This window comes from Pseudomonas fluorescens (genome assembly GCF_001307155.1).
Lineage (GTDB): Bacteria > Pseudomonadota > Gammaproteobacteria > Pseudomonadales > Pseudomonadaceae > Aquipseudomonas > Aquipseudomonas helvetica.
In genome coordinates this window covers 2,490,172-2,547,842 of record NZ_CP012830.1, presented here as the reverse complement: position 1 = coordinate 2,547,842, position 57,671 = coordinate 2,490,172, and the positions used below count along the sequence as shown (strand labels likewise).

At 58.3% G+C, this 57,671-nt stretch carries 46 protein-coding genes and 1 tRNA gene (2 of these 47 only partly in view); 19 read left to right on the top strand and 28 right to left on the bottom strand.

The annotated features are described in order from the left end of the window. Nucleotides 1–663, top strand: the 3' portion of a protein-coding gene (gene desA, locus AO353_RS11525) for a delta-9 fatty acid desaturase DesA (RefSeq protein ID WP_054595054.1). The gene continues 516 nt to the left of window position 1, outside the view; 663 of the gene's 1,179 nt are visible here — the last part of the coding sequence; its start codon lies beyond the left edge, outside the window; it ends in the stop codon at nucleotides 661–663. A 245-nt stretch (nucleotides 664–908) separates the two neighbouring features. Continuing rightward, nucleotides 909–1,898: a GGDEF domain-containing protein gene (locus AO353_RS11520; RefSeq protein ID WP_054595053.1), complete on the top strand. Its 990-nt coding sequence runs from the start codon at nucleotides 909–911 to the stop codon at nucleotides 1,896–1,898. Between the two features lie 130 nt (nucleotides 1,899–2,028). Here the strand turns inward: AO353_RS11520 and AO353_RS11515 are convergent, their stop codons facing one another. The 3 genes from AO353_RS11515 to gabD all read right to left on the bottom strand — a co-directional run bounded on the left by AO353_RS11515 (nucleotide 2,029) and on the right by gabD (nucleotide 6,276). Beyond that, on the bottom strand, nucleotides 2,029–3,243 hold the full coding sequence (locus tag AO353_RS11515) for a response regulator (protein ID WP_054595052.1): 1,215 nt from the start codon (nucleotides 3,241–3,243) through the stop codon (nucleotides 2,029–2,031). Between the two features lie 136 nt (nucleotides 3,244–3,379). Beyond that, nucleotides 3,380–4,657 carry a 4-aminobutyrate--2-oxoglutarate transaminase gene (gene gabT, locus AO353_RS11510; protein WP_054595051.1) on the bottom strand — a complete coding sequence of 426 codons (1,278 nt, stop codon included), beginning with the start codon at nucleotides 4,655–4,657 and terminating at the stop codon, nucleotides 3,380–3,382. A gap of 176 nt (nucleotides 4,658–4,833) precedes the next feature. After that, nucleotides 4,834–6,276 (bottom strand): NADP-dependent succinate-semialdehyde dehydrogenase, encoded by a 1,443-nt coding sequence (gabD, locus tag AO353_RS11505; protein ID WP_054595050.1) that lies wholly within the window; start codon nucleotides 6,274–6,276, stop codon nucleotides 4,834–4,836. Between the two features lie 349 nt (nucleotides 6,277–6,625). Here gabD and AO353_RS11500 point away from each other — a divergent pair. From AO353_RS11500 to AO353_RS11460, 10 genes are all read left to right on the top strand, one after another. Next, a tRNA-Arg gene (locus AO353_RS11500) sits at nucleotides 6,626–6,702 on the top strand. A 167-nt stretch (nucleotides 6,703–6,869) separates the two neighbouring features. Continuing rightward, a complete protein-coding gene (locus tag AO353_RS11495) occupies nucleotides 6,870–8,105 on the top strand; it encodes a tyrosine-type recombinase/integrase (protein WP_054595049.1) in 1,236 nt (411 codons plus the stop codon). A gap of 241 nt (nucleotides 8,106–8,346) precedes the next feature. Beyond that, nucleotides 8,347–8,640 carry a pyocin activator PrtN family protein gene (locus AO353_RS11490; protein WP_054595048.1) on the top strand — a complete coding sequence of 98 codons (294 nt, stop codon included), beginning with the start codon at nucleotides 8,347–8,349 and terminating at the stop codon, nucleotides 8,638–8,640. A 144-nt stretch (nucleotides 8,641–8,784) separates the two neighbouring features. Continuing rightward, nucleotides 8,785–9,069 carry a helix-turn-helix domain-containing protein gene (locus tag AO353_RS29715; protein WP_081013724.1) on the top strand — a complete coding sequence of 95 codons (285 nt, stop codon included), beginning with the start codon at nucleotides 8,785–8,787 and terminating at the stop codon, nucleotides 9,067–9,069. Between the two features lie 98 nt (nucleotides 9,070–9,167). Continuing rightward, complete coding sequence (locus tag AO353_RS11485; RefSeq protein ID WP_054595047.1) at nucleotides 9,168–9,422, top strand: helix-turn-helix transcriptional regulator; 255 nt, start codon at nucleotides 9,168–9,170, stop codon at nucleotides 9,420–9,422. Further along, the gene (locus AO353_RS11480) at nucleotides 9,419–9,724 is read left to right on the top strand and encodes a hypothetical protein (protein WP_054595046.1); all 306 of its coding nucleotides are present in this window, start codon (nucleotides 9,419–9,421) and stop codon (nucleotides 9,722–9,724) included. The genes AO353_RS11485 and AO353_RS11480 overlap by 4 nt, the downstream gene beginning before the upstream one ends. 531 nt (nucleotides 9,725–10,255) lie before the next feature. Then, nucleotides 10,256–10,546, top strand: a complete 291-nt coding sequence (locus tag AO353_RS11475) for a hypothetical protein (RefSeq protein ID WP_054595045.1) — start codon at nucleotides 10,256–10,258, stop codon at nucleotides 10,544–10,546. After that, on the top strand, nucleotides 10,543–10,830 hold the full coding sequence (locus AO353_RS11470; protein WP_054595044.1) for a DUF3077 domain-containing protein: 288 nt from the start codon (nucleotides 10,543–10,545) through the stop codon (nucleotides 10,828–10,830). Before AO353_RS11475 ends, AO353_RS11470 begins: the two co-directional genes overlap by 4 nt. Continuing rightward, nucleotides 10,820–13,702 carry a DUF927 domain-containing protein gene (locus tag AO353_RS11465; RefSeq protein WP_054595043.1) on the top strand — a complete coding sequence of 961 codons (2,883 nt, stop codon included), beginning with the start codon at nucleotides 10,820–10,822 and terminating at the stop codon, nucleotides 13,700–13,702. The genes AO353_RS11470 and AO353_RS11465 overlap by 11 nt, the downstream gene beginning before the upstream one ends. A 90-nt stretch (nucleotides 13,703–13,792) precedes the next feature. After that, nucleotides 13,793–14,650, top strand: a complete 858-nt coding sequence (locus tag AO353_RS11460) for a hypothetical protein (RefSeq protein WP_054595042.1) — start codon at nucleotides 13,793–13,795, stop codon at nucleotides 14,648–14,650. A gap of 124 nt (nucleotides 14,651–14,774) precedes the next feature. Here AO353_RS11460 and AO353_RS31080 read toward each other — a convergent pair whose 3' ends face one another. From AO353_RS31080 to AO353_RS11435, 4 genes are all read right to left on the bottom strand, one after another. Next, entirely contained in the window at nucleotides 14,775–15,860 is a 1,086-nt protein-coding gene (locus AO353_RS31080; RefSeq protein ID WP_146016092.1) for a hypothetical protein, read from the bottom strand. After that, nucleotides 15,860–17,458, bottom strand: coding sequence for a restriction system-associated AAA family ATPase (locus tag AO353_RS11445; RefSeq protein WP_054595039.1), 1,599 nt, complete (start codon nucleotides 17,456–17,458; stop codon nucleotides 15,860–15,862). The genes AO353_RS31080 and AO353_RS11445 overlap by 1 nt, the downstream gene beginning before the upstream one ends. After that, on the bottom strand, nucleotides 17,455–19,026 hold the full coding sequence (locus tag AO353_RS11440) for a restriction endonuclease subunit S (protein ID WP_054595038.1): 1,572 nt from the start codon (nucleotides 19,024–19,026) through the stop codon (nucleotides 17,455–17,457). Before AO353_RS11440 ends, AO353_RS11445 begins: the two co-directional genes overlap by 4 nt. 154 nt (nucleotides 19,027–19,180) lie before the next feature. Continuing rightward, nucleotides 19,181–20,596 (bottom strand): N-6 DNA methylase, encoded by a 1,416-nt coding sequence (locus AO353_RS11435; protein WP_054595037.1) that lies wholly within the window; start codon nucleotides 20,594–20,596, stop codon nucleotides 19,181–19,183. Nucleotides 20,597–20,918: 322 nt separating this feature from the next. Here AO353_RS11435 and AO353_RS11430 point away from each other — a divergent pair, with 322 nt between their 5' ends. Next, nucleotides 20,919–21,839, top strand: coding sequence for an AbiJ-NTD4 domain-containing protein (locus AO353_RS11430; RefSeq protein WP_054595036.1), 921 nt, complete (start codon nucleotides 20,919–20,921; stop codon nucleotides 21,837–21,839). Nucleotides 21,840–22,953: 1,114 nt separating this feature from the next. Here the strand turns inward: AO353_RS11430 and AO353_RS11425 are convergent. Further along, nucleotides 22,954–23,994 carry a hypothetical protein gene (locus AO353_RS11425; RefSeq protein WP_054595035.1) on the bottom strand — a complete coding sequence of 347 codons (1,041 nt, stop codon included), beginning with the start codon at nucleotides 23,992–23,994 and terminating at the stop codon, nucleotides 22,954–22,956. Nucleotides 23,995–24,525: 531 nt separating this feature from the next. On the opposite strand from AO353_RS11425, the gene AO353_RS11420 reads away from it, so the two are divergent. Next, nucleotides 24,526–24,999 (top strand): hypothetical protein, encoded by a 474-nt coding sequence (locus AO353_RS11420; RefSeq protein WP_054595034.1) that lies wholly within the window; start codon nucleotides 24,526–24,528, stop codon nucleotides 24,997–24,999. A 12-nt stretch (nucleotides 25,000–25,011) separates the two neighbouring features. Next, on the top strand, nucleotides 25,012–25,254 hold the full coding sequence (locus tag AO353_RS11415; RefSeq protein WP_054595033.1) for a hypothetical protein: 243 nt from the start codon (nucleotides 25,012–25,014) through the stop codon (nucleotides 25,252–25,254). Between the two features lie 172 nt (nucleotides 25,255–25,426). On the opposite strand, the gene AO353_RS11410 is transcribed toward AO353_RS11415, so the two are convergent. After that, nucleotides 25,427–26,425, bottom strand: a complete 999-nt coding sequence (locus AO353_RS11410) for an AraC family transcriptional regulator ligand-binding domain-containing protein (protein ID WP_054595032.1) — start codon at nucleotides 26,423–26,425, stop codon at nucleotides 25,427–25,429. A gap of 69 nt (nucleotides 26,426–26,494) precedes the next feature. Here AO353_RS11410 and AO353_RS11405 point away from each other — a divergent pair, with 69 nt between their 5' ends. Further along, complete coding sequence (locus AO353_RS11405) at nucleotides 26,495–27,331, top strand: sterol desaturase family protein (RefSeq protein WP_054595031.1); 837 nt, start codon at nucleotides 26,495–26,497, stop codon at nucleotides 27,329–27,331. Nucleotides 27,332–27,593: 262 nt separating this feature from the next. Further along, nucleotides 27,594–28,193 carry a hypothetical protein gene (locus AO353_RS11400; protein WP_054595030.1) on the top strand — a complete coding sequence of 200 codons (600 nt, stop codon included), beginning with the start codon at nucleotides 27,594–27,596 and terminating at the stop codon, nucleotides 28,191–28,193. Here the strand turns inward: AO353_RS11400 and AO353_RS11395 are convergent, their stop codons facing one another. From AO353_RS11395 to AO353_RS11330, 14 genes are all read right to left on the bottom strand, one after another. Next, the gene (locus AO353_RS11395) at nucleotides 28,194–28,373 is read right to left on the bottom strand and encodes a hypothetical protein (RefSeq protein WP_054595029.1); all 180 of its coding nucleotides are present in this window, start codon (nucleotides 28,371–28,373) and stop codon (nucleotides 28,194–28,196) included. 122 nt (nucleotides 28,374–28,495) lie between these two features. After that, complete coding sequence (gene pgaD / locus AO353_RS11390; RefSeq protein WP_054595028.1) at nucleotides 28,496–29,017, bottom strand: poly-beta-1,6-N-acetyl-D-glucosamine biosynthesis protein PgaD; 522 nt, start codon at nucleotides 29,015–29,017, stop codon at nucleotides 28,496–28,498. Next, on the bottom strand, nucleotides 29,014–30,375 hold the full coding sequence (gene pgaC, locus AO353_RS11385; RefSeq protein ID WP_054595027.1) for a poly-beta-1,6-N-acetyl-D-glucosamine synthase: 1,362 nt from the start codon (nucleotides 30,373–30,375) through the stop codon (nucleotides 29,014–29,016). Before pgaC ends, pgaD begins: the two co-directional genes overlap by 4 nt. 1 nt (nucleotide 30,376) lies before the next feature. Beyond that, entirely contained in the window at nucleotides 30,377–32,374 is a 1,998-nt protein-coding gene (pgaB, locus tag AO353_RS11380) for a poly-beta-1,6-N-acetyl-D-glucosamine N-deacetylase PgaB (RefSeq protein ID WP_054595026.1), read from the bottom strand. 12 nt (nucleotides 32,375–32,386) lie between these two features. Continuing rightward, nucleotides 32,387–34,867 (bottom strand): poly-beta-1,6 N-acetyl-D-glucosamine export porin PgaA, encoded by a 2,481-nt coding sequence (gene pgaA, locus AO353_RS11375; protein ID WP_054595025.1) that lies wholly within the window; start codon nucleotides 34,865–34,867, stop codon nucleotides 32,387–32,389. Between the two features lie 302 nt (nucleotides 34,868–35,169). Then, on the bottom strand, nucleotides 35,170–36,681 hold the full coding sequence (locus tag AO353_RS11370) for a YdgA family protein (RefSeq protein WP_054595024.1): 1,512 nt from the start codon (nucleotides 36,679–36,681) through the stop codon (nucleotides 35,170–35,172). 298 nt (nucleotides 36,682–36,979) lie between these two features. Next, nucleotides 36,980–37,615, bottom strand: coding sequence for a hypothetical protein (locus AO353_RS11365; protein ID WP_054595023.1), 636 nt, complete (start codon nucleotides 37,613–37,615; stop codon nucleotides 36,980–36,982). 83 nt (nucleotides 37,616–37,698) lie between these two features. Beyond that, on the bottom strand, nucleotides 37,699–39,147 hold the full coding sequence (locus AO353_RS11360; RefSeq protein WP_054595022.1) for an efflux transporter outer membrane subunit: 1,449 nt from the start codon (nucleotides 39,145–39,147) through the stop codon (nucleotides 37,699–37,701). Beyond that, complete coding sequence (locus AO353_RS11355) at nucleotides 39,144–40,034, bottom strand: HlyD family secretion protein (RefSeq protein WP_054595021.1); 891 nt, start codon at nucleotides 40,032–40,034, stop codon at nucleotides 39,144–39,146. The genes AO353_RS11360 and AO353_RS11355 overlap by 4 nt, the downstream gene beginning before the upstream one ends. Then, nucleotides 40,031–40,240 (bottom strand): DUF1656 domain-containing protein, encoded by a 210-nt coding sequence (locus AO353_RS11350; RefSeq protein ID WP_054595020.1) that lies wholly within the window; start codon nucleotides 40,238–40,240, stop codon nucleotides 40,031–40,033. Before AO353_RS11350 ends, AO353_RS11355 begins: the two co-directional genes overlap by 4 nt. Continuing rightward, nucleotides 40,237–42,315, bottom strand: a complete 2,079-nt coding sequence (locus tag AO353_RS11345) for an FUSC family protein (protein ID WP_054595019.1) — start codon at nucleotides 42,313–42,315, stop codon at nucleotides 40,237–40,239. The genes AO353_RS11350 and AO353_RS11345 overlap by 4 nt, the downstream gene beginning before the upstream one ends. Further along, nucleotides 42,312–42,743, bottom strand: a complete 432-nt coding sequence (locus AO353_RS11340) for a MarR family winged helix-turn-helix transcriptional regulator (protein WP_054598214.1) — start codon at nucleotides 42,741–42,743, stop codon at nucleotides 42,312–42,314. The genes AO353_RS11345 and AO353_RS11340 overlap by 4 nt, the downstream gene beginning before the upstream one ends. 382 nt (nucleotides 42,744–43,125) lie before the next feature. Then, nucleotides 43,126–43,371, bottom strand: a complete 246-nt coding sequence (locus AO353_RS11335) for a DUF2789 domain-containing protein (RefSeq protein ID WP_019691148.1) — start codon at nucleotides 43,369–43,371, stop codon at nucleotides 43,126–43,128. A 147-nt stretch (nucleotides 43,372–43,518) separates the two neighbouring features. After that, nucleotides 43,519–43,980 (bottom strand): aminoacyl-tRNA deacylase, encoded by a 462-nt coding sequence (locus AO353_RS11330; protein ID WP_054595018.1) that lies wholly within the window; start codon nucleotides 43,978–43,980, stop codon nucleotides 43,519–43,521. Between the two features lie 214 nt (nucleotides 43,981–44,194). Between AO353_RS11330 and AO353_RS11325 the strand changes: the two genes are divergently transcribed. Beyond that, nucleotides 44,195–44,731 carry an NfeD family protein gene (locus tag AO353_RS11325; RefSeq protein WP_054595017.1) on the top strand — a complete coding sequence of 179 codons (537 nt, stop codon included), beginning with the start codon at nucleotides 44,195–44,197 and terminating at the stop codon, nucleotides 44,729–44,731. Nucleotides 44,732–44,733: 2 nt separating this feature from the next. Next, nucleotides 44,734–45,492, top strand: a complete 759-nt coding sequence (locus tag AO353_RS11320) for a slipin family protein (protein ID WP_054595016.1) — start codon at nucleotides 44,734–44,736, stop codon at nucleotides 45,490–45,492. Between the two features lie 96 nt (nucleotides 45,493–45,588). On the opposite strand, the gene AO353_RS11315 is transcribed toward AO353_RS11320, so the two are convergent. The 5 genes in view from AO353_RS11315 to AO353_RS11295 are tightly spaced (at most 42 nt apart) and all read right to left on the bottom strand, a layout consistent with a single transcriptional unit that may run on beyond the window. After that, nucleotides 45,589–46,578, bottom strand: coding sequence for an aspartyl beta-hydroxylase (locus tag AO353_RS11315; protein ID WP_054595015.1), 990 nt, complete (start codon nucleotides 46,576–46,578; stop codon nucleotides 45,589–45,591). Next, nucleotides 46,566–47,357: an aspartyl/asparaginyl beta-hydroxylase domain-containing protein gene (locus tag AO353_RS11310; RefSeq protein ID WP_054598213.1), complete on the bottom strand. Its 792-nt coding sequence runs from the start codon at nucleotides 47,355–47,357 to the stop codon at nucleotides 46,566–46,568. Before AO353_RS11310 ends, AO353_RS11315 begins: the two co-directional genes overlap by 13 nt. Further along, nucleotides 47,354–47,959 carry an adenylyl-sulfate kinase gene (gene cysC, locus AO353_RS11305; RefSeq protein ID WP_054595014.1) on the bottom strand — a complete coding sequence of 202 codons (606 nt, stop codon included), beginning with the start codon at nucleotides 47,957–47,959 and terminating at the stop codon, nucleotides 47,354–47,356. Before cysC ends, AO353_RS11310 begins: the two co-directional genes overlap by 4 nt. Beyond that, a complete protein-coding gene (locus AO353_RS11300) occupies nucleotides 47,943–49,457 on the bottom strand; it encodes a TolC family protein (RefSeq protein WP_054595013.1) in 1,515 nt (504 codons plus the stop codon). Before AO353_RS11300 ends, cysC begins: the two co-directional genes overlap by 17 nt. A 42-nt stretch (nucleotides 49,458–49,499) precedes the next feature. Beyond that, nucleotides 49,500–57,671, bottom strand: the 3' portion of a protein-coding gene (locus AO353_RS11295) for an Ig-like domain-containing protein (protein ID WP_081013723.1). Its footprint extends 36 nt past the window's final position; 8,172 of the gene's 8,208 nt are visible here — the last part of the coding sequence; the start codon falls outside the window, past its right edge; the stop codon is at nucleotides 49,500–49,502.

Here is a 57,671-nt window from a genome sequence, read left to right as displayed (position 1 = left end):
AATGGCCTGGGCCATGCCATTGGCTACCGCAACTTCGAATGCCGTGATGCGGCGACCAATCTGGTGCCTTGGGGCATTCTGATCGGCGGTGAAGAACTGCATAACAACCATCACACCTACCCTAACTCGGCAAAACTGTCGGTGAAGAAGTGGGAATTCGACCTCGGCTGGGCGTGGATCCAGGTCTTCAGCTTCCTGCGCCTGGCCAAGGTTCAGCGAGTTGCACCGATCGCCCACCGTGTCGAAGGCAAAGGCAGCCTGGACATGGACACCGCCATGGCGATCCTCAACAACCGCTTCCAGATCATGGCCCAGTACCGCAAGCTGGTGATCGGCCCGCTGGTCAAGCAAGAGCTGGAAAAGGTCGACCATTCGGTTCGCCACCAATTCCATCGTGCCAAGCGCCTGCTCTCGCGAGAAACCAGCCTGCTGGATGACAAGCACCATGTGCGCATCCAGACGATGCTCGAGCACAGTCAGGCGCTGAAGGTAATTTACGAGAAGCGCCTGGCCTTGCAGCAGATCTGGATCAAGACCAGCTCAAATGGCCACGACATGCTGGCGGCCATCAAGGACTGGGTCCACGAAGCCGAAGCCAGCGGTATTCAATCGCTGCGCGACTTCGCCCACCAGTTGAAAACCTACTCTCTGCGCCCTGCCTGACCCTGTGGCGAGCGAGCTTGCTCGCGCTCGAATGCAGAGCATTCGCAATCCTGGCGACACGTTTTAACTGACAAAACGCAGTCGCCAGATTGGGGCGGTATACCGCCCAGCGGGAGCAAGCTCCCTCGCCACAAAAAGCGGGAACTAAGCTTCAAATCCCCTATCTCAAAGAGCACTTCGCCATCCAGGCGGGCTTTGTTGTGGCCGCTATCGAACTTGCGGCACGCCCTTTGAGAGTTGTGCCGATGGTCAATAAGAACCTGGAAGACCTACCCTACCCACAGTGGCCCGAGGCCGCGCAAACCCTGATGGCCTTGATGCATGCCCAAGGCGAAGTCGCGCGCCTGAGCGAGCGTGAACAGTTGTTCAGTTCGTTGCTGGTCAGCGTCAATGCCGTTCTCTGGGCTTTCAACTGGGAAACGCGTCAGGTGCTGTATGTCAGCCCGGCCTATGAACGGATTTTCGGTCGCTCGGCCGGCCTGCTGCTGGCTGACTATCATCAATGGCGCGACAGCGTTTACCCGGACGATCTGGACTATGCCGAACGCAGCCTTGCCCAAGTGCTGGAAAAAGGCGCAGTTGAAGACCGCGAATACCGAATCTTCGCCGCCGACGGCCAAGTGCGCTGGCTCAGCGACAAGTGCTTCATCAATCGTCAGGCCGAACCCGGGCAACCGCTGATCGTAGTCGGCTTCGCCGAGGACATTACCGAAAAGAAGCAGCTGGAAACCGAGCTGCAACGCCTCGCCACCACCGATGTGCTGACCCAAAGCAGCAACCGTCGACACTTCTTCGAATGCGCCAGCCACGAGTTCGAACAGGCCCGCCTGCAAGGTTCACCGCTGGCGTTTCTGTTGCTGGATATCGATGACTTCAAACTCATCAACGACACGTACGGCCATCAGCAAGGCGATCAAGTGCTGCAACAACTCGCCGAATGCGGACGCGCCGCATTGCGCCGTGGTGACCTGTTCGGGCGCATTGGCGGTGAAGAGTTTGCAGCGGTATTCCCTGGCTGCGCGCCAGAGATGGCGAGGCAAGTCGCCGAGCGCCTGCAACGGGAAATCCAGCGTTTGAGTTTCAGCCATGACGGGCAGACCTTCAGCATCACCGTCAGCCAGGGCCTGACCAGCCTCACGGCAGAAGATGCAGCCATCGACAGCCTGTACGCCCGCGCCGACGCCGCGATGTACAGAGCCAAACGCCAGGGCAAGAACCGCATTATCTCCGGCTGACCCCAATGGCTTGAACAACACCGATCCGTAGGAGCAAGGCTTGCCCGCGATTGGGGCGCCTCGGTCTTGCAGATACACCGCGGTGATGCAATCGCGGGCAAGCCTTGCTCCTACAGGGTTCGGATCGGGTTCATTTTTTGCGCAAGCGCATCAGTTCCGGCAGGCCGATTTTGAGCAGGCGCGCCGTTCGGCTTTTGGCCAGTTCTTCAACGCCTTCATGCTCGGTCAGGCGAGCGAGTTGCGCCGCCAGGTTCATCACCAGCGCTTCACGGGAATACACCCCGCCACCGAGCTGATAGACCGCCGCAATCAGCTCTCGCAACTCCAACGGAAGCCGCCAGCGAGTACGCAACGCCGAACCATAGGCCGCGCCAAATTCAGCCAATGCGTCGCCGACCTCTTCCAGCTCGTCCAGTTCGCCCCCCGCCTGTTTCCACTCCTGCAAGCAACGCAACAGCGCCAGATCGCCGAGACGATGGAGCATGCCGGCGCAATAGCAACGCTCCTGATCGAGATCAAGCAAGCGCGCCAGGCTCCGTCCGTATTCTGCGGTGTGCAGTGACAGCTCCCAGTAGCGCTCGGCGTAATCGGCCAGGCACGGATCACTCAACTTCGCACTGCGCTTGAGGGCCAGGCCAACGATCAGGTTCATGCTTTGTCCGGTGCCCAGGCGATGCAAGGCCTGGGACACGGTCTGCACCGTGTCGCCAAGGTGCTGCGAGGCGCTGTTGGCGGCGGCGATCAGCACCGCAGTGATCTGCGGGTCAGTGCGCACTTCTTCTTCCAGCAGCTTCAGATCGAGGCCATTGGGGTTCAGGCTGCGCTTGACTGCCAGTTGCACGTCGGTGAGCAACGGCGCGCCGTCCGCCAACTCACGCCGACGCTCAAGGAAGGTCGACAAGGTCATGCCGGGCGCCAGCGCCGGAACGTCACAGGAAACCGTCTGGCCGGCGCTCAGGAGCAAATCCTGCAGGCGCTGAGTCAGACCTTCCATGTTCAGGGGCTTGGTCAGGTAGGCCGTCGGGGCCAGCGGCAATACCTCGCGCACGCTGGCGCTGTCGTTGCGGCTGCTCATCAGAATGAACGGCAACACCGGGTTACGCCGCCGCTGACGCACGCTACGCAGCAAGCCCAGGCCATCGACACCGGAAAGCTCCCAATCGGCAATCACCAGGTCATAAGGATTTTCACTCAACAACTCCAGCGCCTGCTGGCCATCAGCACACAGATCCAGCCGCGCATCGCAGCGCACGTGCAGCAACACCTGCTTGAGCAGGTCTCGAGACCAAGGGTCAGCCTCGGCGATCAGCACTCGCGGTACAGCCGGTAAATCAACAGCGGTCATCAGTTCACTCCGAGGCAATGCTTGCACCTTAGACAATGCTGGCCATTCGATACAGCGCAAAAGCCGCCGATGTGTTTCAAGTGACAAAAAAAACCCGCCGAAGCGGGTTTTTTGTCGATCAGGTCACACTGCGCAATCAGAGCTCGGAGAAGCACTCTTCCATGATCGCCAGACCTTTATCCAGTTGCTCGTCCGGTGCAGTCAGCGGCACCAGCACACGCAGCACGTTGCCGTAAGTGCCGCACGACAGCAGGATCAGACCCTTGTCGCGGGCCTTGGCCACAACTTTGGCGACAGCCGCGGCGTTAGGCTTGTGGCTGTCGCCGTTTTCGAACAGTTCAACCGCGATCATCGCACCCAGGGCACGCACTTCACCGATCACCGGGTACTTGGCCTGGATGGCCTTGAGGCCAGTAACCAGACGCTCGCCAACCGCTTTGCAGCGATCCAGCAGGTGCTCTTCTTCGAACACTTCCATCACCGCCAGCGCAGCGGCGCAAGCGATCGGGCTACCGGCGTAAGTGCCGCCCAGGCCGCCTGGAGCGATGGCGTCCATGTATTCAGCCTTGCCGCACACACCGGCCAGCGGGAAGCCGCCAGCGATGGATTTGGCGAAGGTGGTCAGGTCGGCTGCAACGCCCATCTGTTCCATGGCGAAGAAGGTACCGGTACGACCAGCGCCGGTTTGTACTTCGTCAGCGATCAACAGGATGCCGTGCTGGTCGCACAGGGCACGCAGACGCTTCATGAACTCTTTAGGAGCGACGTAGAAACCACCTTCGCCCTGAACCGGCTCGATGATGATTGCAGCGATGTCACGCGGCTCGGCGTCGTTCTTGAAGATACGCTCGATGCTGGCGATCGAATCGTCGATGCTCACGCCATGCAGTTCGTTCGGGTACAGCGCACGGAAGATACCGCCTGGCATCAGACCCATGCCGGCCGAGTAAGGCACGACTTTACCGGTCAGGCCCAGGGTCATCATGGTGCGACCGTGGTACGCACCGGTGAAGGCGATCACGCCGGCACGGCCGGTGGCGGCACGAGCGATCTTGATGGAGTTTTCCACGGCTTCGGAGCCAGTGGTCACCAGCAGGGTCTTCTTGGCGAAATCACCTGGAACCTTGGCGTTGATTTTTTCGCACAGTTCTACGTACGGTTCGTAAGCCAGCACCTGGAAGCAGGTGTGAGTCAGCTTGTTCAGCTGCTCGGTCACGGCTGCGATGACTTTCGGGTGCAGGTGACCGGTGTTCAACACGGCGATACCGCCGGCGAAGTCGATGAACTCGCGACCTTCAACGTCGGTCACGGTAGAGTTCTTCGCGTGGTCGGCGAAGATCGGGTGAATCTGGCCAACACCGCGTGGTACAGCGGCTTCGCGGCGTTTCATCAGAGATGCGTTGGTCTTGCTCATAAAGTCCTCATTCACCGCTCATCGGGCGGCGTGGTCCAAGGAATACGTGGCGGGGAGGCAACTACGGCAGCATGCGATGATCGACTGCCACAGCTTTCCCGGCCACCGAGAAATAACGTTTGAAGCCCGCAAAGGGACAGCGCTCTCGTGCCCTTTGCGTTTAATTCCTTACCCGATCAGATGCCCAGGCAGAGGTATTTGATTTCCAGGTAATCTTCGATGCCGTACTTGGAGCCTTCACGGCCCAGGCCCGAGGCCTTGATGCCGCCGAACGGCGCGACTTCGTTGGAGATCAACCCGGTGTTGACGCCGACCATGCCGTATTCCAGGGCTTCAGCCACACGGAACACACGACCCAGGTCACGCGCATAGAAGTACGAGGCCAGACCGAACTCGGTGTCGTTCGACATCGCGATCACTTCGGCTTCGTCTTTGAAGCGGAACAGTGGCGCCAATGGACCGAAGGTTTCTTCCTTGGCCACAGCAGCGCTTTTCGGCACGTTGGTCAGGATGGTCGGCTCGAAGAAGTTGCCTTCCATCACCTTGCCACCGGCCAGCAGGGTCGCGCCTTTGCTCAGGGCATCAGCAATGTGCTCCTGAACCTTGGCCACCGCTTTGCCGTCGATCAACGGGCCAGTGGTGGTGCCTTCTTCCAGACCGTTGCCGATCTTCAGTTTGGCCACGGCCACTTTGAGTTTTTCAGCGAACGCGTCGTACACCGAATCCTGAATGTACAAACGGTTGGCACAGACGCAGGTCTGGCCGTTGTTGCGGTATTTGGAAATGATCGCGCCTTCGACCGCCTTATCCAGGTCCGCGTCGTCGAACACGATGAACGGTGCGTTGCCGCCCAGCTCCAGGGAGACTTTCTTGATGTCCTTGGCGCATTCAGCCATCAGCTGACGACCGATCTCGGTCGAGCCGGTGAAGGACAACTTGCGCACGATCGGGTTGCTGGTCAGCTCGCTGCCGATGTCGCCGGCGCTGCCGGTCACAACGCTCAGCACGCCTTTCGGGATACCGGCACGCTGGGCCAGCTCAGCCAGGGCGAAGGCCGAGTAAGGCGTTTGCGAAGCAGGCTTGAGCACCATGGTGCAGCCAGCGGCCAGGGCCGGGCCGGCTTTACGGGTGATCATCGCAGCCGGGAAGTTCCACGGAGTGATCGCAGCGGTCACGCCGATTGGCTGCTTGATCACGATCAGGCGCTTGTCTGGCTGGTGGCCCGGAATCACGTCACCGTAGATGCGCTTGGCTTCTTCGGCGAACCATTCGATGAAGGATGCGGCGTAAACGATTTCGCCCTTGGCTTCGGCCAATGGCTTGCCCTGCTCCAGAGTCATCAGGCGAGCCAGGTCGTCCTGGTTCTCAATGATCAGTTCGAACCAGCGACGCAGCTTGTTCGCGCGCTCTTTGGCGGTCAGTGCACGCCAGGCCGGCAGCGCTTTGTCAGCGGCTTCGATGGCACGGCGGGTTTCGGCAGCGCCCATTTTCGGCACAGTGCCCAGAATTTCGCCCGTTGCCGGGTTGGTGACGTTGATCGTCTGACCATTGTCCGCATCGACCCAGGCGCCATCAATGAAGGCTTGCTGGCGGAACAACAGGGTGTCTTTAAGCTGCATGTCGGCTTTCCTTAACAGCACCGCGCACGCGCGGAGCAAATTATGATTGTAGAAAGGCGCCTTGAAGGCTGCCGTCAGGGAAATCATTCACCGGGCTGAAGCACATAAATAGCGCACTATTGAAGCTCGTGCGGTTCAGCACCCAGACAAGAGCGTTTGAAATCTCAAACGAATCCTAGGATCAAAGGGGGTAAAGGACAATAGGCTGTTCGAAAAAAAGAACGAAAACGCCGCATTTGCCATATTTTTCTGATCAACGTAGTAAACACCCGCTCGGCGGGCGCGAAACATCAGGCTATTCAGCAGCATGGACGCCCGCAGCGCATATGAGTATCATGGCGCCCGCATTGCACCAGTAGCTCAGCTGGATAGAGTACTGCCCTCCGAAGGCAGGGGTCGTGGGTTCGAATCCCGCCTGGTGCACCATATAGCAGTCTAGACCTGTCTCAGACAGTCTACGAAACACCCCAAGAAGCCCGCCCCGTGCGGGCTTTCTTGTTTCTGGCTATCCGTCCCTGTCTACCCCTATAACTTCACGCCGTGTATGCCCACGTGTATGCTTTGATATTCATTGAACTGGAGGCATACACGCAGTGAAGCGTACTGAAATCAAACGCCGCCCACTGGCCGACACTACTCTCGCAGGGCTGGAGCCGGAGAGTGCAACGTACCGGGAGCAAGACGGCAACGGCTTGTATTTTCGGGTCAAAGCAAATGGTCAGAAGTCTTGGGAGTTGCGCTACAAAAAACCAGACGGGAAATGGTCTTGGCTGGGGCTAGGCGGCTACCCCGAAATCGGTGGCTCTCTAGCCAGGCAGAAGGCAGCACAACTGCGGGATGACGCATCGACTGGCAAAAATCCTCTAGTCAGCAAGCAGGCTCGCAAAATTGCTGACCGGGTGGCCGCCAACAACACATTCGAAGCATTAGGGCGCGAATGGTTTGATGCTAGGCGTTCAAGCTGGGAAGCCGGTACGTCCCGTCGAGTCCTTGGCGCCCTGGAACTTCACGTGTTCCCTGTTTTCGGCAAACGCATCTACACAGAAATACTTCCCCTTGAATGGATGGAGTTTCTGCGCGGCATGGAGCAGAAAGGGATCATCGAGCAAATGGGCAGAGTTCGCGCCTTCTGCAAAGAGATCTACGACTTGGCACGTGTGACAGGCCGAGCCATACACAACCCCCTTGAAGGCCTCAATAAATTCCTACAGACGCGTAGCGCTGAAAACTATGCGCACGTGTCGATAGAAGAGCTGCCTGCATTGCTCCGAGCGATTAACTCTTACCCTCACGCAAAGGATGTTCGTCTAGGGCTCCGTTTGCTGGCTTTATTAGCGGCACGCCCGAGCGAGATTCGAGAAGCACGCTGGTCAGAAATCGACCTCAACAAAAAGCTGTGGACGATTCCTGCCGAGCGAATGAAGCGTCGCCGCGAACATGTAGTACCTCTATCCCGCCAAGCCATTGAAGCGATAACGGAACTGCGCACGTTGACAGGGGCCTACCCTCTCCTATTTCCTGGAAGAAAAGATCGAACCATCCCTCGTAGCAACACCGTATTTCTGATGGCGTTGCGTAGGTTGGGCTATGCAGGCAGGCAAACTGGTCATGGTTTCCGTCACATCGCTAGCACGATCCTGAATGAGCATGGATTCGACGAAAACCATATCGAGGCTCAACTCTCCCACGTAAAAGAGGGAATAGCAGGCGTATACAACAAGGCCGTGTATTTGCCACAGCGCAAAGTCATGATGCAGTGGTATGCCGACCATCTTGACGAATTGGTGCAAGGCAACATTGTTCAGGGTCAATTTGGAAGGGCAGTCTGACTCCCCTCAAATATCGGTGTAACAGGTGTTTCGCGTGTAACAGAAGTCATCATCCTATTGATTTACAAGGTTTTATCTCGTGTAACACGCGATCAGCCGTGTGTTGATGGAAGGTGTTACAGGAAGAAAGGGTGTAACACGTGATTAGAGGCAATCGCATGCTGCTGGCAACTACAATGTTGGAAAATTGCCGAAAATGTGCGCTGCTTAAACACAACCAAATGGGGCATGGGGAGCCTGAATGACTGATTTTCCGACGTTGGAATTCTTAACAAAGAAATACGGCAGCGTCTGCATTCCGCTGGATATCGTGAGACGCCATTACGCTAGCCACTGGGGGATGCCACAATTTCTCCGAAAAATCCGAGAGGGGAAGATAACGCTGCGCGTAGTGAAGGGGGACTGGGGTGGCCAGACGCAGCGGGTAGTCTACCTTCACGATCTAGCGCAATGGATTGATGGCGCCGACTGGAAGACGATCTACCCACCAGGCTGGAACGATACGACGAATGATAACGACCGTTCGTCGGGGTGATTTGGTGCATCTAGTAAGCGTCGTGCTGCCAAGTAGATGTTATGTGGATAAGATCAGCACGCCAAAATTTTGCTAGTTTCCTTAATCGAATAAACCACATAAATAGATGGCCCTGTGACCTTCCACAACCACAGGGGACCATCAATGACTACCGCCATCCAAGATACAAGACGCGACGCAACCGAAAAAACACCACTCAAAAGCATCGCCGTCTCTACACCCGTTTTTGGTTTGATGACGTCAAACCAAGTTGCTGCCGCTCTAGCGCTGTCCAACAAAACTCTCGCTGCTTGGCGTAGTTCAGGGCGCAGTCCACTGCCCTTTCTCAGACTCGGTTCTCGGGTGCGTTATCGCTCAGAGGATGTACTTGCATGGCTCGAAAGCCGGATGTGTTCCGCTGCTACCGATGCTGCGCGAGGCCCATTCTGATGAGTAGAGTCGGACAAACGCAAAAAATTTTGACACTCGCCTCATCACGACCTGCCCCCCACTTGGTCCAAGAAAATGCGTTGCCCTCGACTTCAGAAATGAAGAAAAGCGATCTAGAGCTAGGACGTTTCGATCCAACAGCAACGCTCATCCGAATCGCCACGGTGATGTCCATTACTGGCATTGGCCGAGCCACCGTTTACAAGCTCATGAGCCAGCCCGAAAGCGGCTTTCCGCAGCCTGTAAAACTTACCGACAGCAATGCCCGTGGCGCCCCAGTAGCTTGGGTTTTGTCTGAAGTCTTGAATTGGACCCGTGCACGGATTGCCGCTCGCGACAAGGCAGCAGCATGAGGCGACCCGTAGCCAACAGAGCAGAGCTCAGGCCGTTTTCAGTTCTTCGCGAGATTGGTCTATCGGCTTCCTACATGCAACGCCTCGAGCGCTACCGAACCAAACACGAACGCCTTAATCGTGTCGTGGGAGTGCTGAGGTGGCCTGATGGGACCTGGTGCGCCCTAGCCATCCACAGCGAAAAATTCAATGCCGTGATTGTCGACGAAGGCCAGCAAGCCGCCGCCTATGAGGATGCTCGTTCCATGATCGATGGAGACTTCTTGCCCCTACTTTCCCTGCGCTGGGAAGCCCATGCCTGAAACGGAAACGCCTCCGGGGGCGATCCGGAGGCGTTGAGGTAAATCTACATGCACGAACAATTTATGCCGCTCCTGAAAAATCCGCAAGCCATCGACGCAGTTGCACTTTCGAAAAACGGACGTTACTCTCTGGCCGTCGCTGCAAAATCAGCGACCGGGTTTGGCGACCCGAGTTTAAGAAGGCGCACAGGCGCCCCCATCTCGATTGCAGGCGCTTTTTTTGTGCCCGCATTCTTGCTTCATGGCGGCTGTGCGTGGGAGACCTTCGGGTCTGCCGGGTTCCTTCTTACCCGGTTCGCCAACCTGCGCACAGCTGCCACCCCAATTCGTTTGGCGACGAATCGTGGCAGTTCCTATTTAAGAAGGAGCTCCACCTATGCCTACTCTAAATCCGTCCAAATTTCGCGCCGCTGCACATCGTGCAATGGCTCTCGCCGCTTTACACGCCAACTCCAGTCTCGCTACACGCCTCTCCCGTTACAACGCTCATATGGCCAAAGCCCGCGCACTCGAAACCGCAGGCGGTGCCCAATGAACAACGCCCTGAGTTGTGCCCTGCCTGAAGACCTGCTGCGCGTCAGCATGAACGCCGAAGCCGGTGTACCCATCGACGCCATCACCTGCGCCATTGCCCGCGCCGACTCGGTGCTGACGTTGCTTGAAGATCACTTCGAAAGCGAAAGCGACAGACCGCGCTTGGCCAATCACATATTGGCGGCCGTTATTTGGGACGTGCGCGGCACCCTGGGCCTGATTAAAACCTTGACCTTGCACGGCGATGCAACCTCAACACCTCGGGCTAAAACCGGAGGTGCACAATGAGCCTCCAGGCCAACATCACCACCCAGGGCGCGACCACTTTCGCGCAGTGCGGGCAACCCTATCAGACGCTGTTTCGGCTCAGTGCCGGGGTCCCAGTGTCCGACGCGCTTGAATACGCTTCCGACCTGCTGAGCTGCGCGAATCGCATGACGCTCCTGGCCACCCACGGCGACAGCACTGAGCAGTGCGCGATGGCCGCTCACTACCTAAGCGAAATGGGCAAGGCGGTGATCGATGATGTGACCACCGCCCTCCTGCGAGTGGAGGCCGGTCATGACCAATAAGACGAAACGCCCCAGCTTCGCCGACGTGAAAACGGCCTCTCTGAAAGAGATCTCCCGGGTACTTGCTCATTGGCTGCCCAACGGCAAACGTGTCGACGGCGGCAAGGAATACACCGCTCCCAATCCGACCAGAACCGACAAACGCGCCGGCTCCCTCAAGGTCAACTTGAGCAAAGGCACCTGGGCGGATTTTGCCACCGGCGACAAAGGTGGCGACCTGATCGATCTGGTGCGCTATCTCGACGGTGGCACCGACGTCGAAGCCTGCAACAAGTTGGCGGATCTGCTGCACGTTACCAACGGGGCGGCTCAATCGAAGCCAAGCCCCAGCAAAAGCAAAACACCGGAATGGCTCGCCATTCAGCCGATTCCGGCCGAGGCCATGAACAAGTGCCCGGCCAAACACCGGCAACACGGCGCACCGTCCAAAGTCTGGGTTTATCGCGACACTAATGGTCAGCCGGTCATGGCCCTCTACCGTTTCGACTTGGGCCCGGATGAAGACGACAAACCGCGCAAGGTGTTTGCACCTTTGACCTGGTGCCAGCGTGCCGACGGCCTAACACAGCAATGGCGCTGGCAGGGTCTGCCTGAGCCGCGTCCTCTGCTGCGCCTGGATGAACTGGTGCAACGACCAGAGGCCCATGTGATTCTGTGCGAAGGCGAAAAGGCCGCCGACGCTGCGGCGGAACTGCTGCCCAACTACGTGGCCATGTGCTGGCCGAACGGTTCGAACTCCTGGCACAAAGCTGACCTGACACCGCTCAAAGGTCGGTCCGTGGTGTTGTGGCCAGACAACGACGCCAGTGGCAAAAGCTGCATGGACGCCGTCGCTGAACAACTGCAACTGATCGGCACCGCGTCGGTGCGCGTGATCGCCCTGGACGTCTTCAACCGCAAGCCAACCGTCAAAAATGGCCAGCCCACTTTTTCCAAGGGTGGTCAATGGGATGACGGAGACGACGCGGCCGATGCCCAAACTAAGGGTTGGACGGCAGGTCATTTCACCGAGCTGGAACGCAGCGGCGAATTGTTCGGTGTTGAGCCGAAGAAGGCACCGGCCGAACAATCCGAAGCTAAGGCCAAGCCAACGACCAAACGTGCCGCGAAACCCAAAAACGATTTGCTGCCCGGTGGCTTCCGTCTCACGCCAGAAGGCGTGTTTTATTCCGGTGACGATGGCGAAGCGCGCCCCGTATGTTCGCCACTGGAGATTCTGGCGCGCACTCGTGATGCGCAGGGGCATAACTGGGGGCTGCTGGTCGAGTTCGACGATCCCGACGGTGCGAAAAAGCGCTGGAACATCCCGGCGCGGACCATGACCGGCGACTTCGGCAAGGACGTGCTCGGCCCGCTAGTGGACATGGGCTTGCGACTGGCCGGCAGTCGTTCCGGGCGCAATGCCCGCAACGACCTGCAGAGTTATCTCGGCGGCTTCGACAGTGCACAGCGGGCACGACTGGTCACCCGCTTGGGTTGGCACGACAGCGCCTTCCTGCTGCCCGAACAACAGGTCGGCTCGCACACCGAACACCTGCACTTCTATGAGGCTGGCGCGCAGCTTCCACCCATCAGCGAAGCCGGCACTCTGGAGCAGTGGCAAGAGCAAATCGGCGCCTTGTGCATCGGCAATCACCGCTTGGCGTTTGTGGCCAGCGTGGCGTTTGCCGGTCCGCTGTTGCACATGCTTGGCCATGAGTCGGGCGGCTTCCACCTCTACGGTGACAGTTCGGGCGGTAAGACCACCCACCTGCAAGTGGCAGCCTCGATCTACGGCGGGCCGCGCCTGGTGCGTTCCTGGCGCTCGACGGATAACGCCTTGGAATCCATCGCCGCTGCGCACTCCGACGGGCTACTGGTGCTGGATGAGATCGGCATGTGCGACCCGCGCATCATTGGCGAAACGGTGTACATGCTCGGTAATGGCACCGGGAAGGCACGCGCCAATGATCGAGGACAAGCAGGCCGACAGGTACAAGAGTGGCGCTTGCTGTTTCTCTCGACCGGCGAGAAGACCTTGGCGCAGCACATGGCCGAAGCGAACAAGGAGCTGAAAGCCGGTATGGAGGTGCGAATGCTCGCAGTGCCTGCGGACGCTAGCAAAGGCCTGGGCATGTTCGATGTGCTGAACGGCTTTGATGATGCGGCGGCCCTCTCCGATGCACTCAAGGCGCGGGTGGCCAAGTACTACGGCACACCGCTCACCGCCTTCCTGTCGGCCCTCTGTGAGCCCGGCAAGCGGCATGGTTGGTCGGCGATCCTGCGCCACACCGTAGAGGGCTTTATCGCTCAAGCACTCCCGGCCTCGGCCAGCGGTCAGGCGCATCGTGCTGCGGCCCGTTTCGGTCTGGCTGCCGCTGCCGGCGAACTGGCCACCGCGATGGGAATCACCGGCTGGCCAGACGGCACCGCCACTACCGCAGCCCGGGTGTGCCTCAGTGCCTGGATGAATGAGCGCGGCGGCGCAGGTAACTTCGAAGGGGACGCGATCCTGGCACGGCTGCGCCAGGTCATCGAACGCTTCGGCGAAAGCCGCTTCACCCGCTGGGAATCGGCTGCCGCAAAGATTGATGAGCACGGTCCGCGCACCATTGACCGACTGGGTTTTCGCAAGTCGCTGGAACACGGAATGGGCGACACGCTGCATACGACGACGACTTACTACGTGCTGCCCGAAGCTTGGCGCTCCGAGGTATTCAAGGGCATGAACATCAACGCGGTGAACAAGGAGCTGTTACGTCGAGGTGTGTTGGAGCCGGGGACCGATGGCAAAGCGTCGACGGCTGTACGCCTGCCTGGACTTGGTTTGCAGCGATGCTACGTGGTTGTGGCAGTGCCTGAGCAGGGTGAGCGCGAAGCGCAGGCCGCCTAAGTCGCTGCCTAATTCATGAGGTAGCGCCGGCTTATTCCGGCCTCACCAGCCAGGCACACACAACCAAAAATCTGACTTTAGGAAATAACCATGAATGAATTGAAACAGCAACAAGCGGCTTTAATCTCCGAACGGGAAACGCTGGAAAACAGTCTCCCCCACTTGGAGGCAGCTTGGCGCAATGCGCCCAGCAACTACAGCCCTAACGGCAATATAATAGGAAGCCCAGAGGGCAGAGCCGCCGAGGACAGACTATCGAGTGCCCAAAGCCGTGTACGCGCTATCTCCAGCGAGTTGGAACGAATTGAACAAAAGCTCACTCACCTAGACCGCCTAAAGCGGGTCGACCAGATCAAAACAGAATCCATCCAAGCGATGTCCGAATCAGCCGCCGAGATCGAAGCATTGGAACGGACACAAGCGCACTTGAATGAGCGCCGTCAGGCGATTCAAGCGGAAGCAGAACAAGCTCTGGAAAACGCACAGCAAGCCGAGCTAGACGCAGCCAGCCTCTACGCCCGGAGCCTTGCCAGCGGCGACAGCGAAGGTGAAAAAACCGCGAACAGCGAAATGCAGAAAGCCGCCAAACAACTTGCAACAACGGACGCGCAAGTGAGAAGGCAAGAACTCATCCTCACCGCCCTACAGGCGGAACTTGATTCCATCGAAACTCAAATCTCAAACGTTCGACAGAAGGGGGATGAGGCAAAAAAGGCAGCCTTGAACGCAATAGGTCTTGCATTAGATGAGGAGTGGAATACAGCTACCGAGCAGTTGGTTGCTGTGGGAGCGCGGATACTTGCCGTCAGCTATCAGAAGGGTGGGATGGGGGACGCTCTATCCAGACTTGACGTACCACGGTTCGGTCCGTTTCATTCAAGCCTTGCTCGTTCCGATCTGGCATCCGCTGCACGTGAAATTTCTTTAGCGGATCTACTCGCAGCGTGATCCCGAATCAGCCCGCGATCGCGGGCTGTTTGCTTGAGCCAAATCAATAGCTTTAAAATAAAAACCTACTCTATTAATCAGGAACCTTTAGAGGTTTGCAGATAAGTGATCTGCGCAGATTTTTTTATACGTTGGCAACCAATACTTCTAAAAAAGCTTTCATATCTTCTCCGCGCTGATAACTAAGACACTCATTGCGTAACATGCGAAAAACTTCCGCTTTCAAAAAGGCTTTATCAGCCAAACCATCTTGGATGACAGTATCGATATATTCAGGAATAGCTGCGGCAATTTCATTACCCCCATTACCACCATGATTCCCCCGCACATACCAATGTACGAAGTGCTCAAGCCAAGACCTGAACTCGGCGTTGAGGACATCCCGTTCATAACGCTCTCGAATCTTGAAAATTCGATCCCAGTTTTCAGCTTCGCTTTGGGGTCCACCTTTAAACTGAATATTCCATTTTGGTAGATGAATTCCATTTTTAACAGATCCAGCAAAGGGTGAACTCTTCGCCAAACTTACCCTAAAAATTGGACCGTTATATGGGTCGACACAACGTCGCCTTCGACCACGTTTATCTCGCAGGATATCTATATTTTTCTTAAAGTCAGAGTTACATTCACTGCACATAGGCGGCAGATTGCGAAAGTCAGCCCCTACGAAAGGATGTTTTGTAATGGGCATGTAATGATCAAGTGCATGTCTAGGTGCACCTGGGGCTCTAAAATGGCCAAGACCACAAAAGGGACATACACGCGAAGGAAACTCTGCATATATAGCAGTGTAATGCACATCACGAAGGCATTCACTACCAATGTTTATGGTAGTGAGCTGCTCCTCAAAGAGAAATCTAAACAGGTCGACTGTCGCGTCTCGAATACCGTCGGGAAATCTATCAATCTCAACGCAGGTTGAATTGTTAAATAGTACATCCGGCAAACACGACTGTTGGCTTAACGTTTCCAGCAAAACTTCTTGAGTGGCTAGGTTAAGAGCAATAAACTCTATCCAGAATTTTTCGAGGCGTTTCCGGATCCCCGTGCGGCTCTTTAACTTTGATCGACGGGCTACAGGTATCACCGAGGGCCACGCAACAACTTGATGCCCGCCAATTATCCGCAGCATACCATCGTTCAAGATTTGAACGATGGTCTGGTTCAACCAGTTTTCTACAAGTGCTTGGGGCGAATAGGTAAATAGCATCAGATTTTTTTATTCTTCAATCGACGCAGATGGTCTGCCAGAAAAGCCTTTTCTACCGACTGGCCAAGTTCGCTCAGGACGCGTTCGACCTCACCGATATCTTCAGACATAAGCACTTCATTTATTCTTTCCTCCGCAATTCTTGAGATCGGCGGTCGAATGTTGAAGCAAGCCTCCAAAATCCGGTCAAACGTGGCTCCAAAAGTCTCTATTTGAGGCTCTTTGACGATTATCTTGCCATCGTCCCGCTCGAAAATCAGAACTTGCTCTCGGGGCATATCGGACGGTACGAAGGGCGCGTGAGATGTAAGAAGCAACTCTTGGTTTGCCCGCGAGCCTGTTAGCTCCATCAGCCGTTGAACGAACTTCACCCGCCATTGTGGGTTGAAGTGCGACTCTGGTTCGTCGAGCAAAAATAATGCGTTGGTATCCGTCATCATTGCATACGCCCCAAGGATCAGTGCTTGCTGATGCTCGCCGTCCGAGAGAGATACATAGTCAACAGCTTGCCTGCCTTCGTCAGCTGGCCAGAATCGTACTTCTTCAAAGCCGAACACCATGTCCTCCTGCTGAGGTTCTGGCAGTCGTGAAGCGAAACGACGCTCCTTCACAGCACGGTCCAATCGCTTCCGCGCAGGCCTCGGGATTGCTAGATCGTTCAAGAGCGCGAGCTTGTGTAAAGCACGATAGAGCGAAAACGCATCATCCCAAAAATGGGCGAACGCTAACCGAGTAGCATCGTCTATGAAAAAATCGAAAGTATAGGTCTCAGTTTTCTCGTCTTCAGTCCAACAAGTTGCCGTGCGCTTCAGTGATCGTATGATGCTCTCAAGTTCATCAGTAAGCTGAATGCCTTTGCGTCCAGTAATATCCGTTCGTTTTTTTGGAGCCTTATTAATTACGGAATGCGCGAGGCGTACGACACAACGGCAAGAAGCGAGATCCGAAAGACGTGCATGCCGTAAAATCTCTTCACGTGCCTCTTTAGGACCTAGGATCAGGTTTGAGAACAGAACCTCAAGGTTGGTACCGTAGTCAATAAGCATCAACCGGTTGTCAGGTACAGTATTCTTAACAGTGTCGCCGAAAGCGGCTCGTGCTACGTCTTGTGCATAACCGCTCCGGCTAACCAGAAATGGCAAGCTAAGCGTCTCGTTATCGCCGGACGTGTATCCAACAACGATTGAAGGTAGATACTTCTCAAACTCTAATGAGCCCGCCTTGATAGGTTTTTCCGAACCATCGCGATAAAGCTCAATCGGTCCCGTGGCACGCCCTTTTTTTGTGCGTACTAACGTGACTTCCTCCGGTGCATCCGCTCCAGGCGAGCTGATCAAATAGGTTAGAGCAAATAGAATATCTTCGTTGGCACTCCTACGCTCTTCGGCGGGATTATGTGCGTGCCAAGCTGCCTGAAAAATTTCGGCCAACAGTTGAAGAAATTGCGATTTACCCGAGCCATTCGGTCCGATCATGCATAACGGTGCGAGGGGATCACTTGACTTACCGTCTAGCCCCCGTCCGAACCAAACGTCTAGTCCATCAAATAGCCCTCCGCTCGCCGAGGAACTTTCAATTTTGAGACGACGTAACCTCATGCCTTCACCCGTTGCAAGTGCATACACTCAGTGTCGTTATCGAAGACCTGACGCAGTCGCGGCGTTTCTTCAGCCAGCAATGTGAATATTGCATCACGCATCTCGTCATGCGGGATAGGATTGCGTTTAGCAACTTCTTCAAATGGTAATCCCTTATCAGGCCAATTTTCACTATCCAGAAGAAGGCGCTCTTTCGGGTCTTTGATCATCGGATTAGCTGTCTTACGCATTTGCATCTGCCTCTTTGGAGCAATTTCGCGCTCAGCGCGGATGCGGGAAAGAAGGGTGCGGGCGGGCTCATCTTTCGAGGCCTGGGCGACGAGGCCACCACGGAAGGCTTTCGAAAGAATCGCAGCATCGAGCCTGGGCAGTAATTTAAACGTAGCATCGTAATCGGATAATACGCGATCAAGCCATGCGAATGCGGTCTCGATACTGCAGACAATTTCTTTTTGCTCCTCTAGAGAAAATAGAGGTATCTCAAGCGCTCCAAGCTCTTTGGCGTTAATATTGTGGACACCGCTTGTTGATCGCGCGCCAGATTCAATAATCTCTCTAATTTCAGGAGTTTGTAACATCAGAGCAAGAAATTCTGGCACCACTTTATCGGGTAACGGTCGAAGGCGAATTAGATAACCTGCGTAAGCCATTCCTATAGCGTCTTCGGATACAACGGCAGGTCGCCCAACTAAATTTGTACTACCGTTGGATCGAACAACTAAAATGTCTCCAACATTGAGCTTGAGAGCAGAAAACTCCTTATCATCAAGCTCCGAGTATTTCAAATTATCTAGTTCTATCTTCCCTGATACCACATTGGGAATACGCAAAACCGGAACGCCTAATGGTCTCTCGAAACTTTTCTGTGCGGTTCCGTAACGGAGACTCTCTACAAGGTCTTTAAGAAAGGAATTTTTCGGGGCCTTCCGTTTTAAAGCGCCCGACGAATCAGTCAAAAGGTTTCCGGAAAAAGCCAAAGATAAAAGACGCGCTTTGTACTTCTCTACCAGAGACGGAATATGATCAAGTTCATTGCGCGTACGAGTAGTGCGGGCAATCAAGCCATCTACTTTTTCTACGATGCGTTTCTGCTCAGCTAAGGGAGGCAGAGGAAGCACGTAGGCCTTCAAATAGCCTGCGGGGACCCGCTGCTGACCAACTGCACCAGACATGACTTTCTGAGCATCTTCGCGGAAAGCTTTTTGACGGATGAAGTACCAGAGGTACCTCGGCAGAACTCCTCCATGACTTCGGAATACGTGAAACTCTGTAGAGCCGAAGCCAATTCCGTTTTCGAGGCCAACTGCCACTGCCGACTTTCCATTTTCCATAGACGGGGTGATTTTGGCAAAAATTACGTCGTCTTCGGCAAATTGAGTGAAGCCTTTGTTAACCTCCCGCAATGGCCTCACAACGTCATGAACGATAGCGCCCGTTAGCTCGCAAACAGCAGCCATGGGAACAAACGTGACGGTGTCGTCAAGGCTTAAGCCAACTGACTTTCGCGGATTAACATCTACGACATCATCAAAAGTTACCTCGATCCATCCGTCCGGCAGATCACTCATTCCCTGCCTCCTCTTTCGTAGCAAAGGACTGTTGGCACTTGTGGTGTCTGTGCTTCGCTGTTTCGGTCGAATAAGGCGGCAAAGGTTTGTGTTGCAGTAGGAGTGTAGTCAACAAAAAAGCGACTGCTCGTCCGAGCGAGGACTCTTGCAGGCGTCATTCTTCTACCTCGACAGACTCTGCGAGTTCTTCCTCAACAGCTTCGATTTCAGAGAGGGCCGAGCGGAGATGCCCAAGAATGGCAGCAGAGATATCCTCAAGCTCGGTCAGTCCTTCTTCGGCCCCGACCTTGTCGTCACTAAGCCAGGAAATGTCGAGATTATCGTTGCGTTTGGCGATTTCTTCTCGGGTAAAACGACGAAAACACCCATTTACCCCCTGATCCTTACGGGAGGATTTACCATAAGGATCGTCTCCGAAGTTTATTATGAAATCTTCAAAGTGCTTTTGTTCTAGAGGTGAAGTTTTGCCGAACCTTGGCATGTTCGCACGCATATCATATATCCAAACATCCTCAGTCCCCCTCTCTGTCTTTTTTGTCTTTGAGAAAAATAAAACGTTTGTCTTCACCCCAGCAGCGTAAAAGATGCCAGTTGGCAAACGCAAAATTGTATGGAGATTGCAAACTTCCATAAGATTTTTTCTAACCGCTCGCCCTACACCGCCCTCAAAGAGTATGTTATCCGGAAGAACAACTGCGGATCGCCCCCCGTCCTTAAGCCCTAGATAAATATGCTGCAAAAAAGCAAGCTGCTTATTACAATTTGGGAAAGGAATATCCTTGCGCAAGGAGCGTTTACTTCCTGCTTTACTACCAAAGGGTGGATTAGCAAGTATTAGGTCGGCAGCCTCTAGAGCACTCGCATCGTCGGTAAGAGCATCGCCATATATAATTTGCGCATCCAAACCATGCAAGAACGTGTTCATAAGACAAATACGACGTGTATTTTTTTCTATTTCCACGCCTTGATATTTTGGTGGGTTGGCCTTGTATTGTTTCTTAGTAGCCGCACGCCTAATAAATTCATCGGCGGCGACCAAAAATCCGCCACTCCCGATAGATGGATCTTGAATCAGCTCGCCAATTTTTGGTTGCGTCAGCCTTACAATTACTTCTACCAGGGGGCGCGGCGTGAAATATTGACCGGCTCCCGAACGAGTATCTTGAGCGCTTTTATCAATTAGCCCGCTGTAAATATCACCAAACCCATCCTGATCAACTTGGTGCCAATCGATTTTTGATATTCCACTGATAACTGCTTTAAGATTTGCGGAATGTGAAAACACTGTCGTAGGGAAAGCATATATCGCTCTCACCACTTCGTTACCTGCTGTCGCCCCCAAATGAGTAAGCATCTCCTGATAGAACCCCAACAAACCCTCTTCGCCATGAGAGTCTAAGTCAGCCCATCGGAACCCTTCGGGAATTAGTTCCTCAGAACCGTTTTCCTGAGCGATCTTCAGAAATAATAAATAGCTCAACTCTGCGATATATTGGTAATAGGTTATCCCATCGCCCCGTAAAATATTACAAAGGCTCCAAATTTTTTGGACAACATTGTTTTGCTTCATTTGGGTCCCAGGAGGCTCAGGTTAGGATGATAACGTTCGTCTGTGTAGTGGGTCTTTCCTTAGTGTGCCACATCGCAGAGCGATTTTATGATAAGTCATTTGGTGCGGGAGAGCGCGACTGTGGCAATGAAGGATGCCTGTCTCGCTGCCAGCGTCGTTCGCGAATGGCATTTCTGACTCGAAAACCATCGTTTTCCTTCGATCGGGGCCGATTTATGGATACTCAGGAAAAAATTGATGCTTCTCCATCGCCCGTCTTTCGGGCGTCATCAACACCAAAGCGCCCATTTTCGCTTTTTTGGAAAAAGAAGGATTAGAGCCAATGGAAAATTACTTTAGCAATAGAGAGCATGGCCCGAAACCGAGGACCGAAACCGAAATCACCCCGCAGGTTTGGGGAGGCATTATCGCCGTTGTCAGGGGCTTGGTGAACAGCGGAGCATTTGGGTCATCGTTCCCCCTGTGTTGCTATGACGGTCCAGCGGTAATTGGCACGGATGAAGTCAGCTTTGGGGCGGCGGTAAAAAGTCACATGCCAGGCCTTGGTTGGCCCCTCCAAGCGTCCATCCCCGGGGAACACTCTTGGATGGAAGCGGAGCCATACGCGCCACCATATTTGCTTGTGCTCGATTTCCTGGATTTTTTGTGGTTCCACGTTGCGAAACCCATACAAGGATTTCATCACAACCATTTTCAACACCACCATCTGACGTTTGATGAGAACGTCGGACGGATCGAGCTCCGCGACCAGATTAACCTTATCTTTGCGCGCAACGGTGTTGCCTATGAACTCAATCCACACGGGCAAATAGTACGATTGTTACCGGCGATTATCAGTGATGCGTTGCTACAGCCTATGTTACGAACCGGTGACCAGACACTAGACGTTATGCTTGAGGAAGCACGGATCAAGTTTTCGGCCCCCGACCCGTTGAAACGACGAGAGGCATTGGAGCGTTTATGGGATTGCTTCGAACGCATTAAAAGCTTGGCGCATGCTTCAGACAAGAAAAAATCTATCCAAATAATCCTGGAGCAAACAGCCCCTGATATTCCATTTAGATCGGTGCTAGATACCGAAGCGTCACAGCTGACGTTGATCGGTAACGGGTACCTCATTCGACATCACGAGCTAAAGCAGATTCCCGTCGTCGATGTGGATCATGTTGACTATCTCTTTCACCGTATGTTCGCTCTTATCCAGCTACTGGTGCGTAAGAATGCGCCCCGACAGAAACCGTGAGTCTGCATTGGGAAGGCATCCCATTGTCCTGTGCAATTCTCAAGGTGATATGTAACTGATTCCCGTACCAACAGTCTGAGTAACTCTCCCTTCGCAGCATGCAAAGACGGGGTCTTGGTCAGAGTGAGCGGTGTATTAGTTTGGGGTTCAAATCACTTCTTTCTGGAGGATGTACCACTGATTTTGAGTTGACATCAGCGTTACACCGATAGGCCTTTGGTACGTGACGTGTACACGCAGCCCCTGAAAGGTGTTACAAGGAAATTAATCAATAAATTCAAGCACTTAATAACACCTGTTACACGAGTGACACCTGTTACACCATTTTTTAGGGGAAATCCGAACGAGATCCCCGCCCCCCCTTTATTTTTAATGCCATCAGCGACTAAAACGCATCGCTCCGTTTTCGAAACGGCACTATGTTGGTGCCCCCAAAAGCACTCTGGGGCTCCTGAGACTTTCACCCAATACGGGGTCGGAAACCCGCGAGCTCAGGTGTCTGACCGAAGAAAAAATCGGTTAACCGTTAACTCAGATTAACAGGCACCCAGATTGTGCCGGGGTCCCTGAGTAAAGGCTCTCGACACGGGCCGAGTAACCCGCCCGATCTTATTAGCGGAAAGGTGCCCAGCTTAGTGAACAGGTGAACTTGGTGAACTGCGGTTCACCTGTGCATCTGCCCTATAGCTTTGGAGGTGGTCGGGGACCCTGGGCAATTGCGATTGGTACGGGGCAGAAAACCCGCGCGTTCGTGTTAGCGGCTGGATTTTTTAAGTTAGTTGACAGGTTGACGGAGTTGACTCGGTTGACCAACGCCAAGCGTGCGTTATCAGCAACACAAAGGGGCATCATTACCGACACGGTAACGATGCCCCTTTTTCTTCAAGATCCTTTCAATTTCAACGTTTGAAATTTCAGTAAGCTGCGTAGCCTGTCGCTAACACGATGTCGCGGGTTCCCGACCCCGTACTGTATTGAATCTCTCAGGGTCCCCCGGCATGAACAACCATCAAACGGCCACACCTCTGCCTCAAAAACTGTACGGGATCAAAACTCGAATCCCATTCGAACGTCGTCAGGTTGCAGCGAGAGGTATTCAAGTAATGCGTAAGTCTCACCCCTTGATGGGGAGGCCAAACGTATGAGTAGTCCTGGACTGTAAGCAGTCGTCATACCCTTCACGGACCCACCCGGCATTTGACTGATAGTGCTGCACTACGCCTTTACGGCGAAAGACTCGAAGGTCGAGTGGATTCTTTGCGTACGGATTATGGAAAATTTGAAGACCGTCGCTAATTGTTTCACTCGGAACTCCGATTCTGCTCATTCGTTTAGCCGATTCTCCGCTCGAATTCGTACCCCAGGTAGCTGCCACAAAGCCGTTCCGTGCATGCGTTGACATAGCAACTGTCTTGCCCCAAGTCGCTACGCAAGAAAAAATGACCGCGCTGACTTCGGACCACTGATCATTCTCAAAAATGCCAAGATCGAACGTTGATCCATTGTCTTTTTCTATTTCCCCAAGCTTCACGCTTGGAGGGCCATCGGGGAATAGTTCTGGATTGCGAACGTACGCGTCTTCATCTACGTAATCGTCGTAGAGTAGCGCGCGCATTGGGCGATCGTATTGGTACTGGAAATCTGCCTGCTCAAACGGGGCAAGAGCTATAACGAAGGGTTTTCCTGGTACATGGGGTAATTTTTGGTAATGGCTCCCGTACTTCCTTACCTTCGCAAGCAACGCGTTTGAAATCCGTATGATTGCCTCTCGGTTCAACGGCCAAAACTCTTTCTTTCTGACATTCTCAGTCATCATGGTCGGCTTTTCCCATTCCGGCACCGTACCTACCGCAGCATTTGCGGTGACGGCCTCGACAATGACCTCGCCGTAAGGTGTACGCAGCCAAAAATCCGGGCTCGAGTGAGACCAATCCAAGTCGAGCGAATAGGACCTAAATAGCCGATATAGATAAACCTCCCAGAATGATGAGTTAAACGTCGTCTGAAACTCGCGAACAAACTTGTTATCGCGGTCTGGAAAGCCTTCCGCCCAACCCGCTACGACTTCTCTCTCTCCGACCCGGCCAGGACTCATAACGTTGATAAAATTTGGGTGCTGTAGCTCTACAGGAACGATGGGGGTAAAAAGATCCATTTATGAATTCCGCCGTATCGCCTATGGCAATGATTCTTACCATCCCAACGGCTGGGAGGGCCCTGAACTCAGGCTACTCGAAGACTCACTCTCAAGCATCTTAGCAAAGCAGCTTCAACAGCCGGCTCCGTGTATGCCCACGTGTATGCCTAACCATCTTGCTACTTAGCAAGTCCATGTAATACGGGCATGCCAGCCTCCAGTTCAAACGACGCCTGGGCACCATCTTCCTTCCCTTGTATGACAAGGGAATAGCGCTCCTGACAGAAACCTGTCCTGGTCCTGAACGTCGTTTTTGCCACAAACCTGCCGCATTCACGGTGGCGGGAATGGTCGAATTGGCAACAATCAGGAATCGCGGCCCTGCCGTTAATAAAGGACGGTGGGAAGCGCAAATCCTCCGCAAGGGCTATCCAGCCCAACGAAAAACCTTCGAAACCAAAGCCTTTGCATCTTGGGCGCTTTTTATAGAGAAGCCCCCCTTTTGCTCGAAAGGATGCGTGCAATGAAGCCGAAGGGACTTTCCAATACATGACCCCGCACGGGATCGTCTTCAACGTCTCGCAGATCACCCTCACCGACAGCGAGCGCGGCCGCCTGCGCGAGCTTCATTTTGGCGAAGCGAAAAGCGCCCACTATCAGGTCAACAGCAAGGTCGTCGAGGTGTACGACAAGATGCAGGCCAAGAACCTGCCGTGCGTGATGATGATCGGCATCTCCAAGCCGCTGACCCGGCAACAGGCCGACGCCCTGGATACCCAACGCACCAAACTCGCCAACCTGGCCGCCTCCGCCTTCGGTGGCGCTGCCGGTACTGTGGGCGGTTTAGCCGTGCCTGTAGGCAGTTTCGCCGCAGGCACTGTTGTAACGGCGGGTGTGCGCTCGTACGTCAATGACACTCTGCCCACCTACCATGCTGGCGACGTCATCGTCAGCATCCAGGCGCAGGTCAATGGTGGGATTGGCCCACAGCGCTCTTCCGAATCCCTGATCATCAAGACCTGAGTGGGGCTGCACATGTCCGAAATTACCCAGACGGTCATCGTCATGGCGCTGGCCTTTCTACTTGATCGGTTTCTTAAGCCGTACCCGCTGCGCAAGTGGCTAGGGGTGACGCTGGTGGTGGCCGGCGCAATCGGCTGCGTTGCAGTGAGCCAGGCCCGGTTGCTGGGCTTTGACCTGGGATTGATGTCGGTCCTTGCCGTGCCGGTGGGCGCGGGGCTGTTCGTGACCAGGCGGCGGTTTGTGGAGGTTGGCTGAAGTGATGTAAAAAGGGGCGCCAGCCTTCGATTGAAGCAGGCTGACGGCCGTAGGCCGATTGCTGCCGTTTTGGTGATGGTCAATGCATTACAGGCGCAAGCCCGCCAAGAGCTAGGCGCTGCTCGCTGTGAACCGAGCTTCCGCCCGCACCAGTCATTTCACTTCCTCTGCGTTATCTACCCGCCTCGACATCGCGAATGCGATCGTCAAATGGCTCACGCCGCCATCGTTTACGCGCATGCAGATACGCAGCCAGGTCCCCGTAACCCAGCTGACTGGCAATGTGCGCGCGGTTCTCACCCAGAAATTCAAGATGCTGTTCCAGCTCGGCCCTCACCAGATCGAGCAGCAGGCGGAACGTCATGCCTTGCTCTTCCATGCGCCGGCGCAAGGTACGCGGGCTCTGGTGCAGAGCCTCTGCCTGATTTTCCAGGCTGGGTACCACGCCGCGCGCCAGGCTTTGTCGCATGCCGGCCGCGACTTTTCCGGTCCAGCCATTGAGCTGGAGATGCCGGGCGATCCGTCGGTCCATCTCACTGCGCAACAACTCTGCCATCCCGTCGTGTCGCGTCAGCAAAGGTAACCGCAAGACGCTCGGGTCGTAATACAGGCAGTTATGCGCGCACTCGAACACGATGTTATCCCCGAACCATCGGGTGTATTCGGCGTGGTAGGTTGGTCGTGGATGGGCGAAGTGAGCCAGCACCGGCCGGACCGGTTCGCCCGTAGCTTTGCACAGTTGGGTCACGGCCATCACGCAGTAATGTTCCACCACGTATCGGGCCAGTTTGGCGGGGGCGTCGATACGCAGCTCTACGCCCAGGCCATGGGCATCGTTGATCAGCTTGACCCTGTCCATGTCCGACGCCAGCCCCGCATAGTCACACCAGCACTGGATAGCTGCGCTGACGTCCGGGCAATACATGCAGATGTACGTCAGCTCGTGGCAGTCCTGCGGGGTGAACCCGGCGAACAGGTGCAGGCCAATGGCAGGATCTTGTTGGGCCGCCGCCGTCCACAATTGCTCAAGCTCAAGCAGGCTGTAATCGCGTCGGTTACTGCGTGTCTGCTTATGCAGTACACGTTCCAGAACCTGTCCGAGCTGCCCTCGATGAAAGCGGCGGGCTGGCTGATTGGCCTCTTCTCGAGTGATTTTGTCCATTTCGCACATGTTGTCCGGAAGGCTCATGGTTTCTTATTGCTCAGGCAATGCCCAGGTCGGGCCTGACTCGAGATTGCCATGAATACAATAATGCTCGCCAACAATCCAATTCTGGTCGTCGCCGGGATTTTTCTGGGTTTCATCCTGCTGGAAATTGCGTGCGCCTGTTTCCGCCAACCCAAAGGTCAGCGCCGCGATACGCTGATCGAGATCATCGGTTCGTCGCTCCTGCTGGGTGTCACCTTTCCATTGGTGATGTTCCTCAGCAACCTGCTGCTCGGCGGTCTGGCTCCTCAACTCAAGAACAGCATGGCCAACATTCACTGGGTGGCCGGCCTCGGACTGTTTCTACTGTTCGATGACTTGACCCAGTACTGGTGGCATCGCCTGACCCATCGGCTGCCGTTTCTCTATGCCCTGCATCGCGCTCACCATTCGGCGCCCTACATGAGCATTCGCATCGTTTATCGAAACAACAGCTTTTACTACCTGCTGATGCCAGGTATCTGGCTGTCCGGCGCCCTCATCTACCTGGGCCTGGCACCGGTTTACTACGGTTACTTGATCGTCAAGATGACGGTCATCTTCGCCGCGCACAGCAGCGTCGCCTGGGACGAAAAACTCTACCGCATTCCGGCCTTGCGTCCGCTGATGTGGGTCCTCGAACGAACCATTTCGACCCCCGCCACCCATGCGGCCCATCATGGTTTGAACGCCAATGACGGCGTAACCCACTACAAGGGAAACTTCGGCAATCTCCTGTTCTTCTGGGACGTGCTGTTCGGTACGGCCAAGATCACCCGGCATCGCCCCTCAACCTATGGCATAGAGGATTTGCATCCGGTGACGTGGCAGCAGGAGCTGTTCTGGCCGCTGGTTCGTTCACCAAAGCGAGTGCGGCAACACGATCTTTGAGTACTTCCCAGTGCCCACTTTTCATTTGGCCCACATGCCGGATCACACCGGGTGGTCGCTGGCTGATGACACAATACAGCCACGATCTGCCCTCGTGCCGTTTCCAGGCTGATTTCCTGGGTAGTTTCTTGGGTGGTTTCTTGGGTGGTTTCTTGGGTAGTCTGTGGTTTGGCGGCTGGCTTGTTAGCAAACAACGATCACGCTGTATCCCCCACCCTGTTTTGAACCGATAAGGATTGGCCAATCGCCAAGTGAGTGATTTTTGCACGGACGTTTTTTAGTCGTACTCATCGCCTTGGGCTTGTTGGCGGGTTGCTCGACGACACCGCCAAGAGAGCAAAGCAACCTTTGCAGCATTTACCGCCAATACCCGGCCTGGTACGAAGATTCGCTGAAAATGGAGAAAACCTGGGGCCTGCCGCCGCATGTGGCGATGGCGATCATCAAGCAGGAAAGCAGCTTTGTGCACGATGCCCTGCCCCCTCGCTACTACTTTTTGTGGGTTATTCCCTGGGGACGGGTCAGCTCGGCATACGGCTATGCCCAGGCGCAGGATCCGGTGTGGAGCGAGTACAAGAGCGCGACCGGCAACGGCGGTTCGCGTGACAACTTTGACGACGCGATCATGTTCGTCGGCTGGTACGTCGCCGGCACTCAGCGTCAGTTGGGGGTTTCCAAATGGGATGCCTACAGCCAGTACCTTGCCTACCACGAAGGACGTGGCGGGTTCAGTCGCCAGACCTATCTACAGAAACCCTGGCTGATGCAGGTCGCGCGCAAGGTTGAGCAACAGGCAAAAGATTATGGCTGGCAACTCCGGCAATGCAGGGGTGAACTGGAGAGCAACCGCAGCTGGTGGTAGTCATGCCTTGGATGACTGCTCATCCACGACGTCCACCTCGGCAGGCTCCTCCTCGTCGTCATCCTCTTCATCGTCGTCGAGCAGAAAGTCCTTGCGCGCTTCAGTGATCGCCCGGCGCATTTCTTCGCCCTTGATCGGGCAGTTGAGCAATTGGGCAATGCGGTCTATTCGTTGTGTCACAGCTGGCCTCCAACGCACCAGTAATTGGCTCGATAGTGCTCGCTTTCGACGAACGACGCCAATGCCCTGAACGCTCAGACCGCAATAGCCCTGTAAAACTTTCAGTCAAACCTTACCGCAGCTCACGTCACAGGCATCTGATCGTCATTTGCCGCCAACACCAACGCCTTCTGATGCACCAGTGAGGCCGGCGGGTGCAACTGCTTCTGGAGCTCGGGATCGATGCGCAAGAAGCGTGGGACAACGTGGCTGACGTCGCCGTCTTCGTTGTTGTGGATCACCATGGTTCCCAGATCGCGCAGTTGAGCCAGATGCTCTTCGGTCAGGTTGAAGCTTATGCTCAAGCCTTTGTCATCGATCACCGGTGCCGGTAGACGACGCTGGGCGAAGCTTTTGCTCTTGCGGTGCTGGTAACGCGCCCAGGAGATCAGGACCACCGCGTTGAACAGCGCCACCCACAAGTAGATTTGCAGCGTGCCAAGGGCGTCGAGCATCGTCGATTCGATACGCAACCCTTCGTGGGTATCAAACAATGGCCAGAGGCCGCTTACCAGCAGGTACAGCAAGCCGAACCAGGCCAATACCGTGAAAAAGGCATCAATGACGACCAGAAATGGTCGTTGACGGGTTCTGATGATTTTCATTTGCTGAACTCCTCGTCATCGTCATCGTCATTCAGCGGCTTGATGCCACGGTCGGGACTGACCCAGCGCGCACGCTTCTGATGTTGGCCAAACAGCACTTTGGGGAAGCTGACCAGGGTGGTGAGCAGGCTGATGAACCAGAACACCAACGGATACCAGACCACCCAGAACATGGTTTTCCACAGCCCGCGCTCGTAGCGACGGTCGATCAGGATGCTGACCGCGAACTGCAGCAAGCAGACCATCGCCAGCAACAGCCCGGTGAAGGCCGGCGGCAGCAAGTGGTGCACGGCAATGGCGGCCGGCATGTCGACGAACTTGCCCACGCCCCAGAAAATCACCGACAGAAAAAAGGTGAAGGCCCAGCCGGTGGACAGGCAGTACTCGAACAGCAGCGGCCAGAGGTAGCGATGGCGGTATTGCCAGATGCCGCGGATGTTTTTGAACAGCACCTCGGCGCCGCCCTGGGCCCAGCGCAAACGCTGCTTCCACAACCCGGACAGGGTCTCCGGCATCAGAATCCAGCACAGTGCGCGTGGCTCGTAGAAGATGCTCCAGTGATCCAGTTGCAGCTTCCAACTGATGTCGATGTCTTCGGTGATCATGTCCGGGCTCCAATAGCCGACCCGATGCAACGCCGAACGACGGAACGCCACAATCACCCCGGACACGGTAAAAATCCGCCCGAAGACCCGTTGGGTGCGCTTGATCAAACCGATGATCGAAGAGAACTCGCCGACCTGAACACGCCCGACCAGCGTTGAACGGGTTCGAATCCGTGGGTTGCCGGTCACCGCGCCGAGTCGCGCGTTGTCGAGCATCGGCGCCACCAGATAGGCCGCCGTGTTCGGTGCGAGCAAGGCGTCGCCGTCAATACACACCAGGTACTCACTGCGCGCGGCAATGGCGCCCATGCGCAAGGCCACCGCTTTACCCTGGTTTTCCGCCAGGTGCAGCACCCGCAGGCGCGGGTCTTCAGCAGCGAGGGCATCGAGGACGGCGGCGGTGTTGTCCTTGGAGCCGTCGTTGATCGCGATCACTTCGATGTTCGGGTAATGCTGACCCAGCGCGGCGTGAATTGTATCGGCCGCGTTATCGCCCTCGTTGTAGCAAGGGATGAGGATCGAAATCAGCGGCTCACCCGCCAGCGGCGGTGGCAGCGTATCGTCCTTCCACGGCCAGTGGCGCTCCCAGTGCAGCCAGAAATACAGGCCACCGGCGATCCACAGTCCGGACATGAACAGCGGATAGAAAAACACGAAGTCCATCAAGAATTGCCCGGTGACCAGAAAGATCAGCCCCAGGGGAATCCCCAGGACGATCGCCAGGACCAGCAGAGCTAGAAGTCTATCCAGCATGTTATGGATTCCACTTGTCGGAGAGCGCGGGACGCACGGTTTTCAGGTCCGGCTGGTTCTCAAGGAAGTTGTCCGGGTAGTAACCGAAACTGGTCGCTCCCTGGCGTTTGAGGCGACCCATCCAGTCAGTCAGTTGCCCGCCATCGATGTCGGCGCCGCTTTTCTTCGTCCAGTCCCGGGCCTGCAATTCGAACACCGTGCGCTCCAGTGCTCCCGGCCGGACCTTGACCGTGGCCACCAACTCTTCGAGCCATTCACCCGATTGCTTGAGGGGTTTACCTTCCATCAACGGCATTGCCATCGGTGCGGTCCAGTCATAGGTGCCGAGGAAGTCGTCGAGGTTCTGCGCGAACCAAGCCTCACTGGGCGGATTGAGCATCGGTTCAGCGAAGATGTTGCGCGCCGTCAGCACCTGTGGCCCACGAATGGCGCGAACCTTGGCGGTGAGCTCTTTGGTGAAGTCGATCAGGTAGCGACTCTTGAACCGAGTCCAGCGCTGCATCATCGCCGGATCATCGCGCAGGGCCGCCATCGACCCCGGCAAGCCGTTGGCCGCATAGGTGCGCAAGGCCTCGGGACTGGCGTCCTCGAAGTCCGACAGCACTGCATCGTCGTGGTAGAGGATGCCGTCGACCGAGGTCAGACGCGCCACGTCCTCGTAGATTTCACCGATGACGCGCCGCACGGTCGGGTCGAACGGCGACAGCCGTCGATACTGTCCCGGGTCAACCGAGGTCTGGCCTGTGGCCGGGTCCCAACGGGTGACCCGGGGCAGTTTTGGATCGAGGGCAAAGCTGAGCACCGGCATCCAGGCAAAAACCTTGACGTGGGCGCGAGTACGCAACTGCCAGGCCACCCGGTCGAAGATGTCGGCGCGAACCGGAAGGTGGCGGTTCGGGAAGTACAACGAGTGCACCAGACCGTCGCCCTGTGGATCGGCGAAGGCTTGCAGGAACACGGTGTTGGCGCCCATGTCGGCCATGCGCTGGATCAGCTTGCCCAGATTGACTTCCTGCTGGGCCGGGTCCGGGTCATAAACGTTGTCCAGGTCGACATGCACCACGCGCATCGGTGAGCTGGACTGCACCGCGACGATGCTGTTGGCAAAGTGTTCGCCATCCGGGTCCGAGGCCACCAGGAAACGCGGACTGCTCATCAGGTTGTCGAGTGCATCGAGCCCGTCATCCAGGGTCAGGGCCATCTGGTAACCCTGGGAATCGACCACCTGCAATGTGGTGCCATCGGCCGTGCCGTACGGCCAGACCCATACACGCGGGTTATAACCGGTAGCCTTGCGGATTTTTTCGGTAATGGTGACCACGTCCTTGCGCAGACGAGCCTGGAAATCCGCTTCCGACTCATAGCGACCGGTCGCAGCGTCATAACGTCGAGTCGCCGCCGCCGGCTGCAGGTTGCCTTGCGGATTGGCCAGGATGCCTTTGTGGCTGGCGTCGGTGTGAGCGGCGATTTCCACCAGCCCGGACCTGGAAATTTCAGTGATCTGCGTCCAGGTCAAAAACTCCGAACGCGGTCGCATATCACCTGCGAAGTCCACGAGCTTATCCGGTGGTGTATCGATCCAGGTACCGACGGGCGCCAGCAAGGCATGCCAGTTATAGGCCCGCAGCACCGGTAGCACACGGGTGTAGAAGCTCGAATAACCATCGTCAAAACTCAACAGAATGGCTTTGGCTGGCAGTTCGGCCCCCCCCTTGCGCGCGGCGATGATCTGATCGACGGTGACGGGTTTGTAGCCGTTCTCACGCAGCCACGCGAGCTGCTCGATCATCCGCTCGGTGCGCACCGCAACGACCGCCTGATCAGGGTCGCGGTCTTCGACATCGTGATAGGCAATTCCCAACACATGGTTTTTCGGCCATGGCGCTTCATTGGCCGGCAGCGGGCGCTGTGCCGGTGGCGCAAAGGTCGGGGCTTGCCGGGCGCAGGCGCTGATCAGCAAAACGCCCAACAGAAGGATGCAACGGGTCATCAGAGGCATCTTCAAACTCTTCTAGAAACGGTAGGTAAGGTCGACGAGCAGGCGCAGATCGGTTTCTCGATCGCCGTCGAAGGGCCGGTTGATCGCGCTCAGCGCGGCACCGACCTCGAACACATCATTCCAGCTCAAGCGCTGGCCGTAGCTGAGCAGGCCTACGCCGCCAGTGGAGTAATCACGCTGGCTGTATGTACCGGCACCGACCTGGAACTGCTGACTCCACGAAGTTTCGTAGCGGTGATAGAGCACGTGATTGACGCTGACCGTCGGCAGGACGCTGAAGTCCGACTTGGGGTTGAAGTAGGGAACGTCCTCATTCTTGCTGTTGTGGCTGGTGCCGACCTCCAGACCGAGGTCGACCTGCACCCCCGGCGCGCTGTACACGCCTTCGCGTCCGGTCAGCAATGCTTCGAGACGATTGTTGCCATCGCTGAAGTGCGACGGGCTGACCGCCAGTTTCCACTCGCGGCTTTCGTTGGCGCGCCAGCGCAGGAAACCGCTGCCGCCGTTGGCGGTGACGTTACTGTTCAGTGCCCGCAGCGGCGTAGTGGCCGAGAGGTAGTCGAGGCTGCCGCCATACTGCCAGGCATCATTGATGTCGCGGGCAATCGACAGGCGCGTGCCCTGTTTGTTGCCATAGCCGAAGTTGTGATTGGAGACTTCCGCTTCCAGTGTCATATCGCGGGTTCGGCGCTCGACACCAAACCGTTCGACCCGGTCACGACCGGTGCCTTCCTGGAAGTCACCAGTGGCATAACCGGCACTTGCAAACACACGCCAGTCCTCATTGATCGGTGGACTGTAGAGCGTGGTCTCAATGCCAAAGTCCTTGCTGCCAGCGACTGCACCGGCACCGTTGCTGCCACCGCCATAACTCTTGCCGCCATAGGTCGACACGCGCAGTTCGGCCATGTCGTGCACCTCACGCTGACGCTCCAAACGCTGCACCGCACGGTTGTCCGGGAATCGCGCAGCGACGTCATCGGTCAACGCATCGAGCTGGCGCCACTCCTGCAAATCCTGCGCGGTATGCCCTTGCGCGACTTCCAGACCGATATCTCGCGGGGCCATGCTCTCGGTTTCCTTGAGCAGATTTTCTGCACGGCGTGGCCAGGCACGCGCCAGGTAGACATTCGCCTGCGCCAGACGCAAACCGACGTTGCCCGGTGCTTTTTCAACCAAGGCATCCAGGCCTTGCTGGCTAGCGGGCAAGTTACCGCTATAGGTGCCCGCCTGGGCGGCCAGTTGTTGCGCGTCCATCCATGAATCGTTGGGATTGCCGATCGGCAAGCCTTTGAGCTCCACCCGCGAGCTCTGAGTCTTGGCCAGGTTCTCGGCGACGGTGCGTGCTTCCTGCGGTTTGTCGCTTTCCATCAAGGCGTAGAACAGCGCCGTGGTGTCTTCTACCCGGTCAGCCGGGTCGGCGTCCGGTGCGACCAGCACTTGGCGATACAAGTCTGTCGCGACGTCCGGTTGACGTTGATCCAGATAGGAGGCCGCCACCCAACGCATGGCGTAGGTTGGAATTTTCACGTTTTCAGCGAGCAGTTTCTGGTATTCGCCGATGACCTCAGCCGTGCGCGCGCGGGCCTTGAGTGCACCCATGCGGTCGATGCGCCAACGAACCACGTCGTCGTGAGCCTGTGCATCCGGGGTCCAGGTCGCCAGCAACTGGTCGTAGTCGCTCAAGGCACGATCGGCGATGTCGTAACGTTCTTTTTCACTGCGCGTGGCAAATTCCGCCAGCCGCACGCGCTCTGCCGCCACATCACCTTCGAGGCGGCGCTGCGTCACCGGATCGATCAACCCCGGACGTTGACGGGCCAGACGCAAAGCCGGCTCTGGCAGCCGTGCGCGTTGCAGGGCAAAAACGTATTCGCGGGCGACTTCAGGTTTGCTCCCGGCGCGGATGAACGCCTGGTCGTATTCGAACAACGCGTCATAGGTCGCACCGGAACGGGTCAAGGCGTAGCCCAGCGCCAGGCGCCGGGCCGGATCGTCAGGTTTGGCCGCGACGAGAGCCTTGGCACGGTTGACGGCCTCGACGGGGTTTCCAGAATCAGCCTGGGTCATGGCCAGGCCGAGTTGCAGGTCAGCATTCGCAGGTTCGAGCGCCAGTGCCTTGCGGTAGAGCTCGGTGGCAGAGTCCCAGCGCTTGAGATTGCGGTAGGCACGAGCGGTGGCGGTCAGCGCCTGAATCGGCAGCACCCGGTTGCGCCCCTGGGTTTCGTAGACCTGAACCACTTCGGCGTCGAGACCGGCCCAACTGGCGATCTGCAAATGGTCGCTGACCTGGCCGGTGGTCACCTGGTTCGCAGGCACGTTGCGTAACAGCGTCAACACCGGTGCGTAGTTACCAGTACGCGCATCGCGAATCATTTGGTCGTAGGCGGTATCCGCGAACGCCAGACTCGGCCAAAGCAGTTGGCTGCACAAGGCCACACGAATCAGAGGGCGCAAGCCAAGAACAATAAAAGGACGAGTAATACGTGGCATTCGTCAGCATCCTTACATGGCGAGCCGGAGTCTCATACCCCCCTTGCCTGGTTCGAAACGGGAAGTCGGGCAATCACCCGACAAGGTTTTGCAAACGCAGTATTTCACGCAAGGTTAGACCACTATCAGGAACACAACATTTGTTCAGATTCAATACAACGGCTTGACCCCCGTGCGCCCTACAGCCTTGATTTGCGGGCACCAGACAGCAAAACGCCCAGCCAATCCACAAATTCGGAGGGCCGGGCGCTAGCTTGTAACCTGCGGTTTAGAGCGTTCGCTTAAGTCAAGCGGTGGGTCGTTTACTGGGGTGCGCCAGTGGTACCGAGCTTGCTCATCACGAAACCGACGAACTGTTCGACGGTCATCTTCTGGCCGTTGAAGTCCACCTGATTATTGGCGTAGTGCAGTTTGGAAACGATGTTGTTGCCGTCCAGCGTCGCCAGTTGCGTACCGACAGCCATGCTGCTGACCATGTCACTGGTCGCAGCGGCTTGATCGGCAACGGCTTTGACGTCGGTCTGGCCTTCCATCTGCGCCTGCACTGTCACCAGATCGGTGATCATCGGCTTGGAGATCTTCAGATTGAAGTCCAGCAGGGCAATCAATTGCTTGCCCAACTGGTCGGGTGGCAGGTCCAGCGATGTCGGCTTGGTCAGGTCAATCACCAGGCTGGCACGGCTTTCACCGTTCGGGGTGGAGAACGAAAAGTTCTCCAGCGCGACTTGTGGCTGGGCGGCCAGCAACGTCTCCAGACCCGCCTTGACCTGTGCTTGTTCGGCGTCGGTCAGCTTCAGTTCGGGCGCCGGCTCACCCGCAGCGGCAGCAGCCGCGGCGGCCGCTTCGTACGGCTGCAGTTTGTTCTGGTAGATCTGTACCAGCGACAGCGTCGACGGAATATCGAGGTTTTTCATGCTCCAGGCCATTTGCGCCGAGCCGAGGGCCTTGTCGTTGAGGGCGATTTCGCCAATCTTGTAATCGGCACGACCGGCTGCGTTGGTCCCGGACTCGGTGGTGGAACTCTTCATTTCAGTGTTCTTGAAGGTCATCACCGACTGTTTGTCGCCAAAGGTAGTCTTGGTGCTGGTCAGCTCGACGACGTTTTCCCCCAGGTAGTAGCCATAGCTGCTTTTGCTGAGGTTGCTGGCCAGGGTCAGGCCATTCAATTCGACTTTCACCGGGGACTGATCTTCGGCAACGCTGGTCAGCGTGAGGCTGTCCATGTAACCGTCAGCTTTGACCTTCTGTGCCTGGGCGCTGGCCGACACGTCGATGTTCAGACCGGAAAACTTCAACGTGGACTTGTCGTCCAGTGCCGTTTCGACGGGCAGCAGTTCAAGGTTGCCGCTGGTAGCACGGTCATAGCCGATGTTGACCACACCCTTGAGTGGAGACGCATCCTTGGTGGCGGCGAACCACTTCTCGGTGGTCGGGGTCTTTTCCAGCGAGTAGTGACTGGTGGCCATGACCGGCAGCCATTTCAGCGACACCAGGCGCGAGAATGGCAGCGGGCCGTGTTCGATATGGTCAACGAACAGCAGCTCTACGCCTTCAGGGTTCTCGCCGAACATTTCGCCCTGGCCCTTGAGGCGGTAGTGCGCGGTACTGCTGAACAACTGGCGATCCAGCGACACCAGCTCCAGGGTCGCGGTGCCGTTGGAGCCGACCATCGCCGTTTGCAGCTCTTTGTTGGCGTCGGCGATCGAGGTTTGCAGCACCCCTTCCAGCTTCGTACCGGTGTACCAGGCGCCGCCGGCGCTGATTGCACCGATGGCAACGACGATTCCCAGAAGCACGCCTGCTGATTTATTCATGAATGACCCGATCAATGTCCGTTGTTGAAAATGTGGTCGTCTTCCCTGAACCCTCGACGGGTTGCGGCTCGACTCCGCTAAAAGTGCGATGAGATTAGCATTTGTGCCGTGGAGCGGCCCAATGATTAAAGGTGAAAGAATGTCTATGGAGCGTTGCAGCCTGTGGACAGTCCGCGTTGATCTTTCCCACGCTCTGCGTGGAAATGCTGCCCGTGACGCTCTGCGTCACATCCAGAGCCGAACGCGGAGCGTCCGTAGAGGCATTCCCACGCAGAGCGTGGGAACGATCGGTGGCTGATCAGGAATACTGCACTTCGATCTCATCCAGCTGATGATCAAAGCTTTTCAGCCGTGCCGTCCACGTATAGACCAGCACTTCGAAATCCCGATTGATCACCGCGCCATTCGGTGAATCCGCGCGCGGGTCGCAAAAATCCAGTTGATAGCGTTCGCGGGCCATGGCGTTGGCCACGTCAGACAGTTCGCGGGCATTGTTCAGCCAGTGCCAGCCTTCATCGGTGACCTGTTTGTCGAGGGCCAGGCATTGGGTTTTGAGCGCTTCGAGGCTTTTTTCCAGCGGGGTGCCGGTGAGTTCGCCCATGACTTCCTGAAAAGTACGCCCCGGTTGCCAGTAACTGCCCCAGAAATACCGGTCGAATACCGTTTCAACCCGGCGCAACGCCACCTTGGTGTCCCAGATCAGCACCAGGGTCTTGCCTTGCTCGAGTTGTTTTTTCTTGATCCGCCGGGTTTGCAGCAAAGCCCAGGCGGCGACTGCGATCGACATCACCCCGATCAACGCACTGGCACTGTCGAGAAAGATCAAAGCCTTATCAATCTGGTGCGTCAGCATCACGCCATAAAAATACGTTGCCGAGAGCAGCACCAGCGCGACAATTGCGCACCAGAAGCCGGGAGCATAAGGGTTTTTCATTATTGGAATCCCCATGACCAATGCGAGCTTTGACTGCCGGCCCCGCCTGTGCAGACCCGACATCTAAAAGCATAGCAACGGCCTCAGGGTTTCGTTGGCTGTGAACCTTGCGTTCGTCCGCTTTCCCAACCGCCGCCCAGCGCCAGGAACAAATCGATCTGGCTCATGGCAACCTGGGTATTGGCAGCTGCCACCTGCGCACGCACGTCGGTGTAGGTGCGGGTCGCCTGCAAATCGGCAAGGAACGACGCCCGGCCAGCCTGGAAGAAGCGGTGCGTCTGGTCCGCCGCCTGTTGCGCCGACTGCTCGGCATCCACCAGGGCATCGCGGCGCTGCAACAGCGCGGAATACTGCGCCAGACCGGTCTGGGTTTCGCGGATCGCGTTCAACACCACCCCGTCAAAGTGCGCCAGCGCGCCTTGGGTCGCCGCCTCAGCCTCACGCACCCGTGCCCGGGAGCCGTTGGATGGCACTGTCCAGGTCAACAACGGGCCGAAACCCCAGCGATTGGTTTGCGGTTGGCCAAGGTGATCGAGAATACCCACGGTACCGACGGTCGCCCCAATGCTGATGTCCGGGTAAAGCGCACCAGTAGCAACCCCGATGTCCGCCGTCGCGGCCGCCAGTTGACGTTCGGCCTGACGCACATCCGGCCGCCGTTTAAGCAGCGTGGCGCCGTCACCGACCGGCAACAATTGCGCAATCTTTGGCAGCTCGTGACAACTGCTGGTCCCGGCGGGTAATTGATCCACCGGTTTAGCCAACAGCATCGACAGACGGAACAGCCCGACCTGACGGGCGGCTTCATAGCGCGGCATATCGGCGCGCAAGGATTTGAACTGGGTTTGCGAACGGGTGACCTGGGTTTCGTCGCCGCGCCCAGCATCGCGCAGGCGTTGAATCAGCGCGGTGCTCTGGCCTTGCAGGTCCAGTGAGTGCTCGGCGATTTCACGCTCTTCGTTGGCCGCGCAGACCTGGGTATACGCACGCACCACATCGGCGACCAAGGTAATTCGCGCCGTATCGGCTGCAGCTTGCGTTGCGTCAGCGCTGGCTTTCGCCGCTTCGATGCCGCGCTGCAAGGTGCCAAACAGATCGAACTGATAGGACGTGGTGATGCCGATATCACCGACATTGGTCACCGGGATCTTTTCCGGCAGTAAGAACGCCTCGCCGGATTCCTGCAAACGCTGGGCGCCGACCTTCACGCCACCGCTCCAGCCGCCCGCCGACTCGGCTTGTTCGACCCGGGCACGAGCGCGCGACAGGTTGGCTGCTGCCACTCGCAAATCGGTATTGGTGGCCATGGCCTGGCGCACCAGCTCATCCAGACGCGGGTCCTGGTACAACCGCCACCAGTCGCCCGGCACCGGCGCCGACACCACGTTTTTACCGTGCGCGGTCAGATCGCCCTGAAAGTCTGCGCGGTGCACCGCTGCCTCTTCAGGCAAATGGTAATCCGGGCCGACCACCTGACAGGCCGACAGCAGCAAGCCGAGACCGGCCGTCGCTAAACAGGCGGCCGCTTTCATTGCTCCGGCTCCTGCTCAGGCTTGTCGCCGATGATCGATACGGTCGCGGTACGCCCGGCAATCATGCGGAAATCTGCCGGCACGTCATCGAAGGCAATCCGCACCGGAATCCGCTGCGCCAACCGCACCCAGCTGAACGCCGGGTTAACGTTGGGCAGCAGGTTCGAACCGCTGCTGCGATCACGGTCTTCGATACCGGCGACGATGCTTTCGACATGCCCGCGCAATCGCGCACGGTCGCCGATCACGCGGATATCGACACCTTGGCCGACATGAATGCCGTCGAGTTTGGTTTCTTCGAAATAGCCGTCAATGTGGAAGGAGTTGCTGTCCACCACCGACAACATCGGACGGCCGGCGGTAACGAACTCCTGAGTACGCGGTGCGCGGTCGTTGACGTAACCGTCCACCGGGCTGCGGATTACCGAGCGGTCGAGGTTGAGCTGGGCACTGTCCACCGACACCTGGGCCTCGGACAACGCCACTTCGGCGCGAGCCACGCGGGACTGGCTTTCTTCCAGTTGCTCGCCCGGCACCAGATTGCCCAGGCCACGGTTGCGCTTGGCTTCACGTTGCGCCTGGGCCAGGGTTTCCTGGCGGTCGGCGACCGTGGCCTTGGCCTGGCGCAGCGCCAGTTTGAAACGGTCCTGGTCGATGCTGAACAGCACCTGGCCGCGCTTCACCGGTTGGTTATCACGCACTTCCACTTGCTGGATCAACCCGGAAACGTCCGGGGCGATCTGCACGATATCCGCACGAATGTGCCCGTCACGGGTCCACGGAGCGAACATGTAATACATCACCATGCGCCAGACCACGACGACCGCAAAGGTCACCACCAACAAGGTCAACACCACACGGCCAAGGGTCAAAATAGGTTTTTTCATGTCATCAGGTATCGACTGAGTGAGTCCACGGCGCCGAGCAGCAAGGCGTAAAGACCAACGTTGAACAATGCCCGGTGCCAGACCAGACGATAAAAGTGCAGGCGTGTCAGCAACCCGTGCACCACCAGGTACAGCGCATACGTAATACCCATCAGCACCAGCAACGTGGGCAGGAACACCCCGCTGATGTCCAGATCACCGATCATAAAGGCGCTCCATCGATACCTTGGGGAAACGGTTCATCGGTCTCGTTACCGATGAACTCCACGCCCGGCAAAAGCGCCAGACGCAGACCGGCGAGGGCATGCAGCAGGTGCAGGCGGGTTTCGCCGTCACCTTCCAGGCCTTGGCCATTGAGGGCGCGCCGGGTGCGATCCAGGGTCATCAGCAACGGCGCTGGCGCTGGTAAGCGTTCGCCAGCCTTGAGACAGGCCTTGAAGTACTCGCCGACCTCGGCCACCACCTGCCGCAGCAAGACGTTCGGTCCCCCTTGCACCCGTGGCGCGTACGCCAGCAAGTCCAGCAGGTTCAGCGCCACGCGCACTTCGCGCAACGCCACGCCGGTGTCCTGACCAGTCATCGCCAGGCGCGGCAAATGCTGCATCAGCCGATCGAGCATCTGCACACCCAAGTGACGGTGTTCAGCGAGGTTCGCCGGCTCGGTCATGCCGACGATGTCGCGCCAGCTGAAACGGGTCAGACGCTTGGCCGCCAGCTCCGAACCGAAGGGCCGCGCTACGAGAGTCCAGATAAAGGCAAACAACAAGCCCATGGGCCCGGCCAGGTTGGAGTTCGCGAAGCTCAAAAAGTCCGCGTCGTAGGCGCCCTGGATGCTGATAAACGACGAGGTGTTGACGATGGTCAGCAGCATGCCGAGGTAGAAACGCGGCTGTACGGTCAGGGTGCCGACGCAGATAAACGGTACGGCAAACGCCAGCACCAGCATCGGAAAGTCATGCAGGTTCGGCAGGATCAAAAACAGGTAGAGGCTGGCGAACAGCACCGACATCGCGGTCCAGAAAAAGAACCGGTAAATCTGCGGTGCCGGGTCGTCCATCGCGGCGAAAAAGCTGCACGCCACCGCCGCCAGAATCACCGCGCTGCCGCCATCGGTCCAGCCGAGCAGAATCCACAGCACCGAGGCGACGATGATCGCCAGCACCGTCGACGCCGCCGAATAGAGCATCAGCCCACGGTCGAGAAACGGTGTCAGCCGGCCCAGCCGCCAATGACGGTAGACCGCACGCCAGTTGTCCTGGCTTTCACAGCGAATCGCCTCTTGCAGGCTGCGCAGGTCCTGCCACAAATCGATCCATTCACCGAGGCGATACAGCGCGTTGGAAAACAGCAATTGCTTGCGATCATCCAGCGCTTCGGCACTCGGTTGCAGGGCTTCAAGTTGAGCGCGCAGGGCTTGCCAGTGCTCGACCGAAGCGTCTGTGCGGTCGAGCCATTCAACGGTCGCGGCCAGCAGCGGCGCGAACTTGTCCACAAGCTCGGGCGTGCGCCGCTGCAAGGCGTACAGCGCATCGTCCAGCGCATCCACCACCGGCAGCAGGTGAATCATCCGCCCGCGCAGTTCTTTGATGTTGCGCACGGTTTGCGGCCGCGCACCTTCGTGGGGCAACTGGCCGATCATCAATTCCAGGGAGTTGAACGTGGCCACCATCGAGGCGCGCAAGGTGCTGACTTCGTCGGGTTGCACGTTGCGGGTCAGGAAGCGCTGGCTGTAGGTCACCGCGTCGCTGAACCACTTGCTCACCGCACCATCGAACACCGGCGCCAACCGTCGGGGCCAGAACATACTGCCAACCACCGCTGCGCAGACGATGCCGAGGAAGATCTCTTCAGTCCGCGCCTCTGCCACATCCCATATCGCCAACGGGTTATCCACCACTGGCAGGGAAATCAGCGGCAAGGTGTAACCGGCGAGCATCAGCGCGTAGTTATTGGCGGTGCGCAGATGCATCGACAGAAACAACAGGGTGCCGGTCCACAGCGCGATGACCAGCACCAGCACATACGGGCTCTGGACGAACATCGGCACAAACAGCAACGCCGCTGCTGCCCCGGTCAAGGTGCCGATGGCACGGTACAGGGCCTTGGAACTGGTCGGCCCGACGAACGGGCTGGAAACGATGTACACCGTGGCCATCGCCCAATACGGACGCGGCATTTGCATGAGCATGGCGATGTACAGCGCGATCATCGACGCGGCGAAGGTACGCACGCCGTAAAACCAGTCGCGGGCCGGCGGTATGCCGCTAAAAAATCCGTTCACGAGGGGGTCACCGGTAACTGCTGCTCTGCCGTCTCAAACGCGCGAATCACCCGCAGCGCCGCCTCCAGATCCGCCGGATCGATGCCTTCAAGCACCACACGGCGCAAGCGCACCAACTCGGCTTCCACCGCTTGCACCAACTCACGGCCAGCATCGGTCAGGCTCAGGCACTTGGCGCGACGATCAAGGGGATCTTCAGTGCGGCAGACATACCCGGACTGGCACAACTGGTCGAGCAAACGCACCAGCGACGGACTCTCCATCCCCGCCGCCTGCGCCACCGTCACCTGCCGCACACCCTCGCCCAGCCGCCCGATCATCAACAACGGGACCGCGCAGGCTTCGGAAATGCCGTAGTTGACCAGCGTGGTCTGGCAGATTTTCCGCCAATGCCGCGCGGCCACCACCATGGCACTGCTGATGTTCATCTGAAGGGCGTCGAGGGTCTGGGACACAGGAGAATTCGCACACTGTTAGTTTGCTAACTATCAATATCGCATTGGAGGGGAAATTCAGTCAAGTTTTGAAACAAATTAGCCTAGCGGGCAAAACACAACACCTGTGGTGAGGGGGCTTGCCCCCGCTCGACTGCGGAGCAGTCGCAATGGCGGCGCCCGTCGTATATGGCTGAAGAAATATGGTGATCGCTTATCAGGGCCGCTACGCGCCCCAACGGGGGCAAGCCCCCTCGCCACAGGTTTGGTGTTCACCTCGAATGGGGGGGGTTAAAGGTGTTGCAGCTGTTCCATCAGATCCAGACCATCGCGCAATGACACGTACGCTGCGTTGATCAGCGAACTGTCAGATTTTTTACACCCCCCGCCCCTTCCTCAGCAGCACATCCAGTTGATCCACCACCTCCGCCCAATCGGAATCGTCGAGGATGTCTTCGCGCAGGAAGTCCGCCTGGCTCTTGGTCCAGAAAAACGCGTCGGCCAGGTGCAGCTCGGGTTTGAGTGGTGAGTGAGTGGCGATGAATTTGTCGATGCTTTCGGCGTCGTCGGGCAGGCCGAGTTGTTTGAACAGGTTGGGGAGGCTGTGGGTAGGTGATTCCATGGAAATTGGCTCCTGCGTTTTTAGAGGTCGGGGGGACTGCTTCGCAGTCCATCGCGGGCGAGCCACGCTCCCACACACGGCGGTTTCCTGTGGGAGCGCGGCTTGCCCGCGATGGCGGCGGTGCTTTCACCGCCAATAATGTAATGGCTACTGACTCAACTCGCATACCTCGGCATGAGGCACCATTTTCAGGTACTGGTCCATGCTCAAGTGTACGAGGTTGTTGTGGTTGCCGGCTTCGACGTAAATCTCTTTCTGGCGGGTCAGCATCGGGTCGATGACCATGTCCAGGCCATAGGATTCGCCCAGGGCCGGAACGGCGCCGCGTTCACAGTCGTTGAACAGGTGGGCCAGGGTGCTTTCGCGGGTGACTTGCCATTCACCGCTGCCACGCACTTTGGTCAGGTCCAGATGTCGGCTGGCTGGCAACACGGCCATCAGGTAGTGGCCGTGGTGGTCGTCGAGGATCACCGATTTCGCCACGCGCTCAGCAGGAATGCCCGCGACCCGGGCGGTTTCCAGGCTGCTGGCCGAATGTGGGTGAGAGACTACGTCGAATTCGCAGTGCGCCTCTTCCAGGCTGCGCTGCACGGTTCTTGCCATACGCATGATGCACCTCGGTGTCCGTCGCAAGGCGGGCGGACGATGATTAAACAGGTTGGCGTCTCCTCTAAAGTCTAGGCCTGCTGCCGGTACCCGGTGATAAATCTGCTCACTGGAAACTCGCAAAAAATGATCAAGAATCATCCAGCCAAAGGCTCAACTAGACTATAAGCAGGGCCACCGTGTGGCTCGCGGACGGATGACTCTCCTGGAGGGTCAAGTGAACACTCGCTGGTGGTATGTGGTTGCGCTGTTGTTGGGTTTGAGCGGATCGGCTTTCGCGACAGACACGGTTGTGGTGGTCGTCCCCAACCCGCTTGGCGTCTGGCTGATGATGGTAGGTATCGCGCTGCTCGTGGCGGAGGTGGTGCTGCCCAATTACGGTGTGGTCGGGCTGGGCGGCATCACGATGTTCGTGATCGGCGCGGTGATGGTGAGCAATGCCGATGTCCCGGCACCACTGATCATCGGTCTTGGACTGATCAGCGCCCTGCTGTTGATCGCCCTGCTGTTCCACGCGCTGAAAACCCGACCGCGCCACATTGTCAGTGGCGATGCCGGGCTGCTCGGCAGCGTCACGCAGGTGACCGCGTTGCAGGGTCACAACACGCACAAGGGCTGGGTGCATTTGCAAGGTGAACGCTGGCAGGTGCACTGCAAGACACCCTTGCATTCCGGGCAACGGGTGCGAGTGGTGGCACGCAAGGGAACGCTGCTGGAAGTGGCCGCGGCTGACGCGGCGCCGCAAGGAGAATGATCATGGGTCTGCAACTGGGTTTTGCCGCGCTGCTGGTGCTGATGATTGCACTGGCAGGATCGACCTTCCGCATCCTGCGCGAATACGAGCGCGGCGTGGTGTTCCAGCTCGGACGCTTCTGGCAGGTCAAGGGCCCGGGGCTGATCCTGTTGATTCCGGTGGTGCAGCAAATGGTTCGGGTCGATCTGCGGACCGTGGTGCTCGACGTACCGCCGCAAGACGTGATCACCCGCGACAACGTCTCGGTGAAGGTCAACGCGGTGCTGTACTTCCGGGTGCTCGACTCGCAGAAAGCGATCATCCAGGTCGAAGACTTCCTCATGGCCACCAGCCAACTGGCGCAAACCACCTTGCGGGCGGTGCTCGGTAAACATGAACTGGACGAATTGCTGGCCGAACGCGAGCGCTTGAATTTCGACATCCAGCAAGTGCTGGACGCCCAGACGGATGCCTGGGGGATCAAGGTCGCCAACGTCGAGATCAAGCACGTCGACCTCAACGAATCGATGATCCGCGCGATCGCCAAACAGGCCGAAGCCGAACGTGAACGGCGGGCGAAAGTGATCCACGCCGAAGGTGAATTGCAGGCCTCGGAAAAGCTCATGCAAGCCGCCGAAATGCTCGGTCGCCAGCCCGGCGCCATGCAGTTGCGTTACATGCAGACCCTGAGTTTGATTGCCGGCGACAAGAGTTCGACTATTGTCTTCCCGCTGCCGATCGAATTGCTCAAGGGCATGGCGGAATTGTCGTCGAAGAGCTGAGCTGTAGATTCACCTGTGGCGAGGGAGCTTGCTCCCGCTCGGCGGCGAAGCCGTCGTTATTCAGCCGACGAGGTCTGACAAAATACCATTGCCAGTTCAGGGCCGCTCCGCGGCCCAGCGGGAGCAAGCTCCCTCGCCACAAGAAGCGGTTCGCCATTGCTCCAATGCTTCGTAAGGCCCGTGCGCCCAACACTCAACGCGTTCTCTGAGCCGCGCCGAAGCTTCTTGTTGTTTGCCTTCGCTGTCGGCCACAAACGTTTCGGCCGGTTGTTTGGCGTGCTGACTTACAGCGCTGAACACTTGGGTTCGCTGCTCGGCATTCAGTGCAAAAAACCTGGCCAAATGGCCCTCCATGGCGCCCGGCAACTCACGATAGTTGACCGCCAGTCCGGCAAATTCGTGGCAATGTTCAACGCCTAATTGCAGCAGTTTGCCCAAGCGCCGCGCGATGAAATCCTCTCGCCCCTCGAATGCTGCCCCATCGTCCAATGCGCTGGTGCCGATCAGCCCTGGCACCATGTGCAGGCCCGGACGACGCAGGTGTGAGACGGCGATTTCGAGCGGATCGCGGTAGACAAACAGCCAGGGCGTTTCAGCAAAGCACTCACGCAACCGCTTCAGCTCACCGATGTTCCAGGCGTCCAGCTTGATCACCAAGCGTTGTTCCACACCTCGGCGCGGCTGGCCATAGGCCGAGAGCAAACCGCGAATCGCCGCGTTGCGTTCTGCAGGCGGAAGTTCGCTGCGTAGCAAGGCATCCAGTGGTGGTGGTTCGGAAATGACGATGTGGTTGTCGAGTTGCGCCAGCATCTGGCTGATCAGCGTCGAGCCACAGCGCGAGGCGTGAAAAATGAACGCACTCGGCACCAGCCCCGGGCTGATCGTCTGCCAATCACTCAGCACGCTTAGCGGCGTTTGACGGCGGAAAGCCTGGTTGAATGGCAGGCGCAGCGCCTCCTCCACCGCATCGCGGAAAAACGGCTGTCGCAACGGCTGATCACCAAACCAGCACCAATCGACCCGCCACTCCCCGCCCTGTTGCCAGACGCGGATCGGCAACCAGCCGTCGAGGTTCAGGCGCTGCATTGTTCATTCCATTGGCGACGGCCATTGCGCATCACAGCACGCAACTCTTCACGGGAGAACGCCAGGCCATTTTCGGCAGCCAGCTTCAGGGTGGTGGCGATAAAGGCCTCGTTGTCGGTCACGCCCTGCAAGGTCTTGCAGAGCTGCGGATCGTTTTCCAGCAGCCGTCGAAACTGTGCCAGCGCTTGCGCTGCATGACCGACGCCAGGCGCCGGCGTGGTTGAAACGCCCTCGACAATCGCCTGTTCCAACCAAGGGGCGGGCCTGCAATCGATCACCAGATGCACCCGCTCGCGGCTATCGCGATTGTCGACGCTGTGAGGCCGCGACAGGTCGAGAAACCAGCATTCGCCGGCCTCCATCGGCATCCGCAAACCGTCGAGCAGAAAGTCGACGTTCGGTGGACTGAGCAACGGAATGTGCAGCCGCAGATCGGCCTCTGGCCCCTCAAGATCATAGTCGCGGTGCTCGTGAATCCGACTGCCGGGCCCCAGCTTCAGCAATCTTGCCGAGACGATGTCCAATGGTAATTTCTGCAATGCACGCTGCCACCGACCATCGAGCAGCCACGGCGCTCGCAACACCGGTTTTCCATGGCCAGGGGATAGCTCCGTCAGCGCATCAGCCGCGCTGATCAGCGCCACCCCGCTCCAGTCGCCACTGAAATAGTGGCTGTTGAAATGGCTATGCCAGTCGCTGTCCTTGATTTGCGCCAATGCCTGCAACAGTAACGGCAGAGGCACCGTCACCGGCAGGCGGGAAAACGCCGGTCGATTCATCGGTGCGGTAGCACCGCGCATTCGCCGAGCCAGGTCAGTAAGCGATCGAGGCAGGCGTCCACCGACTGCACACCAGTGTCGAGCACCAACGCCGCCGACGCGGGTGGCTCGTAAGGTGCGGAGATACCGGTGAAGCCCGGCAGTTCACCGCTGCGTGCACGGGCGTAATGACCTTTCGGATCTCGCTGCTCGCAAACGTTGAGCGAAGCACTGCACCAGACTTCGCGGTAGTCCTCACCCAAACGCCGGGCGAAGATTTCTCGCAGTTCAACCAACGGCGCAATCATCGCCAAAATAACGATTTGCCCATTCTCCACCAGCAACGCTGCGACCTCACTGGCGCGGCGGATGTTTTCCTGGCGATCCTTGTCGGCAAACCCGAGGTCGCGATTGAGCCCGACCCGCAGTCCATCGCCATCGAGCACCAGGCTGTGCAGGCCGCGTTCGAACAACGCGGCGTGCAGTGCCTGGGCCAGGGTCGACTTGCCTGCCGCCGGTAAACCGGTCAGCAGGATCGCCGCTCCGCGATGGCCATGGCGGTCTTCGCGTTGCGCCCGGCTGACGCTGGCCGTGGGCGCCAGCAGATTACTTGCTTTGGACATGGGCTGTCGGCACCGTGATGTTGCCGGCGGCCCACGCATCCTCGCGGCTGGCCAGTTCCGTGGCGATCGACTGCACTTGGGTCGACTGCACCTGATCCGGCAGTGGGTCGAGCCCGGCACTGGCGAAGATCTGCCCGTAAGCGTTGCGCAAATCCGCGTACGACAGGTCGCGGCGCAGGTCCGCTTGCAGGGTGTTCAGTTCGCCCTGGATCAGCTCCAGTTCGCCGATGCCCGCGGCCTGATGACGATTACGCAACTGGCCAAGAATCTGCCCGTCGATGTTCGACAGCTGCTGGTTGGTCTCGAACTGGCGCAGCGCTTCGCGGTAGTTGGCGTTGGCCACGTAGAGCTGCGCCAGCACCGCGATCGACATTGCCTGACGGCGTGCCTTGGCCACTTCTTCACCGGCCTTGGCCACGTCGATGGCCGCCGGGGCGGAAATCACGTTGAACAGGTTCCAGGTGATTTTTACCCCGTAGTCGGCCCACTTGTCGTTGACCAGAAACGAGTTGCTGTCGTAATGCCCGCCAGCCGAGAGTTCCAGCCCCGGCAGCAGCCGCAGCATGGCTTTGCGGGTTTCGGCGGTGCTGATGCGCGTCTGATAATCCTGCTCGCGCAGTTCCGGGCGGCTGGCCAGGGCTTCCTGCTCAAGGCTGGCCATGCCGACCTTGAGTTCCGGAATCGGGTAATCCTCCGGCGTCGCCAACGTCAACTCGGTGCCCATCGGCAGGTTGATCAGGGTCGCCAGTTCGGTTTTCGCCAGCGACAGTGCCCGCCGCTGTTCTTCAAGCTGGCGCGTGGCTTCGATCAGCGAACGTTGGTAACCCAAGGCCTGCACCGGGTCGCCAATACGCTGCTCGCTCATGCTCTGGCTGTTGTCGCGCGCGGCATCGACCCGCGCCATCAGGCTATCGATCTGCTTGAGCAGGCGTTCAGCGGCCACCGCCCGCCAATACGCCGAGCGCACGTCCTGAACGATGGTATTGATGACCTTGCGCCGGCGTTCCTGAACGATCAGCCGTTGATCGCCCTGCTGCTTGGCGTTGATATAGCTGACGCCGAAGTCGAGGACGTTCCAGACCATGGTCAGGTCGGCGACTCTGCGGTCGCGGTCCTGGGAGGTCGAAGGTTCCAGGGACTGGGTGCCGGTGCGCACGCTCTGGCTGCTGGAGGCGCTGGTGTTGTTTCGCCCCACGTAACCGGCGTCCAGGGCCATGCGCGGCAGCATGTCGAAGCTGGCGAGGTCGAGTTGGCGCTTGGCCAACGCCTCTTCCATGATTTTCAACCGGCCTTCGAGGTTGTATTTCACTGCGCGGGCCATGGCTTGATGCAACGTCAGTGGGCCGCTAAGGGGCTCCTGATCCTTGTACATGCTCGCCAAATCGCTTCTGGCGCGCTGCTCGCTGACACTGCGTTCAATCGGCTCACTGGTTACCGCACATCCGCTGATTGCAAGCGCCAGCAGGCTGGCGCCGAATAGTTTCTGACTTTTTTTCATCCTTGGACCGCCCCTAGGTACCGCACAATTTCAGGTTTTTAGTCAGGCCTGCATTTCGCTGATGCCAACCTGTTGCAACGCTGCAGCCAACGCCTGGATCTGCTGCTTCTCGGCGTTTTCAAGTTGTTGAAGTTGCTCGCCCAAGGTCAGTGCGCCATAGACACCGTGCAGGCCTTGAGCGGCATCGCCGCCGTGCTGGATCGACTTGTCGCCGAACGCATTGAACGAACTGTCGCCATTGCCCGACTCATGACTGAACAGACTCGACAGCGTGCTGCTGCCAAACACCCCGCCATCACCCCCGCCAAAACCCAGGAAGCCGTGAGCGGAGCCATTCCCGCCGCTGTCGCTGCTAGTGAACACCTGAGCGATATAGCTGGGGCTCAGTGCGCCGCGGTTGATGAAAATATCCCCCAGTGGGCGGATGCCATCGCCCAATACCCGCTGTTCGAACAACGGCGCAAAAGTCAGCGGTGAGCCGAGATTGCCGGTCGGCGGTGCGAAGACAATCGGCTGCAACGGTATGTTCGGAGTGCTTTGCGGCGGTGTCGGGTCGCTGACCAAGACCACGACGGCCGGCACCGTGTTGACTGTGAAATTGTTGGAGATCGCGACCCCGGTGCCCGCGTTCCCGGCGCGGTCGGTCACGTTGCTGGTGTCCAGCCCGATGAAGTTGGTCGCATCGCTGATGTTGGCCGCCGGGGTCAGGGTGGCAGTCCAGGTCTTGCCGCCGTTGCTGCTGCTCAGGTTGGTGAGGGTGCCATTGGCCACGCTGATGTCGGACAAATCGAAATGCTTCACCGCCTCGCTGAAGCTGAAGGTCACCTGCGAGGTCTGGCCAACGCCCAGGTTCGGGTTGGCGATGACGATGGTCGCGGTGGGGCGATCACTGTCCAGAGCGTAGTTGTTGGAGATGGCCAGCCCCGTCCCGGCATTACCTGCGGCGTCGTTGACGTTACTGTTGTCGAGCACAATCAGGTTGGTCGCGTCGGTCACGTTCGCCGTCGGCGTGAACGTCGCGGTCCAGGTCTTGCCTCCGTCACTGCTGGCCAGGTTGGACAGCGTACCGTTGGTCACGCTTAGATCGGACAGGTCGAAACCGTTCACTGCTTCGCTGAAGGTGATGGTCACCCCCGAGGTCTGGCCGATGCCCAGCAGCGGTTTGGCAACGACGATGGTCCCGGTAGGCCGGTCGGCATCGAGCACGTAGTTATTGGACAGGCTTACGGTGCTGCCCGCGTTACCGGCGCTGTCCTGCACATTGGCAGTGTCGAGCACGATCTGGTTGGTGGCATCGTTGACCGCGGCGGTCGGCGTCAGGGTCGCCGTCCAGGTCTTGCCGCCGTCGCTGCTCAGCAAATTGGACAGCGTGCCATTGGCCACGCTGAGGTCGGACAGGTCGAAACCACTGACCGCCTCACTGAAAGTGATGGTCACCTGTGAGGTCTGGCCAATGCCCAGCAGCGGATTGGCCACCACAATGCTTGCCGTTGGACGTTGCGTGTCGATGGCGTAGTTGTTCGAGTCGGTGGTGCCCACCCCAACGTTGCCAGAGATGTTCTGCACCCCCGTGTTGTCCAGGGTGATCAGGTTGGTGGTGTCGGTGATATTCGCGGCCGGGGTGAAGGTCGCTGTCCAGGTAATACCGCCATCGCTTGAACTGACCGCGCTCAACGTACCGTTGGCGATGGTCAGGTCAGCGTTGGTGAACCCGCTGACCGCCTCGGAGAAAGTGATGGTCACCAGCGAGGTTTCGCCAATCTTCAGCGCGTTGTCGGCCACCACGATGGTCGCGGTCGGACGCTGGGTATCGATGGTGAAGTTGCCCGAATCAGTGGTGCCGCTGCCCGCATTACCGATCAGGTCGGCCACGCCTGTGTTGTTCAGGCTGATGAGGTTGGTGGGGTCTTTTATGCCGCTGGTGGGCGTGAAAGTGGCGGTCCAGGTGATGCCGCCGTCGCTGCTGCTGACGTTGGTCAGGGTGCCGTTGGACACGCTCAGATCGCTGTTGTCGAACCCCGTCACCGCTTCGCTGAAGGTGATGGTCACCAACGACGTTTCACCGGCCGTGAGGGTACTGTCGGCGACAACGATAGTCGCGGTCGGACGCACGGTGTCGATCGTATAGTTGTTCGAGTCCGTGCTGCCAGTCCCGGCATTGCCAGCCAGATCGGCCACTCCGGTGTTGTCCAGAGTGATCAGGTTGGTCGCGTCGGTGATGCTGGCGCTCGGGGTAAAGGTCGCGATCCAGGTGATCCCGCCATCGCTGCTGCTGACAGCGGTCAGCGTGCCATTGGCAATTGTCAGGTCGGCGTTGGTGAAGCCGGTCACCGCTTCACTGAAGGTGATGGTCACCAACGAAGTCTGGCCAATCCCCAGCGCGGTGTCCGTCACCACGATGGTCGCCGTCGGACGCTGGGTGTCGATGGCGTAGTTGTTGGAATCGGTGGTGCCCGTGCCGACGTTGCCGGAACCGTTCTGCACGCCGGTGTTGTCCAGGGTGATCAGGTTGGTGGCGTCGGTAATGGCGCTGGTCGGGGTGAAGGTCGCCGTCCAGGTGATCCCGCCATCGCTGCTGCTGACCGCGCTCAGCGTGCCGTTGGCAATCGTCAGGTCGGCGTTGGTGAAGCCAGTCACCGCCTCGGAGAAGGTGATGGTCACCAGTGATGTGTCACCAATCTTCAGCGCGTTGTCGGCAACAATGATAGTCGCCGTTGGACGCACGGTGTCGATGGTGAAGTTGGCGGAATCGGTGGTGCCGCTACCGGTGTTACCGGCCAGGTCGGCGACGCCGGTGTTAGCCAGGGTGATCAGGTTGGTGGTGTCTTTTATGCCCGCGGTCGGGGTGAAGGTGGCCGTCCAGGTGATGCCGCCATCGCTGCTGCTGACCGCGGTCAGTGTGCCGTTGGGGATCGTCAGGTCGGCGTTGGTGAAGCCGGTCACCGCCTCGCTGAAGGTGAAGGTCACCAAAGAGGTTTCGCCGGCGGCCAGCGTCGGGTCGGCAAACACGATGGTGGCGGTCGGACGCTGACTATCGATAGCGTAAGTATTGGAATCGGTGGTCGCGGCACCGGGATTACCGGCCAGGTCGGCAATCCCGGTGTTGTCCAAGGTGATCATATTGCCGCTGTGGGTGATGCCGTTCACCGGCGTCAGGGTGGCGGTCCAGGTCACGCCGCCATCGCTGCTGCTCACCGCACTCAACGTACCGTTGTCGATCGTCAGGTCGGCGTTGGTAAAACCGGTCACCGCTTCACTGAAGGTGATGGTCACCAACGAAGTCTGGCCGATCCCCAGCGCGGTGTCCGTCACCACGATGGTCGCCGTCGGACGCTGGGTGTCGATGGCGTAGTTGTTGGAATCGGTGGTGCCCGCGCCGACGTTGCCGGAACCGTTCTGCACGCCGGTGTTGTCCAGGGTGATCAGGTTGGTGGCGTCCGTAATGGCGCTGGTCGGGGTGAAGGTCGCCGTCCAGGTGACCCCGCCATCGCTGCTGCTGACTGCGCTCAGCGTGCCGTTGGCAATCGTCAGGTCGGAGTTGGTGAAGCCGGTCACCGCCTCGGAGAAGGTGATGGTCACCAGTGATGTATCACCCACTTTAAGTGCGTTGTCGGCGACTACGATGGTCGCGGTCGGCCGCACGGTGTCGATGGTGAAGTTGCCGGAGTCGGTGGTGCCGCTGCCGGCGTTACCGGCCAGGTCGGCCACGCCGGTGTTGGCCAGGGTGATCAGGTTGGTCGTATCGTTGATGCCCGCAGTCGGGGTGAACGTGGCCGTCCAGGTGATTCCGCCATCGCTGCTGCTGACCGCGGTCAGTGTGCCGTTGGGGATCGTCAGGTCGGCGTTGGTGAAGCCGGTCACCGCCTCGCTGAAGGTGAAGGTCACCAAAGAGGTTTCGCCGGCGGCCAGCGTCGGGTCGGCAAACACGATGGTGGCGGTCGGACGCTGACTATCGATAGCGTAAGTATTGGAATCGGTGGTCGCGGCACCGGGATTACCGGCCAGGTCGGCAATCCCGGTGTTGTCCAGGGTGATCATATTGCCGCTGTGGGTGATGCCGTTCACCGGCGTCAGGGTGGCGGTCCAGGTCACGCCGCCATCGCTGCTGCTCACCGCACTCAACGTACCGTTGTCGATCGTCAGGTCGGCGTTGGTAAAACCGGTCACCGCTTCACTGAAGGTGATGGTCACCAACGAGGTTTGACCGATTCCCAGCGCGGTGTCTGTCACCACGATGGTTGCCGTCGGACGTTGGGTGTCGATAGCGTAGTTGTTCGAGTCGGTGGTGCCGCTACCCGCATTACCGGCCAGATCGGCGATCCCGGTGTTGTCCAGACTGATCAGGTTGGTCGCGTCGGTGGTGCTGGCGTTCGGGGTAAAGGTCGCCGTCCAGGTGATACCACCATCGCTGCTGCTCACGGCGGTCAGCGTGCCGTTGATAATGGTCAGGTCAGCGTTGGTGAATCCAGTCACCGCCTCGCTGAAGGTGATGGTCACCAGTGAGGTGTCGCCAATCTTCAGCGCGTTGTCGGCCACCACGATGGTCGCGGTCGGGCGCGCGGTGTCGATGGCATAGTTGTTCGAATCTGTCGTACCTGTGCCCGCATTACCCGACAGATCGGCGATTCCGGTATTGGCCAGGGTGATCAGGTTGGTCGCGTCGGTGGTGCTGGCGCTCGGCGTAAAGGTCGCGGTCCAGGTGATCCCGCCATCACTGCTGCTGACAGCGGTCAGTGTGCCGTTGGTAATCGTCAGGTCGGCGTTGGTGAAACCAGTCACCGCCTCGCTGAAGGTGATGGTCACCAGCGAGGTGTCGCCGATTTTCAGGGCGTTGTCCGCGACTACGATGGTCGCCGTCGGGCGTACGGTGTCGATGGCATAGTTGTTCGAATCGGTGGTCCCGCTGCCCGCATTACCGGCCAGATCGGCGATCCCGGTGTTGTCCAGGGTGATCAGGTTGGTCGCGTCAGTGGTGCTGGCGCTCGGCGTAAAGGTCGCGGTCCAGGTGATGCCGCCATCACTGCTGCTGACGGCGGTCAGTGTACCGTTGGTAATCGTCAGGTCGGCGTTGGTGAAACCGCTCACCGCCTCGCTGAAGGTGATGGTCACCAGCGAGGTATCACCGATTTTCAGGGCATTGTCCGCGACCACGATAGTCGCCGTCGGCCGCACGGTGTCGATGGCGTAGTTGTTCGAATCGGTGGTGCCCAGGCCGACGTTGCCCACCGCGTTTTGCACGCCGGCATTGTCCAGGGTGATCAGGTTGGTGGCGTCGGTAATGGCGTTGGTCGGGGTAAAAGTCGCCGTCCAGGTGATGCCGCCATCGCTGCTGCTGACCGCGCTCAGCGTGCCGTTGGCAATCGCCAGGTCGGCGTTGGTGAAGCCGGTCACCGCCTCGCTGAAGGTGATGGTCACCAGCGATGTTTCACCAATTGCCAAAACGTTGTCCGCGACCACAATAGTCGCGGTCGGGTGCGCGGTGTTGATTACGTAATTGCCCGAGTCTGTGGTGCCGCTGCCCGCGTTGCCCGCCAGGTCACTGACACCAGCGTTCGTCAGGGTGATCAGGTTGGTGGTATCCGACACCCCGTCAGTCGGGGTGAACGTTGCGGTCCAGGTGATCCCGCCGTCGCTGCTGCTCACCGCGCTCAAGGTGCCGTTGGCGATGCTCAGGTCGGCGTTGGTAAAACCGCTCACCGCTTCGGAGAAGGTGATGGTCACCAACGACGTTTCACCGGCTGTGAGGGTAGTATCAGCCACCACGATGGTCGCAGTCGGGCGCACGGTGTCGATGGCATAGTTGTTCGAATCGGTGGTGCCGCTGCCTGCATTACCGGCCAGATCGGCGATTCCGGTGTTGTCCAGGGTGATCAGGTTGGTGGTGTCGGTGATGCTCGCGGTCGGGGTGAAGGTCCCGGTCCAGGTGGTGCCGCCATCACTGCTGCTGACCGCCGTCAGCGTGCCGTTGGCAATCGTCAGGTCGGCGTTGGTGAAGCCGGTCACCGCTTCAGAGAACGTGAAGGTGACCAGTGAGGTGTCGCCGATTTTCAGTGCGGTGTCGGTGAACGCAATGGTCGCCGTCGGCCGTACGGTGTCGATGGCGTAATTGTTGGACGTGCTGGTGCCAACCCCGGCTGTGCCCATCGACACGCTCTGGACCCCGGTGTTATCCAGGGTGATCAGGTTAGTGGTGTCATTAATGGCGTTGGTCGGGGTGAGCGTCGCCGTCCAGGTCACCCCGCCATCGCTGCTGCTCACCGCGCTCAGCGTGCCGTTGGCAATCGTCAGGTCGGCGTTGGTGAAACCGGTCACCGCCTCAGTGAAGGTAATGGTCACCAGCGAGGTCTGGCCGATGTGCAGGGCGCTGTTTGCCACCGCGATGGTAGCGCTCGGTGCCGGTGCATAGGCGGTGTTCACGGTGCCGCCGTCGTTGAAGATATTGTTCACGGCCGCCACGCTGGCACCGGTACTACCGCCGCCCAGTGCCGGGCCGCCGGAGCCACTGCCGCCGACGTTACCGGACAGCGCCGCGAAGTTGGCGGCGGTCATCAGTACCGTACCTTTGTTCCAGATCGCACCGACGCCTTTACCGGCTGCACCACCGGAGTCTGCGGAACCGCCCAGGCCACCACCGCCGCCACCGCCACCACCGGCGGCGATGTTGCCGGAAATCACCGAAGTGCCAATGACCGTCAGGGTGCCGCTACTGGCGTTGTAAATACCACCGGCAGCCGATGCCCCGGCCCTGCCGGGCTTGTCCCAACCGGAGCCGCCACCGCCACCGCCGATGGAAATCGTGCCGTTGTTCGCCGTACCGCCCGCGCCACCGTTGCTGTAGTTGGCAGCCCCTACGCCGCCCGCGCCACCGCTGCTGCTACCGCCGCGACCGCCCATGTAGTTGGGGTTGTAGCCGCCACCGTTACCGCCCGTGTTGGCACTACCACTCGTACCGCCGTACACACCCGTGCCGAAACCGGAGGTGCCACCATGACCGCCGCTTTGCCCGCCCAACGCACCGCCACCGCCGCCACCGCCGCCGACCGCGCCACCGACGTAAGGTGAGGTGACCCCGCCACCGCCACCGCCGCCCGAAGCAGCGTTGCTGGTCACGGTGACGTTCTTGAGAGTCAGGTTGCCGGCGTTGAAAATACCACCGCCCATGGACGCCGTGCCGTCCATACCGGCGGCAGCACCATTGCCGGCCACCAGGCCTTGTTTGATGATCAACCCGTCGAGGGTCGCAGTGACCCCGGAAGCGACCTGAAGCACCCGGGTCTTGTACTGACCGTTGAGGGTCACATCGGCAATGCCGTCGTGGTTCAGGTCACCTTCCAGCGTGACGTCCTTGGTAATGGTCAGTTGCGCGTTCAGATTGACCGTCATGGTGGTGCTGAACGTCACCGTGTCACCCACCACCGAATCGCTCAGCGCCTGGCGCAATGAGCCGACCCCACTGTCACCGTTGTTGGTGACCGTCAGGGTCGCCAGGCTGTACTGATACGCAGCCATGGACTGGGCCGACAGCACGTTATGGCTCTCGATGCTGCCGGTGGCGATTTCCAGATCCCAGTCACCGCTCACACCGGTACGGTTGTTCGACGCGGCGATATCACGCCCGGTAAGTTGCGCCAGCGAGTCGACAAAGCTGATGCCCTTGTCGCCTGCAGCGGTGTTACAGGCGTAGATCAAAATGTCGCCGCCGACGTTCATGTCATTGCCGATGCGCGCCAGCACCGCGCTGCGAGCCGCCACGTTATCGGCCGACAGGTAAGTGTCGCCCAGCCACAAGTCGCCGCTATTGCCGTGGGCGATGATTTCCACGGTACTCACACCGTGGTGGGTATCCAGATAATCGGCGATTTGTTGCAAGCCGTCCTTGGTCGCGTCGAGCTGGACCACCTGGGTGCCAGGCGCCACACCTTTGAGCAGGCTATCGGCGTCCTTGATACGTGAATCGACGAACACCACGCTCTGACCGGGCACGGCGGTGGGCGTCGCAGCGGGCGCGGGCGTAGCCGCTGACGAGTTGTCCGCTTGGCCGTGGGTGTCCTTGCTGGCCACCGGGTGGTCGGTAACCGGTGCCTTGGCAGCGTCCGCCGTGGCGTGGCTGTCGGCTTGGGCGGCAGTATCGGCAACCGTGGCCGCCACTGCGCCGTCGAACAGCATTCGCGGTTCCAGGGGCATGATCATTGGCGATGCCAGAACGCGTGCGCC

Excerpts from the sequence above, each read along its gene's own strand:
- AO353_RS11520 (WP_054595053.1), top strand. The coding sequence starts at position 909 with ATGGTCAATAAGAACCTGGAAGACCTACCCTACCCACAGTGGCCCGAG.
- AO353_RS11515 (WP_054595052.1), bottom strand. The coding sequence starts at position 3,243 with ATGACCGCTGTTGATTTACCGGCTGTACCGCGAGTGCTGATCGCCGAG.
- gabT (WP_054595051.1), bottom strand. The coding sequence starts at position 4,657 with ATGAGCAAGACCAACGCATCTCTGATGAAACGCCGCGAAGCCGCTGTA.
- gabD (WP_054595050.1), bottom strand. The coding sequence starts at position 6,276 with ATGCAGCTTAAAGACACCCTGTTGTTCCGCCAGCAAGCCTTCATTGAT.
- AO353_RS11490 (WP_054595048.1), top strand. The coding sequence starts at position 8,347 with ATGACTGATTTTCCGACGTTGGAATTCTTAACAAAGAAATACGGCAGC.
- AO353_RS29715 (WP_081013724.1), top strand. The coding sequence starts at position 8,785 with ATGACTACCGCCATCCAAGATACAAGACGCGACGCAACCGAAAAAACA.
- AO353_RS11485 (WP_054595047.1), top strand. The coding sequence starts at position 9,168 with ATGAAGAAAAGCGATCTAGAGCTAGGACGTTTCGATCCAACAGCAACG.
- AO353_RS11480 (WP_054595046.1), top strand. The coding sequence starts at position 9,419 with ATGAGGCGACCCGTAGCCAACAGAGCAGAGCTCAGGCCGTTTTCAGTT.
- AO353_RS11475 (WP_054595045.1), top strand. The coding sequence starts at position 10,256 with ATGAACAACGCCCTGAGTTGTGCCCTGCCTGAAGACCTGCTGCGCGTC.
- AO353_RS11470 (WP_054595044.1), top strand. The coding sequence starts at position 10,543 with ATGAGCCTCCAGGCCAACATCACCACCCAGGGCGCGACCACTTTCGCG.
- AO353_RS11465 (WP_054595043.1), top strand. The coding sequence starts at position 10,820 with ATGACCAATAAGACGAAACGCCCCAGCTTCGCCGACGTGAAAACGGCC.
- AO353_RS11460 (WP_054595042.1), top strand. The coding sequence starts at position 13,793 with ATGAATGAATTGAAACAGCAACAAGCGGCTTTAATCTCCGAACGGGAA.
- AO353_RS31080 (WP_146016092.1), bottom strand. The coding sequence starts at position 15,860 with ATGCTATTTACCTATTCGCCCCAAGCACTTGTAGAAAACTGGTTGAAC.
- AO353_RS11445 (WP_054595039.1), bottom strand. The coding sequence starts at position 17,458 with ATGAGGTTACGTCGTCTCAAAATTGAAAGTTCCTCGGCGAGCGGAGGG.
- AO353_RS11440 (WP_054595038.1), bottom strand. The coding sequence starts at position 19,026 with ATGAGTGATCTGCCGGACGGATGGATCGAGGTAACTTTTGATGATGTC.
- AO353_RS11435 (WP_054595037.1), bottom strand. The coding sequence starts at position 20,596 with ATGAAGCAAAACAATGTTGTCCAAAAAATTTGGAGCCTTTGTAATATT.
- AO353_RS11430 (WP_054595036.1), top strand. The coding sequence starts at position 20,919 with ATGGAAAATTACTTTAGCAATAGAGAGCATGGCCCGAAACCGAGGACC.
- AO353_RS11425 (WP_054595035.1), bottom strand. The coding sequence starts at position 23,994 with ATGGATCTTTTTACCCCCATCGTTCCTGTAGAGCTACAGCACCCAAAT.
- AO353_RS11420 (WP_054595034.1), top strand. The coding sequence starts at position 24,526 with ATGACCCCGCACGGGATCGTCTTCAACGTCTCGCAGATCACCCTCACC.
- AO353_RS11415 (WP_054595033.1), top strand. The coding sequence starts at position 25,012 with ATGTCCGAAATTACCCAGACGGTCATCGTCATGGCGCTGGCCTTTCTA.
- AO353_RS11410 (WP_054595032.1), bottom strand. The coding sequence starts at position 26,425 with ATGTGCGAAATGGACAAAATCACTCGAGAAGAGGCCAATCAGCCAGCC.
- AO353_RS11405 (WP_054595031.1), top strand. The coding sequence starts at position 26,495 with ATGAATACAATAATGCTCGCCAACAATCCAATTCTGGTCGTCGCCGGG.
- pgaD (WP_054595028.1), bottom strand. The coding sequence starts at position 29,017 with ATGAAAATCATCAGAACCCGTCAACGACCATTTCTGGTCGTCATTGAT.
- pgaC (WP_054595027.1), bottom strand. The coding sequence starts at position 30,375 with ATGCTGGATAGACTTCTAGCTCTGCTGGTCCTGGCGATCGTCCTGGGG.
- pgaB (WP_054595026.1), bottom strand. The coding sequence starts at position 32,374 with ATGCCTCTGATGACCCGTTGCATCCTTCTGTTGGGCGTTTTGCTGATC.
- pgaA (WP_054595025.1), bottom strand. The coding sequence starts at position 34,867 with ATGCCACGTATTACTCGTCCTTTTATTGTTCTTGGCTTGCGCCCTCTG.
- AO353_RS11370 (WP_054595024.1), bottom strand. The coding sequence starts at position 36,681 with ATGAATAAATCAGCAGGCGTGCTTCTGGGAATCGTCGTTGCCATCGGT.
- AO353_RS11365 (WP_054595023.1), bottom strand. The coding sequence starts at position 37,615 with ATGAAAAACCCTTATGCTCCCGGCTTCTGGTGCGCAATTGTCGCGCTG.
- AO353_RS11360 (WP_054595022.1), bottom strand. The coding sequence starts at position 39,147 with ATGAAAGCGGCCGCCTGTTTAGCGACGGCCGGTCTCGGCTTGCTGCTG.
- AO353_RS11355 (WP_054595021.1), bottom strand. The coding sequence starts at position 40,034 with ATGAAAAAACCTATTTTGACCCTTGGCCGTGTGGTGTTGACCTTGTTG.
- AO353_RS11350 (WP_054595020.1), bottom strand. The coding sequence starts at position 40,240 with ATGATCGGTGATCTGGACATCAGCGGGGTGTTCCTGCCCACGTTGCTG.
- AO353_RS11340 (WP_054598214.1), bottom strand. The coding sequence starts at position 42,743 with ATGAACATCAGCAGTGCCATGGTGGTGGCCGCGCGGCATTGGCGGAAA.
- AO353_RS11335 (WP_019691148.1), bottom strand. The coding sequence starts at position 43,371 with ATGGAATCACCTACCCACAGCCTCCCCAACCTGTTCAAACAACTCGGC.
- AO353_RS11330 (WP_054595018.1), bottom strand. The coding sequence starts at position 43,980 with ATGCGTATGGCAAGAACCGTGCAGCGCAGCCTGGAAGAGGCGCACTGC.
- AO353_RS11320 (WP_054595016.1), top strand. The coding sequence starts at position 44,734 with ATGGGTCTGCAACTGGGTTTTGCCGCGCTGCTGGTGCTGATGATTGCA.
- AO353_RS11315 (WP_054595015.1), bottom strand. The coding sequence starts at position 46,578 with ATGCAGCGCCTGAACCTCGACGGCTGGTTGCCGATCCGCGTCTGGCAA.
- AO353_RS11310 (WP_054598213.1), bottom strand. The coding sequence starts at position 47,357 with ATGAATCGACCGGCGTTTTCCCGCCTGCCGGTGACGGTGCCTCTGCCG.
- cysC (WP_054595014.1), bottom strand. The coding sequence starts at position 47,959 with ATGTCCAAAGCAAGTAATCTGCTGGCGCCCACGGCCAGCGTCAGCCGG.
- AO353_RS11300 (WP_054595013.1), bottom strand. The coding sequence starts at position 49,457 with ATGAAAAAAAGTCAGAAACTATTCGGCGCCAGCCTGCTGGCGCTTGCA.